Source organism: Nocardioides allogilvus (assembly GCF_003047285.1).
Classification (GTDB): Bacteria; Actinomycetota; Actinomycetes; order Propionibacteriales; family Nocardioidaceae; genus Nocardioides; species Nocardioides allogilvus.
Window position 1 is genome coordinate 113656 of the sequence record NZ_PZYX01000002.1, and the last position, 54181, is coordinate 167836.

General features: G+C 69.4%; 64 protein-coding genes (2 of these 64 running past the window's edge). 27 read left to right on the forward strand and 37 right to left on the reverse strand.

All coding sequences use genetic code 11. The features are described from left to right. Together C9J87_RS03800 and C9J87_RS03805 are read right to left on the reverse strand one after the other, a co-directional pair. Positions 1–39 carry the 5' portion of an RDD family protein gene (locus C9J87_RS03800; protein WP_010833460.1) on the reverse strand. The gene continues 345 nt to the left of window position 1, outside the view, so only the first 39 of its 384 coding nucleotides appear in the window; its start codon is at positions 37–39; its stop codon lies off the left edge, out of view. 9 nt (positions 40–48) lie between these two features. Then, entirely contained in the window at positions 49–816 is a 768-nt protein-coding gene (locus C9J87_RS03805; protein ID WP_156887216.1) for a LolA-like protein, read from the reverse strand. 156 nt (positions 817–972) lie between these two features. Between C9J87_RS03805 and C9J87_RS03810 the strand changes: the two genes are divergently transcribed. The 6 genes from C9J87_RS03810 (at position 973) to C9J87_RS03835 (ending at position 7773) form a co-directional block, all read left to right on the forward strand. Further along, the gene (locus C9J87_RS03810) at positions 973–3150 is read left to right on the forward strand and encodes a glutamine synthetase III family protein (RefSeq protein ID WP_107704800.1); all 2178 of its coding nucleotides are present in this window, start codon (positions 973–975) and stop codon (positions 3148–3150) included. Positions 3151–3360: 210 nt separating this feature from the next. Further along, a complete protein-coding gene (glnA, locus tag C9J87_RS03815) occupies positions 3361–4791 on the forward strand; it encodes a type I glutamate--ammonia ligase (RefSeq protein ID WP_010833463.1) in 1431 nt (476 codons plus the stop codon). A gap of 253 nt (positions 4792–5044) precedes the next feature. After that, positions 5045–5710, forward strand: a complete 666-nt coding sequence (locus C9J87_RS03820) for an ArsR/SmtB family transcription factor (RefSeq protein ID WP_036490915.1) — start codon at positions 5045–5047, stop codon at positions 5708–5710. After that, complete coding sequence (locus tag C9J87_RS03825; RefSeq protein WP_010833472.1) at positions 5707–6174, forward strand: hypothetical protein; 468 nt, start codon at positions 5707–5709, stop codon at positions 6172–6174. The genes C9J87_RS03820 and C9J87_RS03825 overlap by 4 nt, the downstream gene beginning before the upstream one ends. Continuing rightward, positions 6167–6877: a DsbA family protein gene (locus C9J87_RS03830; RefSeq protein ID WP_010833473.1), complete on the forward strand. Its 711-nt coding sequence runs from the start codon at positions 6167–6169 to the stop codon at positions 6875–6877. Before C9J87_RS03825 ends, C9J87_RS03830 begins: the two co-directional genes overlap by 8 nt. Then, entirely contained in the window at positions 6874–7773 is a 900-nt protein-coding gene (locus C9J87_RS03835; RefSeq protein WP_010833474.1) for a cytochrome c biogenesis CcdA family protein, read from the forward strand. Before C9J87_RS03830 ends, C9J87_RS03835 begins: the two co-directional genes overlap by 4 nt. A gap of 27 nt (positions 7774–7800) precedes the next feature. Here the strand turns inward: C9J87_RS03835 and C9J87_RS03840 are convergent, their stop codons facing one another. Both C9J87_RS03840 and C9J87_RS03845 read right to left on the reverse strand, forming a co-directional pair. Continuing rightward, a complete protein-coding gene (locus C9J87_RS03840) occupies positions 7801–8067 on the reverse strand; it encodes a metal-sensitive transcriptional regulator (RefSeq protein ID WP_010833475.1) in 267 nt (88 codons plus the stop codon). Then, the gene (locus C9J87_RS03845; RefSeq protein ID WP_010833476.1) at positions 8067–8471 is read right to left on the reverse strand and encodes a DUF302 domain-containing protein; all 405 of its coding nucleotides are present in this window, start codon (positions 8469–8471) and stop codon (positions 8067–8069) included. Before C9J87_RS03845 ends, C9J87_RS03840 begins: the two co-directional genes overlap by 1 nt. A gap of 154 nt (positions 8472–8625) precedes the next feature. Between C9J87_RS03845 and C9J87_RS03850 the strand changes: the two genes are divergently transcribed. The 11 genes from C9J87_RS03850 to C9J87_RS03895 all read left to right on the forward strand — a co-directional run bounded on the left by C9J87_RS03850 (position 8626) and on the right by C9J87_RS03895 (position 18617). Further along, positions 8626–8928, forward strand: coding sequence for a rhodanese-like domain-containing protein (locus C9J87_RS03850; protein ID WP_010833477.1), 303 nt, complete (start codon positions 8626–8628; stop codon positions 8926–8928). A gap of 7 nt (positions 8929–8935) precedes the next feature. Next, on the forward strand, positions 8936–10426 hold the full coding sequence (locus C9J87_RS03855) for an MBL fold metallo-hydrolase (RefSeq protein WP_010833478.1): 1491 nt from the start codon (positions 8936–8938) through the stop codon (positions 10424–10426). 1 nt (position 10427) lies between these two features. Continuing rightward, positions 10428–11252 carry a sulfite exporter TauE/SafE family protein gene (locus tag C9J87_RS03860; RefSeq protein WP_010833479.1) on the forward strand — a complete coding sequence of 275 codons (825 nt, stop codon included), beginning with the start codon at positions 10428–10430 and terminating at the stop codon, positions 11250–11252. Positions 11253–11290: 38 nt separating this feature from the next. After that, complete coding sequence (locus tag C9J87_RS03865; protein ID WP_010833480.1) at positions 11291–13453, forward strand: MMPL family transporter; 2163 nt, start codon at positions 11291–11293, stop codon at positions 13451–13453. Positions 13454–13601: 148 nt separating this feature from the next. Continuing rightward, complete coding sequence (locus tag C9J87_RS19910) at positions 13602–13769, forward strand: hypothetical protein (protein WP_170070286.1); 168 nt, start codon at positions 13602–13604, stop codon at positions 13767–13769. Then, positions 13766–13969, forward strand: a complete 204-nt coding sequence (locus tag C9J87_RS03870) for a YgaP family membrane protein (RefSeq protein WP_036490917.1) — start codon at positions 13766–13768, stop codon at positions 13967–13969. Before C9J87_RS19910 ends, C9J87_RS03870 begins: the two co-directional genes overlap by 4 nt. Then, the gene (locus C9J87_RS03875) at positions 13966–14583 is read left to right on the forward strand and encodes a class I SAM-dependent methyltransferase (protein WP_036490918.1); all 618 of its coding nucleotides are present in this window, start codon (positions 13966–13968) and stop codon (positions 14581–14583) included. Before C9J87_RS03870 ends, C9J87_RS03875 begins: the two co-directional genes overlap by 4 nt. Before the next feature lie 454 nt (positions 14584–15037). Continuing rightward, a complete protein-coding gene (locus C9J87_RS03880) occupies positions 15038–15625 on the forward strand; it encodes a hypothetical protein (RefSeq protein ID WP_107704801.1) in 588 nt (195 codons plus the stop codon). Between the two features lie 49 nt (positions 15626–15674). Then, positions 15675–16424, forward strand: coding sequence for a hypothetical protein (locus C9J87_RS03885; protein ID WP_198652270.1), 750 nt, complete (start codon positions 15675–15677; stop codon positions 16422–16424). An 83-nt stretch (positions 16425–16507) separates the two neighbouring features. Beyond that, positions 16508–18010 carry a S8 family serine peptidase gene (locus C9J87_RS03890; RefSeq protein WP_107704803.1) on the forward strand — a complete coding sequence of 501 codons (1503 nt, stop codon included), beginning with the start codon at positions 16508–16510 and terminating at the stop codon, positions 18008–18010. 112 nt (positions 18011–18122) lie between these two features. After that, positions 18123–18617, forward strand: a complete 495-nt coding sequence (locus C9J87_RS03895; RefSeq protein WP_198652271.1) for an SRPBCC family protein — start codon at positions 18123–18125, stop codon at positions 18615–18617. 57 nt (positions 18618–18674) lie between these two features. Here C9J87_RS03895 and C9J87_RS03900 read toward each other — a convergent pair whose 3' ends face one another. Beyond that, entirely contained in the window at positions 18675–18953 is a 279-nt protein-coding gene (locus tag C9J87_RS03900) for a hypothetical protein (protein ID WP_107704804.1), read from the reverse strand. A gap of 62 nt (positions 18954–19015) precedes the next feature. Between C9J87_RS03900 and C9J87_RS03905 the strand changes: the two genes are divergently transcribed. Then, positions 19016–19939: an ERCC4 domain-containing protein gene (locus C9J87_RS03905; RefSeq protein WP_107704805.1), complete on the forward strand. Its 924-nt coding sequence runs from the start codon at positions 19016–19018 to the stop codon at positions 19937–19939. 193 nt (positions 19940–20132) lie between these two features. Continuing rightward, positions 20133–20474 carry a hypothetical protein gene (locus C9J87_RS03910; protein WP_036490920.1) on the forward strand — a complete coding sequence of 114 codons (342 nt, stop codon included), beginning with the start codon at positions 20133–20135 and terminating at the stop codon, positions 20472–20474. A gap of 141 nt (positions 20475–20615) precedes the next feature. Here the strand turns inward: C9J87_RS03910 and C9J87_RS03915 are convergent, their stop codons facing one another. From C9J87_RS03915 to C9J87_RS03940, 7 genes are all read right to left on the reverse strand, one after another. Beyond that, the gene (locus C9J87_RS03915) at positions 20616–20948 is read right to left on the reverse strand and encodes a hypothetical protein (RefSeq protein ID WP_036490923.1); all 333 of its coding nucleotides are present in this window, start codon (positions 20946–20948) and stop codon (positions 20616–20618) included. Between the two features lie 104 nt (positions 20949–21052). Next, positions 21053–22786 (reverse strand): DEAD/DEAH box helicase, encoded by a 1734-nt coding sequence (locus C9J87_RS03920; RefSeq protein WP_036490926.1) that lies wholly within the window; start codon positions 22784–22786, stop codon positions 21053–21055. 88 nt (positions 22787–22874) lie between these two features. Next, positions 22875–23747 (reverse strand): hypothetical protein, encoded by an 873-nt coding sequence (locus C9J87_RS19585; protein WP_156887219.1) that lies wholly within the window; start codon positions 23745–23747, stop codon positions 22875–22877. A gap of 304 nt (positions 23748–24051) precedes the next feature. After that, the gene (locus tag C9J87_RS03930) at positions 24052–24516 is read right to left on the reverse strand and encodes an MGMT family protein (RefSeq protein WP_010833489.1); all 465 of its coding nucleotides are present in this window, start codon (positions 24514–24516) and stop codon (positions 24052–24054) included. Between the two features lie 53 nt (positions 24517–24569). After that, entirely contained in the window at positions 24570–25040 is a 471-nt protein-coding gene (locus tag C9J87_RS03935) for a tRNA (cytidine(34)-2'-O)-methyltransferase (protein WP_010833490.1), read from the reverse strand. 47 nt (positions 25041–25087) lie between these two features. Further along, positions 25088–25249, reverse strand: a complete 162-nt coding sequence (locus C9J87_RS19590; protein WP_157953115.1) for a hypothetical protein — start codon at positions 25247–25249, stop codon at positions 25088–25090. 31 nt (positions 25250–25280) lie between these two features. Continuing rightward, positions 25281–25676, reverse strand: a complete 396-nt coding sequence (locus C9J87_RS03940) for a helix-turn-helix domain-containing protein (RefSeq protein WP_198652272.1) — start codon at positions 25674–25676, stop codon at positions 25281–25283. A gap of 134 nt (positions 25677–25810) precedes the next feature. On the opposite strand from C9J87_RS03940, the gene C9J87_RS03945 reads away from it, so the two are divergent. Next, entirely contained in the window at positions 25811–27304 is a 1494-nt protein-coding gene (locus tag C9J87_RS03945) for a SulP family inorganic anion transporter (protein ID WP_051204487.1), read from the forward strand. On the opposite strand, the gene C9J87_RS03950 is transcribed toward C9J87_RS03945, so the two are convergent. The 4 genes from C9J87_RS03950 to C9J87_RS03965 are packed head-to-tail and all read right to left on the reverse strand — an operon-like array spanning position 27288 to position 29776. Then, a complete protein-coding gene (locus C9J87_RS03950; RefSeq protein WP_232819823.1) occupies positions 27288–28058 on the reverse strand; it encodes a haloacid dehalogenase type II in 771 nt (256 codons plus the stop codon). The two genes, C9J87_RS03945 and C9J87_RS03950, sit on opposite strands and share 17 nt — an antisense overlap. Next, entirely contained in the window at positions 28019–28420 is a 402-nt protein-coding gene (locus C9J87_RS03955) for a four-helix bundle copper-binding protein (RefSeq protein WP_010833494.1), read from the reverse strand. Before C9J87_RS03955 ends, C9J87_RS03950 begins: the two co-directional genes overlap by 40 nt. Positions 28421–28473: 53 nt before the next feature. Beyond that, positions 28474–29184, reverse strand: a complete 711-nt coding sequence (trhA, locus tag C9J87_RS03960; protein WP_232211504.1) for a PAQR family membrane homeostasis protein TrhA — start codon at positions 29182–29184, stop codon at positions 28474–28476. Positions 29185–29209: 25 nt separating this feature from the next. Next, a complete protein-coding gene (locus C9J87_RS03965; RefSeq protein ID WP_010833496.1) occupies positions 29210–29776 on the reverse strand; it encodes a dihydrofolate reductase family protein in 567 nt (188 codons plus the stop codon). 173 nt (positions 29777–29949) lie between these two features. Here C9J87_RS03965 and C9J87_RS03970 point away from each other — a divergent pair, with 173 nt between their 5' ends. Both C9J87_RS03970 and C9J87_RS03975 read left to right on the forward strand, forming a co-directional pair. Beyond that, the gene (locus C9J87_RS03970; protein ID WP_036490936.1) at positions 29950–30171 is read left to right on the forward strand and encodes a DUF7218 family protein; all 222 of its coding nucleotides are present in this window, start codon (positions 29950–29952) and stop codon (positions 30169–30171) included. Positions 30172–30182: 11 nt separating this feature from the next. Continuing rightward, complete coding sequence (locus tag C9J87_RS03975) at positions 30183–31028, forward strand: DUF72 domain-containing protein (protein WP_010833497.1); 846 nt, start codon at positions 30183–30185, stop codon at positions 31026–31028. Positions 31029–31034: 6 nt separating this feature from the next. Here C9J87_RS03975 and C9J87_RS03980 read toward each other — a convergent pair whose 3' ends face one another. Genes C9J87_RS03980 through C9J87_RS03990 form a run of 3 tightly spaced genes read right to left on the reverse strand, consistent with a single transcriptional unit; the run spans position 31035 to position 34467 of the window. Beyond that, the gene (locus tag C9J87_RS03980; RefSeq protein ID WP_010833498.1) at positions 31035–31862 is read right to left on the reverse strand and encodes a bifunctional allantoicase/(S)-ureidoglycine aminohydrolase; all 828 of its coding nucleotides are present in this window, start codon (positions 31860–31862) and stop codon (positions 31035–31037) included. Then, complete coding sequence (gene allB, locus C9J87_RS03985) at positions 31859–33205, reverse strand: allantoinase AllB (protein WP_107704807.1); 1347 nt, start codon at positions 33203–33205, stop codon at positions 31859–31861. The genes C9J87_RS03980 and allB overlap by 4 nt, the downstream gene beginning before the upstream one ends. Beyond that, positions 33202–34467, reverse strand: a complete 1266-nt coding sequence (locus C9J87_RS03990; RefSeq protein ID WP_036490941.1) for a DUF6986 family protein — start codon at positions 34465–34467, stop codon at positions 33202–33204. Before C9J87_RS03990 ends, allB begins: the two co-directional genes overlap by 4 nt. Positions 34468–34577: 110 nt before the next feature. Between C9J87_RS03990 and C9J87_RS03995 the strand changes: the two genes are divergently transcribed. Beyond that, positions 34578–34853: a GlsB/YeaQ/YmgE family stress response membrane protein gene (locus C9J87_RS03995; protein ID WP_010833501.1), complete on the forward strand. Its 276-nt coding sequence runs from the start codon at positions 34578–34580 to the stop codon at positions 34851–34853. Positions 34854–34869: 16 nt separating this feature from the next. Here the strand turns inward: C9J87_RS03995 and C9J87_RS04000 are convergent, their stop codons facing one another. Further along, positions 34870–35640, reverse strand: coding sequence for a YczE/YyaS/YitT family protein (locus C9J87_RS04000; RefSeq protein ID WP_156887221.1), 771 nt, complete (start codon positions 35638–35640; stop codon positions 34870–34872). Between the two features lie 24 nt (positions 35641–35664). Between C9J87_RS04000 and C9J87_RS04005 the strand changes: the two genes are divergently transcribed. Continuing rightward, on the forward strand, positions 35665–36129 hold the full coding sequence (locus C9J87_RS04005; protein ID WP_157953116.1) for a hypothetical protein: 465 nt from the start codon (positions 35665–35667) through the stop codon (positions 36127–36129). A gap of 15 nt (positions 36130–36144) precedes the next feature. On the opposite strand, the gene C9J87_RS04010 is transcribed toward C9J87_RS04005, so the two are convergent. Next, a complete protein-coding gene (locus C9J87_RS04010; protein ID WP_107704809.1) occupies positions 36145–36666 on the reverse strand; it encodes a hypothetical protein in 522 nt (173 codons plus the stop codon). A 12-nt stretch (positions 36667–36678) separates the two neighbouring features. Further along, entirely contained in the window at positions 36679–36996 is a 318-nt protein-coding gene (locus C9J87_RS04015) for a MerR family transcriptional regulator (protein WP_232819824.1), read from the reverse strand. 79 nt (positions 36997–37075) lie between these two features. On the opposite strand from C9J87_RS04015, the gene C9J87_RS04020 reads away from it, so the two are divergent. After that, positions 37076–37504, forward strand: coding sequence for an Hsp20/alpha crystallin family protein (locus C9J87_RS04020; RefSeq protein ID WP_107704810.1), 429 nt, complete (start codon positions 37076–37078; stop codon positions 37502–37504). A 109-nt stretch (positions 37505–37613) separates the two neighbouring features. Here the strand turns inward: C9J87_RS04020 and hisH are convergent, their stop codons facing one another. The 4 genes from hisH to hisD are packed head-to-tail and all read right to left on the reverse strand — an operon-like array spanning position 37614 to position 41267. Beyond that, positions 37614–38255, reverse strand: coding sequence for an imidazole glycerol phosphate synthase subunit HisH (hisH, locus tag C9J87_RS04025; RefSeq protein ID WP_107704811.1), 642 nt, complete (start codon positions 38253–38255; stop codon positions 37614–37616). Next, entirely contained in the window at positions 38252–38869 is a 618-nt protein-coding gene (hisB, locus tag C9J87_RS04030) for an imidazoleglycerol-phosphate dehydratase HisB (RefSeq protein WP_010833507.1), read from the reverse strand. Before hisB ends, hisH begins: the two co-directional genes overlap by 4 nt. Continuing rightward, complete coding sequence (locus tag C9J87_RS04035) at positions 38866–39972, reverse strand: histidinol-phosphate transaminase (protein ID WP_107704812.1); 1107 nt, start codon at positions 39970–39972, stop codon at positions 38866–38868. Before C9J87_RS04035 ends, hisB begins: the two co-directional genes overlap by 4 nt. Next, positions 39969–41267 carry a histidinol dehydrogenase gene (hisD, locus tag C9J87_RS04040; protein ID WP_107704813.1) on the reverse strand — a complete coding sequence of 433 codons (1299 nt, stop codon included), beginning with the start codon at positions 41265–41267 and terminating at the stop codon, positions 39969–39971. Before hisD ends, C9J87_RS04035 begins: the two co-directional genes overlap by 4 nt. 86 nt (positions 41268–41353) lie before the next feature. Between hisD and C9J87_RS04045 the strand changes: the two genes are divergently transcribed. Both C9J87_RS04045 and ybaK read left to right on the forward strand, forming a co-directional pair. Then, positions 41354–42019: an LON peptidase substrate-binding domain-containing protein gene (locus C9J87_RS04045; protein ID WP_107704814.1), complete on the forward strand. Its 666-nt coding sequence runs from the start codon at positions 41354–41356 to the stop codon at positions 42017–42019. 10 nt (positions 42020–42029) lie between these two features. After that, entirely contained in the window at positions 42030–42521 is a 492-nt protein-coding gene (gene ybaK, locus C9J87_RS04050; RefSeq protein WP_107704815.1) for a Cys-tRNA(Pro) deacylase, read from the forward strand. Positions 42522–42537: 16 nt separating this feature from the next. Here the strand turns inward: ybaK and C9J87_RS04055 are convergent, their stop codons facing one another. The 11 genes from C9J87_RS04055 to C9J87_RS04105 form a co-directional block, all read right to left on the reverse strand. After that, positions 42538–44214: a DUF3352 domain-containing protein gene (locus C9J87_RS04055; RefSeq protein ID WP_107704816.1), complete on the reverse strand. Its 1677-nt coding sequence runs from the start codon at positions 44212–44214 to the stop codon at positions 42538–42540. Positions 44215–44257: 43 nt separating this feature from the next. After that, positions 44258–44788 (reverse strand): hypothetical protein, encoded by a 531-nt coding sequence (locus C9J87_RS04060; RefSeq protein ID WP_107704817.1) that lies wholly within the window; start codon positions 44786–44788, stop codon positions 44258–44260. Next, positions 44785–48339, reverse strand: a complete 3555-nt coding sequence (dnaE, locus tag C9J87_RS04065) for a DNA polymerase III subunit alpha (RefSeq protein WP_107704818.1) — start codon at positions 48337–48339, stop codon at positions 44785–44787. Before dnaE ends, C9J87_RS04060 begins: the two co-directional genes overlap by 4 nt. Before the next feature lie 144 nt (positions 48340–48483). Further along, positions 48484–49455, reverse strand: a complete 972-nt coding sequence (locus C9J87_RS04070) for a DUF2332 domain-containing protein (protein WP_010833515.1) — start codon at positions 49453–49455, stop codon at positions 48484–48486. A 10-nt stretch (positions 49456–49465) separates the two neighbouring features. Beyond that, positions 49466–50002, reverse strand: coding sequence for an AAA family ATPase (locus C9J87_RS04075; RefSeq protein WP_010833516.1), 537 nt, complete (start codon positions 50000–50002; stop codon positions 49466–49468). Next, a complete protein-coding gene (locus C9J87_RS04080) occupies positions 49999–50709 on the reverse strand; it encodes a GNAT family N-acetyltransferase (RefSeq protein WP_010833517.1) in 711 nt (236 codons plus the stop codon). Before C9J87_RS04080 ends, C9J87_RS04075 begins: the two co-directional genes overlap by 4 nt. Next, on the reverse strand, positions 50699–51640 hold the full coding sequence (locus tag C9J87_RS04085; protein ID WP_010833518.1) for an RluA family pseudouridine synthase: 942 nt from the start codon (positions 51638–51640) through the stop codon (positions 50699–50701). Before C9J87_RS04085 ends, C9J87_RS04080 begins: the two co-directional genes overlap by 11 nt. After that, complete coding sequence (locus C9J87_RS04090; RefSeq protein ID WP_107704819.1) at positions 51637–52206, reverse strand: signal peptidase II; 570 nt, start codon at positions 52204–52206, stop codon at positions 51637–51639. The genes C9J87_RS04085 and C9J87_RS04090 overlap by 4 nt, the downstream gene beginning before the upstream one ends. After that, positions 52179–53021 (reverse strand): TraR/DksA family transcriptional regulator, encoded by an 843-nt coding sequence (locus C9J87_RS04095; protein ID WP_010833520.1) that lies wholly within the window; start codon positions 53019–53021, stop codon positions 52179–52181. The genes C9J87_RS04090 and C9J87_RS04095 overlap by 28 nt, the downstream gene beginning before the upstream one ends. 178 nt (positions 53022–53199) lie before the next feature. After that, positions 53200–53967 carry a DivIVA domain-containing protein gene (locus C9J87_RS04100; RefSeq protein WP_036493069.1) on the reverse strand — a complete coding sequence of 256 codons (768 nt, stop codon included), beginning with the start codon at positions 53965–53967 and terminating at the stop codon, positions 53200–53202. 136 nt (positions 53968–54103) lie between these two features. After that, a protein-coding gene (locus C9J87_RS04105; protein WP_010833522.1) for a YggT family protein crosses the window boundary here: on the reverse strand, positions 54104–54181 show its end. 213 nt of this gene lie beyond the right edge of the window; only the last 78 of its 291 coding nucleotides appear in the window; its start codon lies off the right edge, out of view; the stop codon is at positions 54104–54106.

Consider the following 54181-nt stretch of genomic DNA (forward strand, 5'->3'; position numbering starts at 1 on the left):
TGCCCCGAACCGGTGTGCCCATGAGGCGGTGTCGATCACCCGGCAACTCTAGGAGACGGGCTTGGCCCGCCGGGGCACGGCCACCTCGACGGGACTTCCCCACTCGCTGAAGCCGATCTGCGCGGACGCCTCCGGCTCGTCCGGCACCTCGTAGGCCAGCCGGACCGGGAGCGAGTCGTCATCGACGTACAGGTCCATGGTGACGCTCTCGGGGAGGTCCATCGCGCGATACATCGAGCTCTCGCCGAGCCCGTCGAACCATTCCTGGCTGTCGACCGTGAGCGTGTAGTGGTCGGTCTCCTGTCCGTCGACCTCCTCGGTTCCCTCGTCGCTCACGGCGGAGACGGCCGACTCGAGTGCGGCCAGGTCGCCGGGCACGTCAATGGCCAGCAGCGTCGGGACGGGACCGGCGTCGAAGCCGCTCTCGGGATCGGTGAGCCGCGGGTCGTCGACCTCGAGGAAGGTCCATTGGTGGCCCACGAGCTCGCCACCGAGGTAGACCCGGCTGCCGACGCGACGTACGTCCAGCTGCTGCGCCGGGTCGCCACCCGTGAGCGCGCGGAACGCGCGCTCGTCGCCGGCCCAGCTCGTGTCGACGGTGATGTCCTCGGGCGACTGCTTGGTCCCGAGCGTCAGCCGCACCGAGTCCTGGCTCTCCACCGCGTCGGTCATCTCGGCGACGACGTCCGCGTTGTCGTACGCCGCTGTGCCGTCGTCGGAGGTCCCTCCCCCGCTGCAGGCGGCGGTCGTGAGGGCGAAGGACGTCGCAAGGGCGGCGGTGAGCAACCGACGCCCCGGGAGGGCTGTGCAAGACATGACGGGAACCGTATCCCGGCCGTGGGCAGGCCTCGAGCCGCAGATGTCCGGATCGTTAACACGGCTGTAACAACCGGGCACCTGCTTGAAACGACAGCCACCTAGCGTGCAGGAAACGATCGGGGCGACACCGGGTCGCCGATGCTAGGAGCAAGAATGACTGCGAACATCCACCGTTTGGCTGCCATCAAGGACGTCCAGGCCTACGAAGCCCCCGCAACCTTCTTCGACATCGCCGAGGAGACCGGTTCGGTCTTCGGCGAGAACGTCTTCAGCCTCTCCGTGATGAAGAAGCGTCTTCCCAAGTCCGTCTTCAAGTCCGTCGCCGCGACCATCCAGAAGGGCGACGCCCTCGACCCGGCCGTGGCCGACGTCGTCGCCTCCGCCATGAAGGACTGGGCGATGGAGAAGGGCGTGACCCACTACGCCCACGTCTTCTACCCGCTGACCGGCCTCACCGCCGAGAAGCACGACTCCTTCATGGAGCCGGTCGGCGACGGCACCGCGATCTGGGAGTTCCAGGGCAAGACCCTGATCCAGGGCGAGCCGGACGCGTCGTCGTTCCCCAACGGTGGCATCCGCGCCACGTTCGAGGCCCGCGGCTACACCGGCTGGGACGTCCAGTCCCCCGCCTACATCCTCGAGAACCCCAACGGCAACACCCTGTGCATCCCCACGATCTTCGTGTCGATGACCGGTGAGGCGCTGGACCACAAGACCCCGCTGCTCCGCTCGCAGAAGGCGATGGCCGACCAGGCCACCCGTGTCCTGGAGCTCTTCGGCCACAAGGACGTCGACAACGTCGTGTCCTTCTGCGGTCCCGAGCAGGAGTACTTCCTGGTCGACTCCTCCTTCGTCAACCTGCGCCCCGACCTGCTCAACGCCGGCCGCACGCTGTTCGGCGCCAAGCCGCCGAAGGGCCAGGAGTTCGACGACCACTACTTCGGCGCCATCCCGGACCGCGTCCTGGCGTTCATGCACGACACCGAGCGCGCGCTGTTCAAGCTCGGCATCCCGGCCAAGACCCGCCACAACGAGGTCGCCCCCGGCCAGTTCGAGATCGCTCCGGTCTTCGAGCGCTCCAACATCGCCTCCGACCACCAGCAGATGCTGATGTCGATCTTCCGCTCGGTCGCCAAGCAGCACGGCATGGAGTGCCTCTTCCACGAGAAGCCGTTCGCCGGCGTCAACGGCTCGGGCAAGCACGTCAACTTCTCCTTCGGCAACAACACCCAGGGCAACCTGCTGCTCCCCGGTGAGAACCCGCACGACAACGCGCAGTTCCTGGTCTTCTGCGCGGCCATCATCCGCGCGGTCCACCTGCACGGCGGCCTGCTGCGCCTGTCGGTCGCGTCGGCCGGCAACGACCACCGCCTGGGTGCCAACGAGGCCCCGCCGGCGATCATCTCGATCTTCCTCGGCGACCAGCTCGCCGACGTGTTCGACCAGATCGCCAAGGGTGGCGCGACGTCGTCGAAGCAGAAGGGCATCCTCAACGTCGGCGTGGACACGCTGCCCGACCTGACCAAGGACGCCGGCGACCGCAACCGCACCTCGCCGTTCGCCTTCACCGGCAACCGGTTCGAGTTCCGCGCCGCGGGCTCCAACCAGACCGTCGCCGCCCCGATGGTCATCATCAACACGATCATGGCCGAGGCGCTGGAGTTCTGCGCCAACGAGCTCGAGGCCGCGGTCACCGACGGCACCGACTTCAACGCCGCCGTCCAGCACCTGCTCGCCAAGATCGTCGAGAACCACGGCGCGGTCATCTTCAACGGCAACGGCTACTCCGAGGAGTGGCACGCCGAGGCCGAGACGCGTGGCCTGAAGAACCTGCGTACCACGGTCGACTCGCTGCCCGAATACCTCATCCCCGAGTCGCGTGAGCTGTTCTCCAAGTACGGCGTCTTCAACGAGGCCGAGCTGGAGTCCCGCTTCGAGGTCGGTGTCGAGCAGTACGTCATGACGCTGGTCGTCGAGGCCAACCTCACCGCCGAGATCGCGCAGACCACGATCCTGCCGGCCGCGATCCGCTTCCAGACCGAGCTCGCGCAGAACGTCAGCGCCCTCAAGGCCGCCGGTGTCGAGGCCGACAACGCCGACCTGCTCGCCGTCTCCGCCCTGGTCGCCGACCTGCGCGCCGGCCTGGCCGGGCTCAAGGTCGCCGTCGCCGGCGCCCACGAGCACGCGGGGATCGCCGAGGCGACCTACCTGCGTGACTCGGTCATCCCGGCCATGGCTGCCGTCCGGGCCGCGGCCGACGCCCTCGAGGACGTCGTCGCCGACGACCTGTGGGCGCTGCCGACCTACCAGGAGATGCTCTACATCCTCTGATCAACCGAGCACCGACGAGGGCCGACGCACCACGCGAGTGGTGTGTCGGCCTTCGTCGTTCGCGGGTCATCTCGGCACTCGGGAACCCCGCCGGTGTGACGCGGAGCACCAACCCCACTGTTGTAAGTTGCCTGAGGCACGAGCGCAGCGTCGCGTCACCGTGCGCCCCACTCGATCCCAAGCCGCCCGGTGGCGTGCCAAGGAGGACGAATGTTCACCAACAGCGAAGAGCTGCTGAAGTACATCAAGGACGAGCGCGTCGAGATGGTCGACGTCCGCTTCTGTGACCTGCCCGGAGTGATGCAGCACTTCACCGTGCCCGTGTCCTCGTTCGACCAGTCCGTCTTCGATGACGGTCTCGGCTTCGACGGTTCCTCGATCCGCGGCTTCCAGGCCATCCACGAGTCCGACATGCAGCTCTACCCGGACCCGACCACGGCCTACATCGACCCCTTCCGCGTGGCCAAGACGCTGGTCGTCAACTTCTTCATCCACGACCCGATCACCGGTGAGGCCTACTCCCGCGACCCGCGCAACATCGCCAAGAAGGCGATGGCCTACCTCGCCAGCACCGGCATCGGCGACAAGGCGTTCTTCGCTCCCGAGGCCGAGTTCTACGTCTTCGACAGCGTGCGGTTCGAGACCTCGGCCAACGCCGGTTACTACCACATCGACTCCGAGGCGGGCGCCTGGAACTCCGGCGTCGCCGGCACCGCCGAGAGCCCCAACCGCGGCTACAAGGTGAAGTACAAGGGCGGCTACTTCCCCGTGGCGCCGTACGACCACTTCGGCGAGCTGCGCGACGAGATGGTCATCGAGCTGGAGAAGTCCGGCCTGCTGGTCGAGCGTGCGCACCACGAGGTCGGCACCGCCGGCCAGGCCGAGATCAACTACAAGTTCGACGAGCTGCTCAAGGCCGCCGACGACGTCATGAAGTTCAAGTACATCGTCAAGAACGTCGCCTGGCGCAACAACAAGACCGCGACCTTCATGCCGAAGCCGATCTTCGGTGACAACGGCTCCGGCATGCACGTCCACCAGTCGATCTGGAACGAGGGCGAGCCCCTCTTCTACGACGAGACGGGGTACGGCGGCCTGTCGGACATGGCACGCCACTACATCGGCGGCATCTTGAAGCACGCGCCGTCGCTGCTCGCCTTCACCAACCCGACGGTGAACTCCTACCACCGCCTGGTCCCCGGCTTCGAGGCCCCGATCTCGCTGGTCTACTCCCAGCGCAACCGCTCGGCCTGCGTGCGCATCCCGATCACGGGCGCCAACCCGAAGGCCAAGCGCATCGAGTTCCGATGCCCCGACCCGTCGGCCAACCCCTACCTCGCCTTCTCGGCGCTGCTGCTGGCCGGCATCGACGGCATCCAGAACAAGATCGAGCCCCCCGCGCCGATCGACAAGGACATCTACGAGCTGCCGCCGGACGAGATGGCCGACATCGACCAGGTGCCCACCTCGCTCAACGCGGTGCTGGACAACCTGGAGCGCGACCACGAGTTCCTCACGGTCGGCAACGTCTTCACCCCCGACCTGATCGAGACGTGGATCGACTACAAGCGCACCCAGGAGATCCTGCCCGTGCAGCTGCGCCCGCACCCGCACGAGTTCGAGCTCTACTACGACATATAGTCACTTGTGAACGTAAAGCTCGAACTCACCGTTCGGGTACCGAGGGCCCTGGCTTAGCCGGGGCCCTCGTTGCGCCTCCGCGTCGTCGCGGGCAAGCCCAGGCGAAGGACTCAGCAAGGCGTCGCACCAATCCCGACTACTGCCCGTGCTTGCACCTCTCGGCGGTCGGTTAAGGGGCAGCGGGTGGGGTGCCCGCACTGAGCGAGCCACAGGTCCGCTACGCTCCCTTCTCCAATGATCTTTGGAGGACTGGATGAGTGACGCGAAAGACGGGCTGTTCGCCGAGCTGGCGGTGGTCGGCAAAGCGTTCGGTAGCGCCAAGCGGCTCGAGCTGGTGGATCTGCTCGCTCAGGGGGAGCGCACCGTCGAGAGCTTGGCCCGTGCAGCCGACATGGGGGTCAGCACGGTGTCGGCTCACCTACAGGTGTTGAAGTCCTCAAACCTGGTGCGGACGCGTCGGGACGGGACGCGCGTCTACTACCGACTGGCGGGCGATGACGTGGTTGCGCTGTACGGCGCGATGCTGACCGTTGCACGTACCCGGTCCGCCGACGTGGAGCAGGCGTTGGCGGCCTACCTCGGCGTTCCAGGCTCAGGTGAGATCGACATCGTGACCCGACAAGAGCTGCTCGACCTCCTCGAGGCTGGGTCGGCCGCTGTGATCGATGTCCGACCTTCGGAGGAGTACGCCGCGGGGCACATCCCAGGCGCCCGCAGCCTTCCGTTCGAGGAGCTGCCGAACGCCGTGGCCGACCTGCGGGCCGGCGGCGAGGTGATCACCTACTGCCGCGGCGCCTACTGCGTCCTCGCGCACGACGCCGTCCGGTTGCTCGCTACCGAGGGGATCCACGCCCGCCGCCTGGAGGACGGGATGCTGGAGTGGAGAACTCACGCACTCCCGGTGGAGGTCGGCGCGTGATCGCGGCGCTTCGCCTCTGGCCTGCTCGGCGATGGCTGACGGCGCTCGCTGCTGGTGCCGCGTTCGTCCTTGTCGTGGCGATTCCAACGGACCTGATCGACACTCCGATCTTCGGCCGCGAGGTGCCTCCCACGTGGTGGTCCTGGCCGTCTCTCATCCTCTCCTCGATCCTGGCTGGGCTACTGGTCGGGTCCTATGTGGCCGCCCCGGCACGTATGGGTGATGACCGCCAGGTCCAGCGCGGCGGATGGGTCGGCAGCGCGTTGACCTACTTCGCCGTCGGCTGCCCGGTGTGCAACAAGCTCGTACTCCTCGCTCTCGGTAGCGCGGGAGCGATGACCTGGTTTGAGCCCATCCAGCCGCTGCTGCAAGTTGCCGCGGTCGTTCTCCTCGCCTGGGCGCTACGGCGACGTCTGCTCGGCGAGATCTCCTGCCCCACCGATCTGAAGGAAGTTCATGCCTGAGTCGCATCCTGCCCGTAAGAGCCCCATCCTGCCGGCGATCGTCGCGCTCGCCGCCGCCGTCGCGCTGATCGCAGCGCTCGCCGGCGTATTCTCCGGCGACGACGAGGCCGACAGGTCAGTCGGGTCCCCCACAGACTCGCAGCGGTCGAGCACGAGCGACGACTCGCTGGCACGACGCCAGGTCGACGACCCGATGGCCAAGGGCGAGGCTGACGCCCCCGTAGTACTCATCGCCTACTCCGACTTCCAGTGCCCGTTCTGCGGCAAGTGGGCTCGCGACACCGCCCCGGCCTTGGAGGAGCAGTACGTCACCGACGGCACCCTCCGCATCGAGTGGCGCGACTTCCCCTACCTCGGGCCGGAGTCGGCGACTGCCGCTCTGGCCGGCCGCGCGGCCGCCGCGCAAGGCGCGTTCTGGGAGTTCCACGACGCCATGTACGCCGATCAGCTGCCGCCGAACAGCGGCAACCTAAATCAGGAGTACGTCGAGGGAATCGCCGATGAGCTCGGCCTGGACGTGCAGCAGTTCCGTTCCGACATGAAGTCCCAGACGACCGAGCAGCTTGTCGACGCCGACTTCCAGGAAGGCCAGGAACTGGGCATCACCGGAACGCCATCGTTCCTGATCAACGGCGTCCCGGTCATCGGCGCCCAACCAACCGAGGTGTTCGAGGACCTTATCGAGGAGGCCGACGCCGGATGATCGAGATCGGCGTCCTCGCGGCGTTCGCCGCCGGGGTCCTCGCGCTCCTCTCACCGTGCAGCGCACTGCTGCTGCCGTCGTTCTTCGCCTACGCGTTCGCCACCAAGCGCGCACTGGTGACCCGGACACTGGTCTTCTACGTCGGCCTGCTGATCACCCTGGTTCCGCTCGGGACCGGCGCCGCAGCCGCGTCACGCCTGATCTACGGCCACCGACCGCTTCTGATCGCGGTCGCCGGCTGGACCATCATCGGGCTGGGTGTCCTGCAGCTGCTCGGCAAGGGCTTCGCGCTGCCATTCGCTAGCCGCCTCCAGAGCTGGTCGGCCGCCCGCACGAGCCAAGGATGGGTCTCGACCCTGATCCTGGGGGCCGTCTATGGCCTCGCGGGCTTTTGCTCCGGCCCTGTGCTCGGCGCCATCCTCACAGTTGCCGCCACCCAGAGCACGCCGTGGCGAGGCGGAGCCCTCCTTGCGGTCTACGCACTCGGGATGGCAGCACCTCTCCTGGTGCTCGCCGCCATCTGGGACCGTTTCGATCTCGGCCGCCGCCGCTGGCTACGCGGCCGCACCCTGACCTGGGGGCCGCTGCGCGTCCACACCACATCCGCCACGGCCGGCGTCCTCTTCGTGATCATCGGAGTGGTGTTCCTCCGCTACGACGGCACCGCCGGCATCACCGGGGCCTTCGGCATCGCCGATACCGTGGAATTGGAGTTCACCGCCCAACAGACGGCAGCGACGTGGGCCGCCGCGGCGCCGGACTGGCTGTTGCCCGCAGTCATCCTGCTCGGGGCACTGACGGTCGCTTGGCGCCGACGCCACGGCAACTCGCAGAATGATGACCCGGCGTCTACCCCGAAACACGAGAAGATCGACGAGGACATGCGCTCCCGATAGCACCCCAGCGCGCCTGGTGGGGCCGCCTCAGGCAAGGGCGAGGAAGAGCTTCTCCATCTTCTTGACGTCAACGTCGTCAAGACCCTCGTCGGACTCGGTGAGGCACTGCTGCAGGCCGGTGGCGACGATGGCGTAGCCGGCGCGGGAGAGCGCCTTGTTGACGGCGGCCAACTGTGTGAGGACGGACTCGCAGTCAGAGCCCTCCTCCATCATCCGGATCACGCTGGCAAGGTGCCCGTTGGCGCGCTTCATGCGGGTGATGATCGCCTTGATCTCGGTGGGTTCGAGGTCCATCAGTTCTTCTCCAGTGCGGCCAGGGCCGCGGTCAGCCGCTGTCGTGCGTCGGTCGCGACGGTGCGGAGGGTGTCGCCGGCGTGACCGGCGAGGGACATCATGGCGTCGGGGTCGAAGGCCTCGACGACCGTGGTGGTGTCGTCGAGGGCGCGGACGACGACGTTGCAGGGCAGCAGTGCGGCGATGGAGGGATCGGCCTGCAATGCCTGGTGCGCTAGCTGGGGGCGGCAGGCCCCCAGGATGATCTGGGGTGCGACGTCGACATCGAGCTTGGCCTTCAGCGTGGCCTTGAGGTCGATCTCGGTGAGGATGCCGAACCCCGCGGCGGCGAGCTCAGCGCGCACCGCCTCGACGGTCTCGTCGTAGGGGCGGGGCACCGTGGTTTCGAGCGTGTACTGCGTCATGGGGTCTCTTCCTCTCGGGTACCGATCACGAGGTCCGTGGCTAGGCTGCACCCACAACTGTACAACCCCCCTGGGGGATGTGTTAATGTTTGGGCATAACCCCCCCGGGGGTTCCGTTTGGGTAGTTCGACGAGCCAGCAAAGGAGTCCCCTCTATGCGTGAAACCACCATCGACCAGCTCGCTGCGGCGCTCGATCAGGGCGCGTCGGTGGTCGACGTCCGTGAGCCTGCGGAGTTCCGCGAGGGTCACGTGCCGGGTGCGGTCAACATCCCGATGGGTCAGCTGACCGCCCGGCTGGGCGAGATCGACCGCGATCGTCTGGTGCACGTGGTGTGCGCCTCGGGCAACCGCAGCAGCGCGATGGCCGACGTTCTGACCGCTAACGGCTTCGAGGCGATCAACGTCGCCGGCGGCACCAGCGCCTGGGTCCGCTCCGGGCTACCGATTGAGAAGTGAGGCGAACATGACTGACGCCACCACCACCGAGACACCCGCACCGGCCTCGGCGACCGAGGAGGCCCAGCAGCGGCCGGCCGAGGGACTGACCGTCCGCACCCTCGAGACCTCATCGCTCGGGGACCGCACCTACGTGGTCCACGACGGCGAAGCCGCCCTGGTGATTGACCCTCAGCGCGACATCGACCGGGTGTTGGAGGTGCTCGAGGCCGACGGCGTGCGACTGACCCACGTGTTCGAGACCCACATCCACAACGACTACGTCACTGGTGGCCTGGCGCTCGCGCAGGCAACCGGAGCGGCCTACCTGGTCAACGGCGAGGACGAGGTGTCCTTCGACCGCACCCCGATCGCCGACGGCGAGGTCGTCGAGGTGGGCGACCGGATGCGCGTCCGTGCGATCGCCACCCCCGGTCACACCTTTACCCACCTGTCCTACGCGCTCTCTGTCGACGGGCCTGACGGCGAGGAGCCGTACGCCGTGTTCACCGGCGGCTCGCTTCTCTACGGCGCCACCGGTCGACCCGACCTGCTCGGAGAGGAGCACACCGACGCCCTGGTGCGTCACCAGCACGCATCGGCGCACAAGCTCGCCGAGCAGCTGCCCGACGAGGCCGAGGTCTACCCGACTCACGGGTTCGGGTCGTTCTGTTCGGCCACGCAGTCCGAAGCCACGGCCTCGACGATCGGCGAGGAGAAGCGCTCGAACCCGGTCCTGACCCAGGACGAGGAGACCTACGTCCGCGAGTTGCTGGACGGCCTCGGTGCCTGGCCGGCGTACTACGTGCACATGGGACCCGCCAACGCCGCCGGTCCCTCCGCGCCCGACCTCTCCCCGGTGCAGGAGGCCGACGCGACCGAGCTGCGGCGCCGGATCGACGCGGGTGAGTGGGTGGTGGACCTGCGCAATCGCAAGGCCTTCGCCGCTGGGCATGCCCCTGGAGCGTTCAACTTCGGACTCGACGGTGCCTTCTCGACCTACTTGGGCTGGCTGATCGAGTGGGGCACCGCCGTGACCCTGCTCGGTGAGACCGCCGAGGACGTGGCCACCGCCCAGCGTGAGCTGGTTCGGATCGGCATCGACCGGCCCGCAGCCCAGGCCACCGGCGGTCCGCAGGACTGGACCGACGGCGACCTCGGTAGCTTCCCGACCGCCACCTTCGCCGATCTGGCGCAGGTGCGCCACCACCGCGACGTCGTCGTACTGGATGTGCGCCGCGCTGACGAGTACGAGGGTGCAGCGATCGCCGGGGCGGTCAACATCCCGATCCACGAGCTGCCCCGCCGCGTCGGCGAGGTGCCGGCCGGTGAGGTGTGGGTGCACTGCGCCAGTGGTTACCGCGCCTCGGTCGCTGCCTCGTTCGTCGCCGCCGCCGGCCGGACCCCCGTCGCAGTCGACGACTCCTTCGAGAACGCCGAGAAGGTCGGCCTGCACCTGGTGCGCCCCGAGGGCGACACCACCGACCCCACCGACGGTGCCGACGGGCCCGACGTCTGAGATGACACTGCTCCTCGCCGTCGCCGCCGGCGCGCTCATCGGCCTGTCCCTGGGGGCACTCGGTGGCGGCGGCTCGATCCTGGCCGTGCCGGTGCTGGTGTACCTGCTCGACCAGTCCGCCTCCCAGGCGACGACCGGGTCGCTGGTGGTCGTCGGCGTCACCTCCCTGATCGGGGCGATCGCCGCGCACCGCGCGGGCAACGTGCTGCTCGGCCGCGGCCTGGTCTTCGGCCTGGTCGCGATCGGCGGGGCGGTGGCGGGAGCGGAGGCGTCCGATCGGGTCTCCGAGGAGGTCCTGTTGGCCGCCTTCGCCGCCCTGATGCTGCTGGTCGGCGGGATGCTGGCCTGGCGCCAGCTACGCCACCGTCGCGGAGACGACGCTCGGCACGTCGCGCGGCCCACCCTGGACGACCCGATCATCACGTTCAGCCCGACGTTCGCCTGCCAGTGCCCCCGGGCCCTCAAGGTGCTGCTGACCGCCACCGTCGTCGGGGCGCTGACCGGCTTCTTGGGCGTCGGCGGAGGCTTCCTCGTCGTACCCGCCCTCCTGCTCGCCCTCGCGCTGCCGATGGAGTACGCCGCCGGCACGTCCCTGGTGGTCATCACCATCACCAGCGCCGCAGCGCTGGTCGTCCGGGCCGGTTCTGGCGACCCACCGGACTGGGCGACCGTCGCCGTCCTCACGGCGACGTCAGCGGCAGCAGCCGTCGCAGGGGCCCGCCTCGCCGACCGTGTCGACACCCACCGCCTCCAGGCGGCCTTCGCCGTCCTGGTCCTCGGCGTCGCCGTCTACACGGCCGCCCGCGCGGTCCCCGCCCTTCTCTGATCACACCGATCGCTCACCCCTCACCGAACGGAACATCCATGAGCACCACCACCGCCCCGTCGAAGGGCGCCCCCGACTTCACTCCCGGCTTCCGCCCCGGACCCCTCGGCCGCCTCGGTCTCTGGGTGAGCGGCCACGCCAAGCTCGTCACCGGCGTCTGGCTGCTGCTCATCGTGGGCCTGGGCGCCTTCGCTCCCCAGGTCGAGCACAACCTGTCCGGCGCCGGCTGGCAGGCCGACGGCTCGGAGTCCGTCGCCGCCCGCGAGCTCGCCCAAGAGAGCTTCGGCGGTAACGCCTCCTCGGCCATCCAGGTCGTCGTGCACTCCACCGACGGACCCGTCACCGAGGGCCCCGGCGCCGAGGTCCTCGCTCAGGTGACCCGGATGCTCGAGGCCGAACCGCGCATCGCTGAGGTGATCGCGCCGATGCCCGGCGCGACCATCAGCCAGGACGGCAGCACCGCGATCATCCTTGCGGGCGCGGGTGCCGACACCAACGAGATGGTCCGGGTCGCCACCGACCTCAAGGGGGACCTCCAGGACCTCTCGGTCGAGGGCATCCAGGTCAACCCCACCGGGTCCTCGCTGCTGTGGTCGGACTTCAACGAGGCCAACCTCGAGGCGATGCTTAAGTCCGAGATGGTCTCCTGGCCCGTCACCATGGCGATCCTGGTGCTCGCCTTCGGCGCCCTGGTCGCCGCAGGCCTTCCCCTGATCCTGACCCTCGCAGGCCTCGTCGCCTCCGCCGGATCGTTGGTCCTCATCAACGAGCTCGTCCCGGTCTCCATCTGGGCGATGAACTTCGCGATGATGTTCGCCCTCGCGCTCGGCATCGACTACGCGCTGTTCCTCGTCGTGCGCTACCGCGCCTCCCGCATGGGTTCCGGCAACTCCGCGCGTCAGGCGGTCGCCGAGACCATGGACACCGCCGGAAAGGCCGTCCTGCTCTCGGGCGCTACCGTCTTGATCTCGCTGTCGGCGGTGATGCTGGTGCCCTCGCCGTCGTTCCGCTCGATGGCCGGCGGGATCATGCTCTCGGTCGTCTTCGTCCTGGCCGCAACCCTCACCCTGCTCCCGCTGGTGCTGTTCAAGCTCGACCACAAGATCAACAAGCTGTCCCTGCCCTGGGTAAAGACGGGCGAGCACCGCTCCCCGAAGTTCGCCGCATGGGGAGAGCGACTCTGGAAGCGCCCCCTCGTCTGGGGCCTGGGCGCACTCATCGTGCTGCTCGCACTCGCCGCACCCATCATCGGCCTCAAGACCGCCATGCCCTCCATCAAGGTCCTGCCCGAGGACGCCAGCGCACGCGTCGGCTACGACCTCGTCCAGGAGTCCTTCGGCGAAGGTGCGCCCGGCACGCTCCAGATCGTGATGAAGGCCTCCGACGCCGACGCCGCGAAGACCGTGCTCGCCTCCGACCCCGGCATCGCCGGAGCAATGCCCTCAATGCCGGCAGCCGACGACAGCGGACTGGTCCTGATCCAGGCCGTTCCGACCGTCGACCCGTCCGACCCCGCTCTCAACGACACCGTCGACCGGCTGCGCGCCGACCTGCCGTCGAGCGCCCTCGTTGGAGGCGCGGCGGTGGAGAACCTCGACCTCAAGGCCCAGCTCGACGAATCCACGCCGCTCGTGATCGGGGTCGTGCTCGTGCTCGGGTTCCTGCTGTTGCTGGTGGCGCTCCAGGCGCCGCTGATCTCGTTGCTCGGCACGCTGGCCAGCCTGCTGTCGACGGCTGCGGCGTTTGGCGTGGCCCGCCTGGTCTTCCAGGAAGGCATCGGCGCTGACTTCTTCGGCTTTGAGAGTCAGGGCTTCCTCGACGCGTGGGCCCCGGTGTTCTTCTTCGCCATGATCTTCGCGATCGCGATGGACTACACGGTCTTCCTGCTCGCGTCGGCCAAGGAGCACTACGAGCACTCGGGCGACCCTAAGGACGCGATGGTCGGCTCGCTCGCCCACTCTGGACGGGTCATCTTCGCCGCCGGCGCGGTCATGGTCGCGGTGTTCTTCACCTTCGCCCTCTCCGGCCCGCTGCCCCCCAAGGAGATGGGCATCGTGCTCGGCGTCGCTGTGCTCCTCGACGCCTTCCTCGTGCGGCTCGTGCTGCTGCCGGTCATGCTGCGCCTGACCGGCAAGGCGGCGTGGTGGTCGCCGGCCTGGCTTCGCCGTGTGTTGCCGACCATCACGTTCTCGCACGGCTGAGCGCTCCTCGACCGCCGCGGCGTATCCCCCTGCGCCGCGGCACGTGGTCCGGGCGCCCGACCCCACGGGGGTCCGGACCACACCTCCCCTTCCAGACTCACCACCCTCACCCCTCCCGCACGATCACCCGAACCAAAGGAGCTCCACCATGTGCCGAGCAGTCACTTGTAAGAAGTGCGGCAAGACCACCTGGGCCGGCTGCGGCCAGCACGTCGACCAGGTCCTCGCCCGCGTCCCTCGCGCCGACCGGTGCGCCGGCCACCCCCACGAGTCCGGCACCGGGTTCTTCAGCCGCCTCTTCGGAGGCAAGGGATGAACCTCGACCGCGCCGTTCTCCTCCTCGCCGGCACCATGACCCTGCTCAGCGTCCTGCTGGTGGCGCTCGTGTCACCGTGGTGGCTGCTGCTGACCGCCTTCGTCGGGCTCAACCTGCTCCAGTCGTCCATCACCGGCTTCTGCCCCGCGGCCGTCATCTTCCGCCGGCTCGGCGTCAGCAGCGGGTGCGCCTTCCGATGAGCGACGACGGCTCTCACCACTGGGATGCTGTCTTCGCGTCGCGTGACCTCGACACGGTGTCGTGGTTCGAAGAGACGCCAACCCACTCCGTGGAGCTCCTGCGCCAACAGCCCGGCTCGGTGATCGACATCGGAGCCGGCGCGTCCCGGCTCCCCGACGCGCTCCTCGCCGAGGGCCGCGACGACATCACCGTGCTCGACATCTCCCGCGAAGCGCTCGCAGTGACGCGCGAACGGCTCGGCTCCGCGGAAGGGCGGGTCGCCTACGTCGTCAGCGACGTCCTGTCTTGGGAACCCTCGCGCACCTACGACGCCTGGCACGACAGAGCCGTACTCCACTTCCTCACCGAGCCGGCCAACCACGCGGCGTACGTCGACCTGGCCGCCCGCACCATTTCCCCCGGCGGCCTGCTGGTCCTGGCCACATTCGGCCCCGACGGACCCACGTCCTGCTCGGGCCTGCCGACGGCCCGCCACTCCGCCGAGGACCTCGCCGCCCTCGTCGCGCGTGCCTTCACCCTTACCCATGCCGAAACGCGGATCCACCGCACCCCCGGCGGCTCCGAGCAGCAGTTCACCTGGATCAGCGCTCGGCGCACGGATGGCTCTCATTGATCTGCGCGACTCCCCGGGCTGGCGACGTTCAGCCGATCTAGAAAGCGGCTGACATCTAGATCAATCTAGGCGCTCCCACTCATCCGGGGACGCCCAGAGCAACGCGGTAGCCTGTTACACATCCGGTACAAACAGCCGGCCAACCTCGACGTTTGCGCAGGTCAGCATGGGTGAGTCAGTCAGTACTACGACATCTGAGGCTCGCCTCCCCGCTGGTCTCGCCGGTGATGGAGTCAGCCAGCAACCTGCCGCTGGTTGAGCAGCGAGGAACGAGCGTGTAGAAACCAAGGCACTGACGTCGTACGGCGGTCACCCCACCCGGGTGGCCGCCGTTCGTCGTTGGCGCATCTTCACAATCGGCATCCCCCGGCGCTGCGTGACGCCACACTGCAACCGTGCGCATCGGAACCTGGCGGGGCGCTGGGACGCCCGACACCTCGCCTTCATCGAGACGATGGACTGCGACGTCCTGCTGCTCACCGAGGTGTCCGAGCGCGTGGATCTCCCGGCGCACGATCTGCACCTGGGATGTCTGCAGATGATGCCCAAGCGGCGCTGGGCGGCAGTCGCGTCCCGCCTTCCGATGCGGCCGTTGCCCGACCCGCACGGAGCCTCGGCCATGGCCGAGATCGAGGGCATCCGCTTCTGCTCCTCGATCCTGCCTTGGCGCTCCTGTGGCACCCGTGATCTCTGGGTGGGCGCCAACACCGCGGAGAAGACCAACACCGCGGTCGTTGCCCTGGAAGCCGCGGCACCCGAGGTGTGGGGCGGTGACTGGAACCACGCCCTGTCAGGGCGGGAATGGACCGGCTCCATCGCCGGACGAACCTCGATCCTCGAAGCGGTCGACCGGCTGCGACTGCATGTGCCCACGGCCTCCTCGCCACACCAGATCGACGCTCTCCTCAGCATCGACCACATCGCCGTCCCGACGACCTGGGTGATGGGTGATGCGCAGCGGTATCGAGCGTTCGACAGCGGGACCCGGATCTCCGACCACGACGCCTACGTGGTCGAAGTCCATCCGCGACGCGTCGGCTGACAACGATCGAGCGCACTGGCGAGCTCTTCGGTTCGGCCTACAGTGAGGCATGGCAGTGAAGCGCTCGAGTCCGGACGGGTCCGCACCGACAGCCGCGCCGACAGGCGCCGTGGAGCACGCCGCCGCCCTGGGTGGCGTCGTGCTCTCTGTCCTCATCAACCGCGTGTACGGGCGCGGCCGATCCCGTCCCCTGCACCCCCGCGGAGAGGCCCGGAACGCCTCCTGGACCATCGACACCCGCGGACCGTCAGTCACCGGCGTGCCCTGCCTGGACGACCTGGGCCAACGGCCGTGCCAGGTGCGGCACAGCCGCGCGGTCGGTCTGCCGTCCGGGTGGCCAGACATCGAGGGCGTCGCCGTCCGGCTGCCCCGTGGTTCGGACGGCGGAGGTGCCGACGGTGGGATGGGCGAGGACACCTTCGGGGGCGACCTTCTGCTGGCTGGCACTGGTGACGGAATGGTGAGTCGCCACCTGCTCGTGCCGCGGTGGAGCGAGGGCACGTGCTCGACCCTGCTCCCGATGCGCACACCGACGGGCCCGCTCCTGGTGCGGTTGCGGCCGGCCGGGTCGGACGACTGGGAGATCGCCTGGTCCCGTCCGGGTGGGGACTGGCATCGGGTCGGGACGTTGACCGTCACGGACGAGCCGGTGCCGGAGCCGCACTTCGAACCGGTGGACAGTCCGCCGCACGGGCTGGAGCACTATCCCGTGGCAGCACTGCTGCGCCGCCCGTCCTACGCCCAGGCACGCCGCCAGGCAGGCCTCGCGGATGCGGACGATCCCGTGCCGATGGAGTGATCGCTCGATGTCTAGCCCACCTTGATAACCGCCGGGGGCGCGCGTCGTTGGAAGGTCAACCACTCGCTACGGAGGTCCACCCCATGCTTCGACCCACTCGGCGTCTTGCGGCGCTCGTCGCCGTTCTCACGACCGGCGCCGCCACCGCGCTCATCGCGCCGGTGTCGGCCGGAGCGATTCCTGAGCTGACGGCCATCGCCGTACCCTCCGTGCCGACGGACGAGGCAGGACACGGGAAGGTCATCGTGGCCTTCGGCGACGGTGTAGTCCCGGCGGGCACGCTCGACGCACTGCGCAACCTCGGTGTGGAACGGGCGATCGAGCTGCCGACCATCGGAGCCGTCGCGGTGACGGCGGACCTCCCGGTCGTCAACGTCCTCAGCAGCCTGCCGGGCGTCATCTCGGTGGAGCCGCAGCGCCGCTTGGTGTCATACCTCTACGCCTCGAAGGGGCAGATCAACGCCCTCGGCGTCGACCAGCCCTCCACGTACACCACTCGGGTCGACGGCAAGCGGGTCACCGGGACCCGGCCGGGCGTGACCGGCGAGGGCGTGACCGTGGCCGTTCTCGACTCCGGGATCTTCGCGCCCCACCCCGACTTCGGTGACCGCGTGGTGAAGGGCCTCAATTTCTCCTACGCCGAGGCGGCCCAGCAGGTGGGCTTCACGGCTGAGCAGTGGGATGCGTACGCCGAGTCGACCGGCACCCTGGCACTGCAGGACGAGATCGGTCACGGCACCCACGTCGCCAGCACGGTGGGTGGCGACGGCAGTCTCTCCGCCTCGCAGGGCGGCCCGGACCTCGCCGGCGTCGCGCCGGGTGTCGAATTCATCTCGATGCGGGTCGCGACCCCCGGCTTCGGCATCGTCGACGACCTCGACTGGGAGGAGGCTGCTCTGGCCGCCTTCGACTGGACCATCCGGCACCGCGAGGAATACGGCATCGACATCACCCAGAACTCCTGGGGGCTGCTCCCGACCGAGCCGAACTGCCTCGGACTGGACTGCGGCGAGCCGACCGACTTCGACGCGATGTCGCAGATGATCGCCTCGGTGGTCGACAACGGCATCCACGTCGTCTTCTCCGCCGGCAACGACGGCCCCGAGCCCGGCACGATCGGTGGCTACCACGACGCTGCGAACGGAGCCGTCCTCGTCGGCGCCGCCTGCAAGTCCGTGGACTCGTCCGGCTGTGTGCCCGGCCAGGAGATCACGGGCTTCTCCAGCCGAGGAGCGGCCGACGGCACCGGCCCGCAGGTCGACGTCGTGGCGCCCGGCGACACGATCATGGCCGCCCTGTCGCCGTCCGTGCTCGCCCCGCTGACCGAGTGTGCCGAGATCCAGCAGCCCGGCTACTTCTGCATCTCCGGCACGTCGATGTCGTCACCCCACGTCTCCGGCGTGCTGGCGCTGATGCTCCAGGCGAACCCGGCGGCAACCCCCTCCCAGGCGAAGCAGTGCTTGCTCTCGACAGCCGTCGACATGATGACCCCGGGCTTCGACATCCACTCCGGGCTCGGCATGGTCGACACCAAGGCCGCGCTGACCTGCGTCCACGCCCTCACGTTGACCAAGAAGAGGCGCTGACCGCACGCTCAAGAGCGGCGAGACGGCGCACCTTCGAAGAGTCCGCTCGACGGCCGGTCGTGCGGTCAGGACAGCGCTTGGTGCGAGGCGTGCCGTACGCAGGAAGGGACGGGTGGACGCCGTGAGAAGGGTCGTCGAGAACGACGTGGAGGTTGCTGCGACTCCTGCCGCGGTGTGGGCTCGAGTCGTTGAGGCGGAGGGGATCAACCACGAGATGCGCCCCTGGATGACCATGCGCATGCCGCGGGGAACAGCTGGGCTGACGATCGAAACCATTCCGCTGGGGCGGCCCGTTGGCCGCGCGTGGCTTCGACTCTTCGGGCTCATCCCCTTCGACTACGACCACCTGACCATCGTCGAGCTCGAGCCGGGCCAGCGATTTCTGGAGCGTTCCACCATGTTGAGCATGCGGCACTGGGAGCACGAGCGGACGCTGGTTCCCGTCCCGGGTGGCACGAGGGTGAGCGACCGAGTGATCCTCGAGCCTCGTCTGCCCATTCCGGGCATGTCCGCGATCCTGGCGAGGTTCGTCGATGCCTTCTTCAAGCATCGACAGCGACGGCTGCGCGCGCACTTCGCCTCGGTGGCGCCTCCTCCGGCGACGTAGTGCTGGATGATTGCGATGCCGGACTCATCGGCCGGATGCTTGGGCGCTGAGCAATCCTCAGAGGGGCACGTCGTCCGGGACGACCCGTCTCACCATCAGGTCACCTGCCTCACGCCCAACGACGAGGCGCGTTCCGTCCAGCCGTTCGAGCGACTCGCGGACGACACCAAGATGGAGCCGCGTGTCGTGGGCGATGTCGGCGTCGCGGACGGGGACGACGTTCGGACCCCACTCCTCGGGCGGCACCTCGAAGGGATCGAAGTCCGTCTGCGCGGCTGCCCACAGCTGGAGGGCGGACTCGTGGACCATGTCGTCGATAGTGCGGTCGTCCGGCATCTTCGCGACGCTACCTGTCATCCGCGGCGAACGGCACCTATGGCTCCTGGCTGGCTGCATTCGTGAACGACGACCCGAGCGTTGCCGGCTCCGCTGCCAGGGTCGTTCGCGGCCGCGGTCCGCAACTGGCGGGCGAGTACCGTTGGGGCGTGGTCGAGGTGGGTCCGGTGTTGGTCGACTACCGAGAGCGGAACAGTGCGATCCCGGAGGCCTTGATCGCCGCCGGCCTTGATGTGCGACTGACCGATCTGCCGGTGGGCGACTACGTGCTCGGTCCCGGACTGGCAATCGAGCGCAAGGGCCCGAATGACTTGGGGGCGTCGATCCGCGATGGACGCATCTTCGAGCAGGCTGTACGTCTGCAGTCGGCCTTCGCCCAGTCTGTGCTCATGGTGGAGGGTGAACCGCGCGGGATCGCCGAAGACGCTTGGCGCGGAGCGGTGTGCCGACTGGTCGAGGACGGGTTCACCGTGTTGCACAGCCTGGACGCCGAGGACAGTGCGGCTTGGATCACTCGACTCGCCAAGCGTGCCCGCCGCGCTGGCCCGACCACTCACGCCGGTGGGCCGCGCCGCGCACCGCGCCACCCGTCCGCGCAGGCTGAGGCGATGCTCTCCGTGGTTCCGGGGATCAGCACCACCATGGCCCGCAGCCTGCTCGCCTCGTACGGCAGTCTTGCCGCGGTCGCCGCGGCCGCGCCCGAGGGTCTGCGTCGCCATCCCGGCATCGGGACGGTGCGTGCTGCTCGACTCGCGGAAGCGATGCACGGCGGGTATGTCGCAATCGTCGACCGCGAGCCAGAACCCGGTCGGCCCTCCCGCGGGGCACGACCGGCGCGCCGCTGGATCCTCACCGACCCCACTCCAGGCGCGGAAGTGCAATCCTTCGACCGTCGAGCCATCGCACTGCGCGCCCTGCATTCGGCTGCTGCCGGAACTCAATTGATCGACGGCCTCACCGGTGAGGTGTCAGCAACATCCAAGTGACCGAGATCTCCGTTAGGGCCGGATCGAGCTCGCTCGGCGGCACATCGACACACCCGGGCAGGCCATCCAGCGGGCAGGTCGCCCCGGAGCGGCACACAAGCGGCGGATAGACGCACTCGTCGCGGCCAAATGAGTGCGTCGCTCCCGCCTGGGCTGCCAGCATGAGGCTGTGCAACGACCCAGGGGAACAGCGGTGGCAATCAACGGTGGCTACGACTTCCAGCCGCAGTGGCTGGGCGGCATGCATCAAGTGACTGGGCAGATCGAGAAGTGGATTCCCGGTCAAGACACTCAGCCTGCCTGTGTGGTTCGTCTTAACGAGCCTCTGACTGCCACCGGCGACGTACGCGGCAAGCGGGAGCAACGGACCGGGGTGTTCGTCGTGCTCGAACTCCGGTACATCGGGCAGAAGTGGGAGTCATCGGGAAACGTCCACGTCGAGTTGTGCGACACCGAACCTGACGACAACACCTGGGCAGAACGCGACGTGGGTGCGTGGGTTGAGTCCCATGCGACCTACTCGTTCGCCGGTTGAAGCAATGCACCCATCTCGACCTGAGCGGATATTTCGGTGAAGCCTCAGGCGGCGGATAGACGCTGTCAGACACGTGGCCGTTCAGTCCGATGAGGTCTCAAAGGCTGCACGCGATCAGGGCGGCACCCGGTCACGATTGAGTCAACTCAGTCGGCTGCGATCGATCAGAATGGGGATCAACCGCTCTCTCCACGCGGAGAAGGGAATCTGACCTGAGGACATCCCTCCTGCCTCGAACTGTTCGCGGTGCAAAACGTCAATGTCGAGGTTGTTGACGTCCTCGCCGACTACAGCTCGGAAGGTGTCCCTCAAAAGGTCGTCCAACTCGAACACTGACTCTGGCATGTCAACTACCGCCAGGCGATCCTGCATCGCGCGCCAGACGAGCGGATCACCGCGGAGACCCCACTGAAAAGGTTCACGCTCAAAGAGCTCTCCGACGGCTTTCGGACCGCGATCGACGGGTTCACTCACAACGTCATCAAAGCACCCTCCACCGCGTCCCGGAAGCGGCGGAATGCAGCGCTTCGCCACGAGTAGTTTCCAGCCGCCGATGTCCGGCCCCAGCCCACGCCCAGTCAGGCGCCGCCCTCAGTCAACGTCGTGACGGGCAACCAGTCCGATCCAAGGAGCTGAGCGAGGTCCGCGAGCCCGGTGGTGTCGCTTCCCACCGTGTCGGAGGCGGCGGCGATCCGCTCCACCATCACCTTGCCGACTTGCTCCTCGACGGTGCCCTCGGCATAGGCGATGTGCCACGGCGAGACCTGGTGGTCGCGGTGGGTGCGGCCGGTGACCTGCCGTCCGGCGATGCCCGAGAAGCGGGCCTGGTGGAAGACACCGACCCGCGGCTCCGTGCTCGCTTGGCTGCCGTCGGCGAGGGTCTCGCCGGCGTGCAGGCTGATCGAGGCGACCGTGGTGAAGACGCAGACCTTCGCCTCCCCGGTCTGGAACCGGAGCCGCTCGGCCTCTGCGTCGAACCTGTCGCGGCCGTAGATCGAGGCGACCTCGATGCCGGAGTCACGCAGCCGGTCGGCGATCGGGTCAGCGGCGGTCGCGACGAACTCGACCGAGCACGCCACCTGCCGTTCGGCCTCGACCTGCTGGGCGATCCAGGCGACCGTCGAGTCGACACGGATCAGTCCAGCCTTCTGCCGGAAGCGCAGGAGCGCGGCCCGACCCTTCGCGACATTGCGGCCGCGCCGGGCGATGTCCATCTCACGACAGAACTCCCCCCATTCGGCCTCGTACGCCGCCCGCTCCCCCGGCGTGAGCGCCACCGGCATGCCGGAGATCGGCACCGGCCCCCAGGGCGCGGCGCGGTGCAGCATCGCCGGAGGCCGCTCCTCGTCGAGCCAGCCGCGCACCAGCTTGAGGTCCGCCGCGCGCCGAGCCGGATCGGTGGTCCACGTCGCGCCGTACCGTCCCTGTTCCACCCCGACACCGTGGCGCTCGAGCGCGGCGGTGAACGCGTCCCCGGGTTTGGTCGTGGAGGTCCAGTCCTTCATCGGCTCGCCGAGCACCTGCGCATAGGCCGGCGCAAGGTAGGGCAGCTCGAGCGGCGTGTGTCCGGGCGTCGCGGTGGTCGCGATGACGAACGGCGCCTTGTCGTGCGGCCTCCCGTGTCCCGAGATCCGCGCCCAGAGCTTCCATCGCTTCGTCGTCGTACGGCGCAGCGCGTGCGCCTCGTCCGCGATGATCACGTCCCAGGTGTGGTCCTTGACCTTCTCCAGCCGGTCCCACGTGATCACGACCCACTCCAGCCCGCCGTGCCCCAGGGCCGTGATCGTGCGGCACCAGTGGCCGATCGTGATCGCGGCGGGCCGGTCGGCCACGACGAGCACCCGTCGCGCACCGCGCAGGTCGCCCACGGCCGTTGCCCCGAGGACCGCGGAGATGGTCTTGCCCACGCCCGGCTCGTCAGCGAGCAGGAACAGCCGTCCGTCCGCCGCGGCGCGCTCCGCGATCGCATCGGCTGCCTCGAACTGGATCCTCCGGGGCTCGAGCTCGTCGGTCGGATTGCGGTCGGGAGTCGGATCGTCAGGATTGAGGTTGTTCTCGATGAAGCGACCGAGCGTGTAGGGCCCCGGGGAGTACGGCGCGAGGTGCGCGGGCAAGGCGCGCCCGACGTACAGGTGGGTCTTGACGGCAGGGTGCCAGGTGGCGCCGTCGACCTGCATCCCGTACGGCACGTCGAGCACCCACAGCCGCTCCCCCGGCCCCGCGTTCGGGAACGGTCGCTGTTGCTGTCGCGTGCCGCTGCGGCCCGGGGACGTGCTCCGTCGACGAGCGCTGGATCGTCGAGGGCTGGCCATCCCCGGACGTTATCGGGGTCTCGTCCACGAACAGTGCCGCCTCGCCCACGTGCAGCGCGGTCGGCCGCAGCCTGCTAACGGGCCACGACTACTGCGCGAAGAGGGACAAAAGTGATCCGTTGGCTGCCTTGAACCAAGCGTCGTTGGGCGTAATGACCATCGCGGGGATCCCGTCATGCACCTGGATCTCGCCCCCGCCGCACACAGTCGGAACATACTCACCATGCATGTCCACCACCTCCTCCGTGAACCCTTGGACGGCGAGCATGAACCGGTTGGGATTGGGATACGGATTCCCAAGCGAAATCAGCACGCCACCGTCTTGATCGTCAAACCCGGCAAGTGGGCCGCACACGAGGTCAACCGATCCCGCCCTGTTAGCAGCGTTCTCCCAGGCGACTTCTCCTGGAAGAGCTGGTGGTCGCTGATATGGGTACTCGGCCCACTCGAAGTAGACGAGGTCCTCTGCCTCAGACACCGCTTCGTCTTGAGCCTCAGCCTCGATTATGACTTCGACGGCAGATGGGTGGGCCAATTCAATCTGAGGAACACCCTCAAAGAGCGTGACAAGACCTGAAGCACAGAGCGTTGCGCCAGGGCGCACCTCCGCTGCGAGCTCAGCGAGTGATGCGCTCCAGATGACGAACGTGAACCGGTCATTCCGGGGATAGTCCTGGCCGAGGTTGAGAAACAGCCCCTCGTCTATCTCATCGGCCCCAGCCAGCGGTCCGCAGACCCGCCCTACGGAACCCTCTGCTTCTGCCGTCTCATCCCACCACAGCGCTGTGGCTCTGGCATCCGGTGCGTCGGATACCGGACTTGGGATCCGCGGGTCTTGGCGCGACTCAACCCCAGCTGCACCCGAGTCACTGAGGCCGTCCGTGCTGTCGCCGCCACAACTGGCAAGGAGGCCAACAGCGAGCAACGCTGCAGTCGAACGGAACCTGCTGGCCGTGGACACTCCGTGAGTATGACCGTCAGAGGCCCCAATTGTGCGGATCTGGGCAAGGTCGTCCGCTCGTGCAAACGATGCCATTGCTTGCCTCCGCACTGGCTCCTGGGGCTCAGGCTGCCGCGCTCTCGCCTCGCCCAGGGAGGAGCCGTTCAAGGCCATAACTGGGTCGACAACACCCGGGAGCGACCCGTTGGTATCTCCGATGTAGTGAGACAGCCCCACGGGGCAGATCTTCAAGGCACACGCGGGCGGATTGGCACACCACAGACGGCGCAGAACGCGATTGAGTTCGACGACCACTGCGTTGGACCTAGTGACTCGGCGCACAGTCTCGACAGGAGTATTGAATGGTCTCGTGCCTCCAGCACGGTTCGGGCTCGCGGTGCGGCTTCGCCTGGGACGTGCGCGTACCACTGCCGCTCGGGCGGCGGTGGGCAGTGGCGAGGCTGGCCACCCGTCCATCGGCCGTGAAGGCCACGCCCTCGCTCACCAGCACGGACTTGGCCCATTCAACCCACCGCCGACTGTCGTCGTCCTGATCGGCCAGCAATGTGCCATCAGCTTTCACGACTCGCCACCAAGGAATGTCATGGTTCTCGGCTGGGGTGGTCATCCAGGCGTCGTTGTCGGGCCGGCTCCCGAGCACGTTGCCGACCGCGCGGGCGTGATTGCGAGTAAGGCCCACCCGCTCGGCAAGGTCGCCGTAAGTGATCACGGCGCCCACCGGGATGGCGCGGACCGCGGCAAAGACGTCTTCGGGGTTGATGCTGCTCATAAGCTGACGCTATCCGCGATAGATCGACGCCATCCGGACTTCCGGCACTCTCGTCACTCAGCCCCCGCAAACCCCTGCTGCCGCCAGGCCTCGTAGGTCACCACAGCAGCCGAGTTCGCGAGGTTGAGCGACCGGCGGCCGGCCAGCATGGGGATCCGGACCTGCTCGGTGACACGCCCATGACCGAGCACCTCGTCGGACAGCCCGGTCGGCTCGGGCCCGAAGAGCAGCACGTCGCCCGGGCGGAACTCGACGTCGGTGAACCACGTCGTCGCCCTCGCCGTGAACGCGAAGACCCGCGAAGACGCCAGCGCCTCGCTGGCCAGGGCAGTGTCCAGGTCCGGGTGCACCACCACGGACGCCAGGTCGTGGTAGTCCAGCCCCGCGCGCTTCAGCTTGGGCTCGGAGAGGTCGAACCCGAGGGGCTCGACCAGGTGCAGGGTGGCGCCGGTGCCGGCAGCCAGGCGGATCGCGTTCCCGGTGTTGGGAGGAATGCGGGGCTCGAGGAACATCACGTGGAACACGCCGCACGATAACGCGGACCGTGCCTCAGGCCCCGGCGGCGCGCACCTCAGTCGTCGCGCAGGGCCTGATGCTGCTCGACGTTCTGCCCTGCGTGCGGGTCCGGGACCGCGTCGGGCTCGACCAGCGCGATGGTGTCCTCCAGCGCGACTCCGAGTGGGAGGTTGCGGTAGTCCTGGCTGGGCTTCGAGCGGTCGTCGCGTGCGATCACTCCTCGAGACTAGACCTCACCGCCGAGCCCGTCAGTCGAGCTGCTGCCCCAGCTGCGAGATGAACTCGTCCGCCATGGCCAGCTGCCGCTCCAGCTTCTCGCGGCGCTCGGAGGCGTCGGCGAGGATCTCGACCAGCCGCTCCCGGGCCCCGGCGTGCCGATCGCTCGCGTCCGGGTCGCGCAGCGCCTCGAGGTCGCGCATCGCGGCGCTCATCTGCTCGAGGGTGAAGCCGAGCGGCTTCATCCGGCGGATGACCAGGATCTTCTCCACGTCGGCCTCGGTGTAGAGCCGGAAGCCGCCGTCCGTGCGCCCCGACGGGCTGAGCAGGCCGACCTCGTCCCAGTGCCGCAGGCTGCGCAGCGAGAGATCCGTGCGGGCGGCCACCTCGCCGATGTGCATGGGCGCGGGCTCGGGAGTCGACGTCACGGGTGGACCATCTCACACCGCCGGCGATTCCAACCCTTACGTAACGTGAAGTTAGGGTGTTCGCAGACTTCCGCCGGCGCTGCCGGCCCATGCTCGACCCGCGGACGACGATCGCCCGCCACGAACGGAGCCCCATGAGCACGACCCTCTCCCCCACTGCCGAGCCCTCGGTGCGTACGGCGCTGCGCTCCCCTCGCATGCTCCGGACCGAGGTCCTGGCCGGCCTGGTGGTGGCGCTCGCGCTGATCCCCGAGGCCATCTCGTTCTCGATCATCGCCGGCGTCGACCCGCGGGTCGGGCTCTTCGCGTCCTTCACGATGGCCGTCTCCATCGCCTTCCTCGGCGGCCGGCCCGCGATGATCTCCGCCGCCACCGGGGCCATCGCGCTGGTCATCGCGCCGGTGATGCGCGACTACGGCTACGACTACCTCATCGCGACCGTGCTGCTCGGCGGCCTCATGCAGATCGTGCTCGGCCTCGCCGGGGTCGCTCGGCTGATGCGCTTCATCCCGCGCTCGGTGATGGTCGGCTTCGTCAACGCGCTCGCCATCTTGATCTTCCTGGCCCAGGTGCCGCACATGGTCGACGTGCCATGGCTCGTCTACCCGATGATCGCCGTCGGCCTCGCGGTCATCGTCGGCTTCCCCCGCATCAACTCGGTGATCCCCGCTCCCCTGGTCGCGATCGTCGCGCTCACCGGCTTCACCCTGCTGGCCGCGATCACCGTGCCCGACGTCGGCGACGAGGGCCAGCTGCCCGACAGCCTCCCCGCCCTGTTCATGCCCGACGTGCCGCTCACGCTGGAGACGCTGCGGATCATCGCGCCGTACGCCCTGGCCATGGCACTCGTCGGCCTGCTCGAGTCGCTGCTGACCGCGAAGCTCGTCGACGACATCACCGACACCCACTCCGACAAGACGCGCGAGGCCTGGGGCCAGGGCACCGCCAACGTGATCACGGGCTTCTTCGGCGGCATGGGCGGCTGCGCGATGATCGGCCAGACGATGATCAACGTGAAGGTCTCCGGCGCCCGCACCCGGATCTCGACCTTCCTCGCCGGTGTCTTCCTGCTGATCCTGGTCGTCGGCTTCGGCGACGTGGTCGCGCTGATCCCGATGGCCGCCCTCGTCGCGGTGATGATCATGGTCTCGGTCGGCACCTTCGACTGGCACAGCATCCGCCCCGCGACCCTGCGCCGGATGCCGCGCTCCGAGACGCTGGTGATGCTCTCGACCGTCGTCGTCACCGTCGCGACGCACAACCTCGCCATCGGCGTCATCGTCGGCGTCCTGGTCGCGATGACCCTCTTCGCCCGCCGCGTCGCCCACCTCACCGAGACCCACCGCGAGCTCATCGAGGACGAGCACGGCAACGCCACGGCCGTCTACACCGTCACCGGCGAGCTGTTCTTCGCCTCGAGCAACGACCTCTACACGCAGTTCGAGTACGTCGACGACCCGGACCGCGTGGTCATCGACCTGTCCGCCTCCCACATCTGGGACGCCTCCACCGTCGCGTCGCTGGACGCGATCACGACGAAGTACGACCGCAAGGGCAAGTCGGTGGAGATCACCGGCCTCAACGTCGCCAGCGCGGAGCGCCACGGGCGGCTCACCGGCTCGCTGTGACCACCATCGCGCGCAGCTGATCGGCCAGGTCGACCAGGGAGGTCGCGGTGAGGTCGGGCTTCGTGAAGTGCTCGGGATAGGGCCCTCCGGACCGGTTGATCCAGGCCGTGCCCAGCCCGGCGCGGGCGGCACCGTCCACGTCCCACGGGTGTACGGCGACCAGCATCGCGTCCATCGGGTCGAGCGCGCACCGGTCGAGCGCGAAGGCGTAGGCACCGGCGGCGGGCTTCCAGGTCCCCGCCTCCTCCACGGAGAGCAGCGCCTCGACGTGGTCGCGCAGGCCGGCCCGGTCGAGCAGGCCCTCGGCGACGGAGGCCGAGCCGTTGCTCAGCGTCACCAGCCGCACCGGCAGCTCCGCCAGCGCGCGCAACCCGTCGGGGACGTCGTCGTGCACGGACAGCGACCCGAAGCCCGCCATCACGTGCTGGACGGCCGCCTCCGTCTCGCGCTCGAGGGTGAGCCCGGCGAAGCTGGCCCGGAGGACGTCGGCGGCGATCGCGGCGAAGGGTGCGCTCGCGCCGACCGACGTCAGCGCGAAGCCGTCGCGCAGCACCGAGGCGAACCAGGTCGCGGCGAGGTGGGCCGGCGCGCCGACGTCCTCGAAGCGCGCCCCCAGGGGCGACAGGTCGGACAACGTCTCGTTGACGTCGAGGAGCAGCACCTCCGGTCGCCGGGGGCCGTCGGGGCTCACCGGGTGGTCACGGCTCGACAGGCTCACAGCGCGGCGAGGAGCGATCGGCAGGCTTCCTCGCACCGACGGCACACCTCGGCGCAGATGCGGCAGTGCTCGTGCATCTCGGCGTGCTGGGCGCACTCGTCGGCACACGTCCTGCACGCGACCGCGCAGGCCTCCAGGAGTGCTCGGGTGAGGTCGGTGTTGCGCCCGGTGTTCCGGGACAGGGCGTTGCCCGTGGCCAGGCAGATGTCCGCGCAGTCGAGGTCGGTGCGGATGCACGTCGTGAGCAGCGCGACCATCTCCTCGGCCAGGCAGGCGTCGGCGCAGGCCGTGCAGACCTGGGCGCACTCGAAGCACGCGGCGATGCACTCGCTGAGCTTGTCCCGATCGATCGTGCCGAGGTCCTGCGGGTAGGCGTCCAGCATCTTGTCGTGGGTCATGCGCGACCGGTACCCGATTCGCAGATCGCTATTCGGGTGTCGGCGCTGCGGCCTCAGCGCAGGGCGTACGTCGCGAGCGAGACGGCGACGTAGTGCGCGATGAACGCCAGGATCGTGAAGGTGTGGAACACCTCGTGGAAGCCGAACCACTCAGGCTTGGGGTTGGGCTTCTTCAGCCCGTAGATGACCGCACCGAGGGTGTAGAGCACCCCGCCGGCCGCCACCAGGACCAGGGTGGCGACCGCGACCGGGGTGCTCAGCCGTTCGGCACCGTCGATGAAGTCAGGGATGAAGAAGACCGCGAACCACCCCAGCACGATGTAGATCGGGGTGTAGAGCCACCGCGGCGCACCGGTCCAGAAGACCCGGAAGAGCACCCCGATCAGCGCACCGCCCCAGACACCGCCGAGCAGCCAGAGCCGGGTGTCGCCCTCCAGCAGCAGCATTGCGAACGCGGTGTAGGTGCCGGCGATCAGGACGAAGATGTTGGAGTGGTCGAGGCGGCGCAGCAGCGCCCAGACGGCCGGCTGCCAGGTGCCGCGGTGATAGATGGCCGAGGTGCCGAAGAGCAGCAGCGCCGAGGCGATGAACACCGCCGAGCCGACCTTCGTCTCCGTCGTCGGGGACAGCACGATCAGCACGATGCCGGCCGCGAGCACGAACGGGATCGACCCTGCGTGCAACCACCCCCGCAGCCGTGGCTTGAGCTCGGCCATCTTGTCGGCCATCACGATCAGGGCTGCGTCGTGGTCGAGGAACTTCACGCCCACATCATGGCGGATGGCGAGGTCAGCGGCGCACGTCCGCCACGATCTTGGTGATCCCATTGGCGTAGCTCTCCGACTCCACGACGTCGAGCAGGTCCTTGTCCTTGTCGCTGTCGCTGAAGAGCCGCTTGCCGGCGCCGAGCAGCACCGGGAAGACCAGCAGGTGGTAGCGGTCCACGAGCCCGGCATCCGCGAGGCTGCGACCGAGGGTGGCGCTGCCGTGGACGATGATCGGGTCGCCGTCGGTCTCCTTGAGCGCCGCCACGTCGTCGGTCGAGCGCAGGATGGTCGCCGGCCAGCGCGGGTCCTCCTGCTCCAGGGTCGTGGACACGACGTAGCGCGGCATCGCGTTGTAGCCGGCGAAGTCCTCGGTCATGGTCGGCCAGACGGGTGCGAAGGCCTCGTAGCTCGTCCGCCCCATCATCAAGGCGCCGGCCTCGTCCTGCTCACGTCCCTTGATCTCGTAGGCCGCGGGGTCGAACTCGATGTCCTGGAAGGTCCAGCCGGTGTTGCGGTAGCCGGGCTCGCCGCCCGGAGCCTCCATGACTCCGTCGAGGGACACGAACGCGGTGACGATGAGCTTGCGCATCTTCTTGCTCCTGGGTGTGGGTCTGGGGAACCTGTCTCCCGTCCTACGAACGCGGACCGCCACATACGACAGGTGCACTAAGAATTTCTTGCCGGGTGGCTCGGTGGCAAGGGCTGCATGCCGTCCGAGCTCAGGGGTACCTCGAAGGTCCACCGGTTCGAGGAAGGACGACCATGCCCAGCAAGGACAGCAACGTGAAGAACGAGAAGCAGTACGAAGCCCTCAAGGACAAGGGCATGTCCAAGGAGCGCGCCGCCAAGATCGCCAACGCCGAGGACTCCTCCAAGCACGGCGGGGAGAAGAGCCACTCCGGCTCCGGCAACAGCTCGCAGGGCGGCACGACGGCGCAGAAGAAGAAGGCCGGCCGCAAGGGCGGGAAGGCGTCACACAGCTGAGATCCCCGGCAGTGACCCCGCCCCCTGGGAGCGACGAGGACACCGGCTCGGTGTGGGTCGGCACCTCGGGCTGGCAGTACGACTCGTGGCGCGGCGACTTCTACCCCGAGGGTCTCCCCCGGACCAAGCAGCTCGCCTACGCAGCGACCCAGCTCAACACGATGGAGCTCAACGGCTCGTTCTACTCGCTGCAGCGGCCGGCGTCCTATCGCCGCTGGCACGACGCGACACCGGCAGGCTTCCTCTTCGCGGTGAAGGGCGGGCGCCACATCACCCACTTCAAGCGACTGCGCGACGTCGAGGTGTCGCTGGCCAACTTCTTCGCCTCGGGAGTGACCCTGCTTGGCGACAAGCTCGGCCCGATCCTGTGGCAGCTGCCCGAGCGCGTGGAGTTCGACCGGGACGTCCTCGCCGAATTCCTGGGCCAGCTGCCGAGGTCGGTGGCGGCCGCCACGGTCCTGGCCCGGCGCAACGACCGGCAGCTCGACACGGCTGACCTCACCGCCTCGCGCCGGCCACTGCGCCACGCGCTCGAGGTCCGTCACCGCAGCTTTCGCGACGACGACTTCCTCGGCCTGCTCGACGAGCACGATGTCGCCTGCGTCGTGGCCGACAGCGCCGGGAAGTGGCCGATGCTCGACGAGTCGACGGGCAGCTTCGACTACGTGCGGCTGCACGGCCACACCGAGCTCTATGCCAGCCGCTACAGCGACCGGCTGCTCGACACCTGGGCCGACCGCTGTCGGGCGGGCGCGAGCGCGGGCCGCGACGTCCATGTCTACTTCGACAACGACATGCGTGGCCACGCGCCGCACGACGCCGTACGCCTCAGCCAGCGCCTCGGACTGCGACCGTGAGCCGCGTCAGGCGAACGGGCGCCCCAGCCGGGCGTGCCGGTTGACGTCCTTGTAGAGCAGGTAGCGGAAGCGTCCGGGTCCCCCGGCGTAGCAGGCCTGCGGGCAGAAGGCGCGCAGCCACATGAAGTCACCCTCCTGCACCTCGACCCAGTCGTTGTTGAGGAGATACATCGCCTTGCCCTCGAGCACGTAGAGCCCGTGCTCCATCACGTGCGTCTCCGGGAAGGGGATCACCCCGCCGGGCTGGAAGCTGACGATGTTGACGTGCATGTCGTGGCGCACGTCGAGCGGGTCGACGAAGCGCTGTGTCGTCCAGGCGCCGTCGGTGCCGGGCATCTCGACGGGTCGTACGGCGACCTCGTCGGTCACGAAGGCGTCCGGCACCTCGATCCCGTCGACCGCTTCGTAGGCCTTGCGGATCCAGTGGAACGTCGCCGTGGTCGCACTCGTGTTGTGCAGCGTCCACGAGCAGCCGGGCGGAAGGAAGGCGTAGCCACCGGGACCCAGCTCGTGGCGAGCGTCCTCGATCGTCAGCGCGAGCACGCCGTCGACGACGAAGAGCACGCCCTCGGCGCCCGGGTCGGGCTCGGGCCGGTCGCTGCCACCGCCGGGCGAGACCTCGACGACGTACTGCGAGAACGTCTCCGCAAACCCGGACAGCGGCCGGGCGAGCACCCACAGGCGGGTGTCGTCCCAGAACGGCAGGGCGCTGGTGACGATGTCACGCATCGTGCCGCGGGGCAGGACGGCGTACGCCTCGGTGAAGGTCGCGCGATCGGTGGTCAGATCGCTCTGCGCGGGCAGGCCGCCCCGCGGGACGTAGTAGCCGGTCATGCTCCTCCTCGGGTCAGCAGGCGGCCGGAGGGCCGGCCGCGCTCGGTGGTGTCGATGCGCCGACCGCGCAGCCAGGTGCTGCGGACGACCCCGGCGAGGGGACGGTCGGCGTAGGGCGTGAAGGCGTTCTTGTGGTGCAGGCGCGCGGCGTCGACGACGAAGGCGTCGTCGGGCGCGAAGACGGCGAAGTCGGCGTCGTAGCCGATCTCGACCAGGCCCTTGCGACGAAGGCCGGCGTGCCGAGCCGGGGCCTCGCACATCCAGCGTGCGACGTCGACCAGCGTGCAGTCGCGCCGACGGGCCTGCGTCCACATCGCCGACAGCCCTACCTGGAGGGAGGAGATGCCGCCCCAGGCGACCCCGAAGTCGCCGGTGTCGAGGCACTTGAGGTCGGCGGTCGCCGGCGAGTGGTCGGAGACGACCATCTCGATCACACCGTCGCGCAGGCCCTCCCAGAGGAGCTCGCGGTTGGCCGCCTCCCGGATCGGCGGGCAGCACTTGAACTCGGTGGCGCCGTCGGGGATCTCCTCGGCGGAGAAGGTGAGGTAGTGCGGGCAGGTCTCGGCGGTGATGGCGATGCCGTCGCGACGGGCGGAGGCCAGCATCGGCAGCACGTCGGAGCTCGAGACGTGCAGGATGTGCACGCGGCACCCCGTCCAGCGGGCCAGCTCGATCACCTGGGCGACCGCGAGGTTCTCGGCCCCGCGCGGCCGGCTGTGCAGAAAGACGTCGTAGGTCTCGCCGTGGGCGGACGGCGCGTGGTCGATCGCGTGGGTGTCCTCGGCATGCACGATCATCAGCCCGTCGAAGGCGCGCAGCTCGCGCATCGCCGCCTCGAGCTGGTCTGGGTCGAGGTGCGGGAACTCCTCGACGCCCGAGTGCAGCAGGAAGCACTTGAAACCGAGCACGCCAGCGTCGTACAAGGGCCTCAGCTCCGCCACGTTGCCCGGGATCGCGCCGCCCCAGAAGCCGACGTCGACGAAGCACTGTCCCTCCGCGGCTTTGCGCTTGAGGTCCAGGGAGGCGACGTCGCAGGTCGGCGGGATGCTGTTGAGCGGCATGTCGACGATCGTCGTCACGCCGCCGGCGGCCGCCGCGCGGGTGGCGGTCGCGAAGCCCTCCCACTCGGTGCGCCCCGGCTCGTTGACGTGCACGTGGGCGTCGACCAGTCCGGGCATCAGCACCTCGTCGACGGCCAGCTCGACGACGACGGAGCCCGTGAGGTCGGAGTCGAGCGGCTCGATGGCCACGATGGTCCCGTCCTTGACGCCGATCACCCGGCCGACCTCGCCGGCGGCACTCACCACGCGCTCGGCACGGATCACCAGGTCCAGCGCGGTCATCCGGCGGACCTCCGGGCCAGGCGCGCCAGGGCCGCGACATCGATGTCGACCAGGTCGTCGATCTCGGCCGCGTCGACGGCGCCGCACTCCAGGCCGCGGAGCACGAAGTCGGCCAGCGCGGCCGCCGTGGCCGGCTCGTCGAGATAGCCGGACTCGCCGCCGTGGACATAGGTCCGCAGCCTTGCCGCGGCCGCAGTCAGGCCCTCACGGTAGAAGGCGTACGTCGCCACGAACCGGCTCGGCAGCTGGGCCGGGTGCAGGTCCCAGCCCTGGTGGATCCCGCGCGCCAGCGATCTGCCGACCAGCCGCATGTGGAGCTGCCAGGCGGCGCGCACGGCGGCGCGGTCCCCCACCGGCAGCTGGTTGCTGGAGCCGTCGGAGACGAAGACGCCCGTGCCGGCCGCGGCGACCTGCATGACGTCCTTCGCATGGTCGGCGACGGGGTGCTCCATGCTCTGGTGGGCGGCCGCGACGCCCAGCGAGGCGGAGTAGTCGTAGGTCCCGTAGTGCAGGCCCGTCAGGCGGGTGCCGCCGGCGTGCACCATCCGGGCCACGAGGGCGGTGCCGTCGGCACCGAGGATCGCCTGCGGGGTCTCGACCTGGACCTCGAACCGCAGCGAGCCCGCCGTCAGCCCGTGCGCGTCCTCGGCTGCGTCCAGCACCGTGCCCATCGCGCCCACCTGGTCGACGGACGTCACCTTGGGCAGCGTGATGCGGAAGCCGTCGGTCAGCGCCTCCGCGCCCGCGAGCTCACCGACGAAGAGGTCGAGGCTGCGCAGGGCGCGTCGGCGGGTGGGGGCCTCGAACGACTTGATCCTGATCCCGTTGTACGGCGACGCGCCGCCCGCTCGCACACTGGCGGCGAGCGCACGTGCCGCCGAGAGGACGTCGGCGTCCTCCTGCGCGTCGAGCCGATCGCCGTACCCGTCCTCGAAGTCGATGCGCAGGTCCTCGACCGGCTCCCGCGCGAGCTTGGCCACGACCCGGGCGCGAACCTCGCGACCGAGGTCGGGCGGCAGGCCGGCCAGGGCGGTGATGTCCGTCCCGTGCTCGGCCAGGGCCGTGGTCGCTGCCTCGCCCCACGCTGCGATCGTGCCTGCGTCGTAGCGGTCGCCGGGGACGTAGACGGTGTGCACCGGCTGGCGGGAGCCGCGGTCGCCGGGATAGTCGGCAGCGAGGGCGGCGTCGGCGGCAGCCAGCGTCAGGTCGAGCGCGTCGGCGACGGCGTCCATCCGGGAGGCGTCCGCGTCGGGTCCAGACATCGCCCCTCCCTCGCACATCGGCGGGTCCTCGGTCGAGGACCATCCCGCTAGGCTTGAAAGTACTCCCGGCTGATCAGCCGGGTCCCTCATTCACCCCAGGAGCAGTCAACGTGTTCGCAATCCTCGGCTTCCTCATCTTCGGCCTCGTCATCGGCGCGGTGGCGCGGCTGCTCAAGCCCGGCAAGCAGAACCTCAGCATCCTCGCCACTCTCGGCCTCGGCGTCGTGGGCTCCGTGATCGGCGGCGTCCTCGCCAGCCTGATCGGCACCGGCAAGATCACCGAGCTCGACTTCCTCGGCACCGTGTTCGCGATCATCGCCGCCGTGCTCCTCGTCGGCACCGCCGAGGCGCTCACCAGCCGGTCGAAGACGCCCGAGCTGCGCTGATCCGTCCGGCCGCGGCTCACTGGGCCGCGGCCGGCTCATCCTGGTGCACGTCGACGCGCAGGACCCGGCTCGCCAGGTCGACGGCCGGTCCGAGCAGCACGATCACGGCGATGGTGCCGGGTCCGATCGTCGCGCCGAGGAGCCAGCCCACCAGCGCTCCCCCGCCCTGGACCGCGCTGTAGCTCCACTTGAAGGCGATCGGCGGATCCCAGGCCAGCGCGGCAGCCTCGGCCGGTCCGGCGCCCGTGTGGCTGCCGAGATAGACCGCCACCCCGACCGCGAGCACGGGGAAGGCCGCGGCCAGCAGCAGCACCCGCCACACCAGCGGGTCGGGCGTGCTGAGCACGTCCAGCGTCGCGGTCACCGTCAACCCCACCAGCACGACCTGGACCACGGTGCCGAGGCCGGGGCGGACCCGGCGCGCGGCCGCCATCGTGACGAGCGCGATGCCGACCAGCAGGTTGGCGATCCAGAAGGCCAGGCCGGTGCTGATCGCGATGCCGTTGACGAGCGTCGAGTAGCCGTCCGACCCGAGGTCGGCGGTCAGGAACATCCCGACACCGATCCCGAGCACCACGCAGCCGCATAGGAGCATCACGATCTGGCGCGCTGAGTAGGTCACGTCGCCAGCATGGCAGGCGATCGCGCTCGCACCACGTCCTCCGTCCGGCATGATGCCGTCGTGCCCCACCACGGTCTCCGCCCACGTCGCCTTCTTCCTGCCGCTGTGGCGGGGGGTCTCGTCACGCTGCTCGTGGTCCTGGGCGCTGTCTGGTGGACCGGCCACCGGGCCACCCTTCGCGTGGTGGCCGTGACCGGCGTTCCACACTGCGACGGCACCGAGCCGACCTCGCTGGCGGACCGGATGACCGGGTTCGAGCGGGTGGCCATCCCCCTGCGCCGTGACTTCACCTGCACCCTCACCATCAGGGTGCTCAACCAGGGGGACCGCGACGTGCACCTGGGCGATGTCACCGTGCCGGTCAGCGGCCCGCGGGCAGGATCGAGCTTCGAGGTCACCCACATCGGCGGCATCGCGGTGCGGGCTGGCGACGCCCCCGCAGCAGTGGCACCTGTCGACCTGAAGCTGGACCCGGGAAACGAGCACCTGGTGGACCTGCGGGTGGTGTTCCGGGCTGACGGGTGTGCCAGCGACAAGTCGTCGTTCACCGTCCAGCCGGAGATCGCACTGGGCAGCCTCCTCGCCGCACATGGCCTGACCGTCTCCGACCTCCCGGTCTTCGTCGGCACACCTGACAGCTCGTGCGACGCCTGATCCACGCCGACCCGCTCAGCCCGACGTGAGCCGCTGCGGAGAGGCGACGACGTCGACCTCCCCGGACGACCCGAGCCGGCCCGTGCTCACCCGGAGACCGTCCAGGGGGTAGCTCTCGAACAGGCACGCGTGCGGCACGACGACGCGGATGACGTCCCGCTGCACGCGCCAACGTGAGCGCAGCCCGGGGCAGTCGACCCGGGTCTGCGACACGGTGTTGTAGGCGATCCAGAGCCGGTCGATCCGCCGACCGTCACGCCACCAGGAGCGGACCTCGACCTCGTAGCCCTCCCCCGCGTGCGCCGCGCGCGACGTCAGCGCGACACCCTTCCTGCGTACGCTCGCCAGCCGGGACGTCACGACCAGCGCCTCGTCGGTGTAGTCCCACCTGACCCGGATGAGGTCGTACGCCGCTGGCACCCCGGCGCCGTCGGGCGCACCGTCCGGGCTGCTGCGCGTGCCCGCGTCGGCGGGCACGGTCACGACCGAGAGGGCCAGGGCGGTCACAGTCGTCGCGAGGGTCCGGAGCAGGCGCATGCCAGTGGGACGTCAGCCGTCGGCCAAAGGTTCGCCCTGCTGGTCGGCGAGCCGCGCCTCGAGCGTCCGCACTCGCTCCTCGAGGACCAGGACCCGACCCACGCCGGCCAGGTTGAGCCCGGCAGCGAGCAGCTCGCGGATGCGGTGCAGCCGGGTGATGTCGTCGCTGCTGTAGAGCCGTGACCCGCCTGCCGTCCGGTCGGGCTGGACCAGTCCTCGACGCTCGTAGACGCGGAGGTTCGCGATCTCCATGGACACCATGTTCGCCGCCACGGAGATCGCGAAGACGCCCTCAGTGCGGGCGACATCTGAGGCTTGATTTCGACTCACACATTGAGTATACAAAACCTGCAACGACCAATACAGATCCGAGCCGTGGGGCTCGGAGACGCAGAGCCAGGAGGTAGTGATGTTGCTTCGTACGACCGATCCCTTCCGTGACCTCGACCGGCTGGCCCAGCAGGTCCTCGGCACCACCAGCCGACCGGCGGTGATGCCGATGGACGCGTGGCGCGAAGGTGACCGCTTCGTCATCGAGTTCGACCTGCCCGGCGTCGTCCGCGACAGCATCGACCTCGACGTCGAGCGCAACGTGCTGACGGTCCGCGCCGAACGGGTCGCCCCCAACGGCGACTGGGAGTCGCTCGCGGCCGAACGCCCGCGCGGCCTGTTCAGCCGCCAGCTCGTGCTCGGGGACAACCTCGACCTCGAGCAGATCCAGGCGGCGTACGGCGACGGGGTGCTGCGCCTCGTCGTGCCGATCGCGGAACGGGCCAAGCCCCGCAAGATCGAGGTCGCCCTCGACGGCGACCAGGACAAGGCAGCGATCAGCGCCTGACCATCCGACGGGGGCGCGGTTGCAGGCGCAGCCGAGGTGGTGGGTGTCCCGGGGCAACGCCCTTACGCAGGAGAGCAGCCCCGGGGCACAGCCGCCCGGAGCGCCGGCCTCACAGCGACTGGATCCAGTTGTGCAGCAGTCGGGCGCCCGCGTCCCCGGACTTCTCGGGGTGGAACTGGGTGGCCGAGAGCGGTCCGTTCTCGACGGCGGCGACGAACCGGTCGCCGCCGTGCTCGGCCCACGTCACGAGCGGCGCGGAGGTGCGGGCGTTGGTGACGAGGTCCCAGCTGCGGGCGGCGTAGGAGTGCACGAAGTAGAACCGCTCGTCCTCGATCCCGGCGAACAGCGCGGAGCCGTCCGGCACCGAGACGGTGTTCCAGCCCATGTGCGGGACGACGGGGGCCTCGAGGCGCGAGACGGTGCCGGGCCACTCGTCGCAGCCCTCGGTCTCGACGCCGTGCTCGACACCGCGCGCGAAGAGGATCTGCATGCCGACGCAGATGCCGAGCACCGGCCGGCCGCCGGCGAGGCGACGGCCGATGATGCGGTCTCCCTTGACGGCGCGCAGACCCTCCATGCACGCGGCATAGGCACCGACACCGGGGACGATCAGCCCGTCGGCGTCGAGCGCGGTCTGGAAGTCGTCGGTCAGCACGACCGTGGCGCCGGCCCGCTCGGCCGCGCGGACGACCGACCGGATGTTGCCGGAGCCGTAGTCGAGGACGACGACGACCGGGGCCTGGGTGCTCAGAGGGTGCCCTTGGTCGACGGGACGCCCTGCTCACGCGGGTCGAAGGCGATCGCGTCGCGGAACGCGCGCGCGAACGCCTTGAACTGCGCCTCGACCAGGTGGTGCGGGTCGCGACCGGCCAGCACGCGGACGTGCAGCGCGAGGTGGGCGTGGAAGGAGATGGTCTCGAAGACGTGACGCGTCAAGGAGCCCTGGTAGGCGGCGCCGTTGACGTCGTTGCCGCCGATCGCCACGTAGATCTGGCCCTCGGGCTCGCCGGTGTGCACGCAGTAGGGCCGGCCCGAGACGTCGACGACAGCCTGCACGAGCGCCTCGTCGAGCGGCACGGTCGCGTCGCCGAAGCGGCGGATGCCGGCCTTGTCGCCCAGGGCCTGGCGCAGCGCCTGGCCGAGCACGATCGCGGTGTCCTCGACGGTGTGGTGGGCGTCGATGTGGGTGTCGCCGTTGGCGTGCACCTTGAGGTCGATGAGCGAGTGCCGCGCGAAGGCGGTGAGCATGTGGTCGTAGAACCCGACGTTGGTGGTGATGTCGGAGCGACCGGTGCCGTCGAGGTCGAGCTCGACCTTGATCTGTGACTCCTTGGTCGCCCGCTCGACGCTGGCAGTACGGCTCATGTCTGGTCCCTCATCGGCTCGGTCTTCACAACAACAGTCAGTGCGTCCTTGAACGCGGTCATCTCGTCGGCAGTCCCGATCGACACCCGCAGCCAGCCGTCAGGCCCGGTCTCCCGGATCAGCACGCCGTGCTCCAGCAGACCCTGCCAGACGGCGTGCCGGTCGGCGAACATCCCGAACAGCACGAAGTTCGCGTCGCTGTCCGCGACCACGAATCCCTGCTCGCGCAACCACTCCACCGTGCGGTCCCGCTCGGCGCGCAGCTCGGCGACGTTGCCCAGCAGCTCCGGCGCGTGCCGCAGGGCGGCCGACGCGGTCGCCTGGGTGACGGCGGAGAGGTGGTAGGGCAGGCGCACGACCCGGATCGCGTCGCAGATCGCCGGGTCCGCAGCGAGGTAGCCCAGCCGGGCACCGGCCAGCGCGAAGGCCTTGCTCATCGTCCGGCTGACCACGAGGTTGCGGTGCTTGGGCAGCAGTTCGAGCGCGCTCGGCGTGCCCGAGCGGCGGAACTCGCCGTACGCCTCGTCGACGACGACGATCCCGTCACCGGCTGCCTCGCAGAGCATCGAGACCGCCTCGGGCGGCAGCGCCGTGCCGGTCGGGTTGTTGGGCGACGGCAGCAGCACGACGGACGGCTGCTTCTCGAGGATCAGACCACGGGCGGCGTCGAGGTCGAGGGAGAAGTCCTCGGCCCGGTGGCCGACGACCCACTCGGTCATCGCGTCGCGCGCGTATTCGGGATACATCGAGTAGGTCGGGGCGAAGCTCAGCGCCGTGCGACCCGGGCCGCCGAAGGCCTGCAGGATCTGCAGCATCACCTCGTTGGACCCGTTGGCCGCCCACACCATCTCGGGCGTGATGTCGCTTCCGCCCGACGTGTTGAGGTACGCCGCCAACCCCTCGCGCAGGGCAGTGAACTCGCGGTCGGGGTAGCGGTTGAGCGTGGCCGCGGCTGCCGCGACGGCTGCCGCGATGTCGGCCACCGCCTCGGGCGAGGGGCCGTAGGGGTTCTCGTTGACGTTGAGCTGCACGGGCACGTCGAGCTGCGGGGCGCCATAGGGCTCGATACCGCGCAGCTCCTCCCGGATCGGAGGAAAGGTCATCGGGCGAACCGCGCGCTCACTCCGGCACCGTGACCGGGCAGGTCCTCCGCCTCGGCCAGCGCCACGACGTGACCGGCCACCTCCGCGAGGGCCTCGCGGGTGTAGTCGACGACGTGCATCTGCTTGAGGAACGAGCGCACGCTCAGCCCCGAGGAGTGGCAGGCGCAGCCGCCCGTGGGCAGCACGTGGTTGGAACCTGCGCAGTAGTCCCCCACCGCGACCGGCGACCAGGGGCCCACGAAGACAGCACCGGCGTTGCGGACCCTCGCCGCCACGGCCCGAGCGTCACGGGTGTGGATCTCGAGGTGCTCGCAGGCATAGGCGTTGGCGACCTCGAGGCCGTGGTCGATGTCGTCGACCAGCACGATGGCTGACTGCTGACCGGCCAGCGCCTCGCCGATCCGCTCGCCGTGACGGGTCACGGCGACCTGCTTGGTCAGCTCGGCCTCGACGTCGTCGGCCAGCGCGACCGAGTCGGTCACCAGCACCGACGCGGAGGTCCCGCCGTGCTCGGCCTCGGTGATGAGGTCGGCGGCGACATAGGCAGCCTCGGCGGTGTCGTCGGCGAGGATCGCGATCTCGCTCGGGCCGGCCTCGGAGTCGATGCCGACCACGCCGCGCAGCAGTCGCTTCGCAGCGGTGACGTAGAGGTTGCCGGGGCCGATCACCATGTCGACCGGGCGGCACGGGCCGGCGCCGTAGGCGAACATCGCGATCGCCTGGGCGCCGCCGACGGCGTAGACCTCCTCGACACCGAGGAGCGCGCACGCAGCGAGGATGGACGGGTCCGGCAGGCCGGTGGCCTTGGTCGGCGGAGCGGACAGCGCGATCGAGCCGACGCCGGCGACCTGGGCGGGCACGACGTTCATCACGACCGTCGAGACGAGGGGTGCGGTGCCGCCGGGGACGTAGAGGCCGACGCGGTCCACGGGGACGGACCGGTGCGTCACGACGGCGCCGGGCGCGACCTCGATGACGGTGTCCTCCTCGAGGTCCGCCAGGCAGGTCTGGCGCAGTCGCCGGATCGACTCGTCCAGCGCGGCACGGACCTTCGGGTCCAGTCCCGCCAGCGCCTGCTCCAGGGCAGCGGCCGGCACCGCGAGGTCGGTGAGGCGCACTCCGTCGAAGCGCTCGGTGAGCTCGACCACGGCCTCCTCTCCGCGGGTCCGCACGGCCTCCAGGGTGGGCCGCACCTGATGGGTCGCGGCTTCCACGTCGAAGTCGGCGCGCGGCAGCACGGCGCTGTGGTCGACGGTGCCCCGCTGGGTGCCCCTGAGGTCAATGCGGCGGATCATGGATCGATTCTAGGGAGTCGCCGCGCGCAACCGGACCTTCTCGACGGTCGGTGGACAGGGACCGCCGACCCGTTAGGTTGTTGAGCGTGATCCAGACGCTGCCGATGTTCCCGCTCAACACGGTGCTGTTCCCCGGCGTCTCCGTCCCGCTGCACGTGTTCGAGGACCGCTACCGCGCCCTGGTGCACCACCTGCTCAGCATCGAGGACCCCGCTGAGCGCGTCTTCGGCACGGTCGCCATCCGGGAGGGCTACGAGGTCGGCGACCACGGGGCCCAGTCGCTCTACCGCGTCGGCGTGCGGATGCAGCTGACCGACGTCGAGAGCAACGAGGACGGCACCTTCGAGATCATCGCGACCGGCCGCGACCGGATCGTCCTCGGCGGCCTGGAGACGTCCGGCGAGTTCGCCAACGGCGAGGTCACCGAGTCCCCGGACCAGCCGATCGAGGGCAGCCGTGAGCTCCATGACCGGGCCCGCGCCACCTTCACCGCCTATCGCGCGGCGGTCAGCGACATGCAGGGCACGACCTTCTCCGGCAGCCTCCCGAGCGATCCCGGTTATCTCTCCTGGACCCTGGCCGCGCTCGCCCCGCTACCGATGGCCGAGCGGCAGTCGTTGCTGGAGGCGGAGAGCCCGGAGGCCCGGCTGGAGCTGGTGACCTCGCTGCTGCGCGAGGAGCTGCGCGCCATCAACGTCATCCCGTCGCTGCCGGCGACCGACGTCGCGCGCACCGCCTGGTCCCCCAACTGAGGCGATCGCGATGGCGAAGAAGAAGCGCCCGGCGGGCGGCACCCCGGCGACGCTGGCGCTGACCGCGGCCGGCGTCGGGTTCGAGCTGCACGCCTACGACCACGACCCGCGCGCCGCGTCGTACGGCATGGAGGCCGCCGCGGCGCTCGGCGTCGAGCCGGCCCGTGTCTTCAAGACCCTGCTGGCCGTCCTCGACGGCGAGCTCGTGGTCGCGATCGTCCCCGTCGCCGGGCAGCTCGACCTCAAGGCGCTGGCCCGGTCCCTCGGCGGCAGCAAGGCCGTCATGGCCGAGGTGGGCGCGGCCGAACGCGCCACGGGCTACGTCGCCGGCGGCATCTCCCCCGTCGGGCAGAAGAAACGCCACCGGACCGTGCTCGACGAGTCCGCGCTCGAGCACGACACGATCTTCGTCTCCGGCGGGCGTCGCGGCCTCGACCTGGAGCTGGCTCCGGCCGACCTGGTCGCGACCACCGAAGCGGTCACGGACCGGGTCGGCCGGTAGGGGCTGGCTGCCGCGATCAGTCGGTGGTGAGCCGCATGATCGTGTGCGACGTGTCGCCGTCCATCCAGCCGGTGATGCCGAATGCCGACAGCGGCTCGGCGTTCTCCGCGGCGGTCGGGTCGTCGCCGGCGAGGTCGGAGAGCCAGTTGCCGGCATCGAAGTTGACGAACAGCACGACGCTCGCGTCGTCGGCGCCCTCGACGACCGACGTGTAGGCCGCCGAGTCGCCGAGGTCGCCGTCCTCCAGGAGGGCGGCGCGGTAGTCGGCGTTGGGGCTGATGGTGACCGAGTCCTCGTCGCTCTCGGTCTCGAGGAGCGAGGCCTCCTCACCCAGCTGCGGACGGAGCTTGTCCAGCACCGACTCGATCTCGGCCGGGTCCCCCTCGATCGTGACGCCGACGGGGAGCTCGGCCGGGCCGCCGTTGAAGAAGGCCTCGGGGTCGAAGTCACCACCGAGCGAGATGGTGACGGCCTCGCCCAGCAGCGTCTCGGCGTCCTCGGGCAGGTCGAGCCCGGTCTCCTCCGAGAGCATCGTCACGAACTCGTCGGGCGACTCGCCACTCGTGGCGGCCATCTGGTCGAGGACCGTCTGGAACCAGCCGTCGGTGAAGCCCATGCCGAAGGCCGCGATGGTGTCCTCGGGCAGATCGGCGATCCCGTCGGCGCCGCCCTCGGCCGCGAGCAGCGTGGCGCTGGTCATGCCGGCGTTGCCGGCGACCTCGACCTCGAAGGAGCCGTCGTCGAAGCGCATGGTGGCGGCAGCGCCCTGGAAGTCCTCCAGCGCCTCCTGGACCTCCGGGGGGACGCTCGGCGACTCGCCCGGCGTGGGCGGCTCGAGCTCGCCGGTGTCAGGGTCGAACTCGTTCATGTCGAGCGAGGGCCCACCGAGCATGCCGCCCATGGCACCCATGTCGGCGACGTAGCGACCGAGGAACTCGCCGGCCTCGGGAGCGGCATACATGCTCACGATCCCGGGCTCACCCGCCTCGCCGGTCCACTGCTGGAAGTCATCGTCGTCGGCCAGCGAGCCCTGCTCCGTGGCGTCGACGACCTGCTGGGCCTCGGCCTCGTTCTTGCCGATCACGATCCAGTCGCCGGAGATGACGTAGCCGCCGGTGTCCTCCGACCCCTCCCGGTCACCGCCACAGACCTCGAAGAGGTTGTCGAGACCGTCCTCGGCCTGGCCGGCGTCCTTGACCTGGACCACAAGGATCGGCGCCGGAGTGTCGCCGCCGAGGTCGGCGGCGCCCATCGCTGCCCGGTCGCCGAGCCACGGCTCGACGTCCTCGGCGTAGTCGAGACCTTCGCACTCCCCCGACTTCACGATCTCCTCGACGAGCCGCTCACGCAGGTCGTCATCGGTCTCCAGGCCGATGCGGTCCCGGAACATGGGGAACTTGCGCAGGGTCTTGATCGCCTCGATCTTCTGCGCGCCGCTCGGGTCGAGGTCGATGCTGACGTAACCGAGGGTGCTGGCCGGCATGGCCTCGGCCGGCTGCGATCCGGTGCCGAGGAAGGAGGACGCAGCCCAGACCGCGCCACCACCCACCGCGAGGACGCCGACCAGGCCGCCGAGGGCCAGCAGGCGCTTGCGGCTGTCGCTGGAGCCAGCCGGATCGCCGGCGACCGGAGCGCCCGCGGACGACTCGAGGAATTCCGGGCCGCCGGCGCTTGGTGGAGTGGTGTTGGACATGAGAACCCCCGTCGAAAAACGCTGGATGCGTGAGGGCCGCAGCCTACCGAGCGGACCCGGTCCCCACTGCCGAAGCCCGGTGTCCGGTGTCTCGACCCGCCGCGACCAGGAAGACGTAGACGCAGGCGAGCATCGCGCCGATCGGGAAGGCCGCGTAGGCGCTGCCCCCGGCCAGCCTGAGGTCACTGGGGATGGGGGTGAGGTCGTCCTCGCCCACCGCCAGGACTCGTGGGTCGGGCGGGCCCAGGGCGTGCCCGACCTGGAACATCACCCACGCGGCCAGCGCCGAGCCCACGACGATCGCGCCGAAGCCCACCAGCGCGTGCCGGGGCCACCACCAGGCCAGCGCGAAGGCGGTCAGCGCGCCGGCGAGCACCGCCACCACGACGTACCAACCCGTCCCGGCGAAGGCGTGGTCGGGTCCGGCTGGCTCGAGGAACCACTGGTCCTGGTAGGCGACGCCGTCGGGGGCGTCCCACAGGGCTTCCCAGAGCACGCCGGCCAGCGCGCCGGAGAGCGCGAACACGGCCACGAAGACGACCGCCTGGACGGCCGCACCACTGCGCAGGCTCATCCCGACAGGCACCCCGGGCCGAGCAGCTGCTTGAGGTCGGCGAACAGGGCCGGCGAAGGAGTCACGCGGTGGTGGTCGCCGACCTTGAGCACGATCGTCTTGTCGCGCATGCGGACGTTGAGCAGCACCTCGGTCACGCCGGGGTGCGTGGCCAGCACGTCCTTGAGGCTGTCGACCACGCCCGGGTTGATCCGCGTCTGGGGCAGGTTGACCGTGACCGGGCCGGACGGACCGTCGGACAGGTCGGGCACGCTGACTTCCTGGGCCCGGAGCTCGGGCTGGTCCTTGTCCCGGGAGAGCTGGCCCTTGACCCGGATGATCGCGTCCTCGACCAGGTGGGCGGAGGCGAGCTGGTAGGCGCTCGGGAACAGCAGCACCTCGATCGCGCCGTCGAGGTCCTCGAGGGTCACGGTCGCCCAGGAGTCGCCCTTCTTGGTGATCTTGCGCTGGACGCTGGTGACCAGGCCGCTGATCGTCAGCGTCGAGCCGTGCGGGCGGTCCTCGTCGAGCATCAGCTGGCCGATGGTGCAGTCGGTGCCGGTCTGCAGGACGTGCTCGAGGCCGAGCAGCGGGTGGTCGGAGACGTAGAGACCCAACATCTCGCGCTCGTGCCCCAGCAGCGTCATCTTGTCCCAGTCGTCGATCTCCGGGATCGCGACGTTGACGCCGAACCCGCCGTCGGCCTCGTCGAGGCCGCCGAACAGCGAGTCCTGGCCGATCGCCTCGTTCTTCTTGATGTCGATGTACTGGTCGACGGCCATCTCGTGGATCGTGACGAGGGCCCGGCGCTTGTGCTTCATCTCGTCGAACGCGCCGGCCTTGATCAGCGACTCGATGACGCGCTTGTTGCAGACGTGGACCGGCACCTTGGCCATGAAGTCGTTGAAGTCGGCGTAGCGCGCCTCCTGGCGCCCCGCGACGATGCCCTCGACGACGTTGACGCCGACGTTGCGGATCGCGGTCAGGCCGAAGCGGATGTCGTTGCCGACCGGGGTGAAGTTGGCGTGCGACTCGTTGACGTCGGGCGGCAGCACCTGGATCTTCATCCGGCGGCACTCGTTGAGGTAGATCGCCGACTTGTCCTTGTCGTCGCGCGTCGAGGTCAGCAGCGCCGCCATGTATTCGGCCGGGTAGTTGGCCTTGAGGTAGGCGGTCCAGTAGGACACCAGGCCGTAGGCCGCGGAGTGGGCCTTGTTGAAGGCGTAGTCGGAGAAGGGCAGCAGCGTGTCCCACAGGGCCTTGATCGCGGCGTGGCTGTAGCCGCGCTCGGTCATGCCCGCGGAGAAGCCGGCGAACTGCTTGTCCAGCTCCTCCTTCTTCTTCTTGCCCATCGCGCGGCGCAGGATGTCGGCCTGTCCCAGCGTGTAGCCCGCGAGCTTCTGGGCGATGGCCATGACCTGCTCCTGATAGACGATCAGGCCGTAGGTCTCGCCCAGCACGTCCTCGAGGGCCTCGGCCAGCTCGGGGTGCAGCGCCTCGACCGGCTCGCGGCCGGTCTTGCGGCGGGCGTATTTGTTGTGCGAGTCGGCGCCCATCGGGCCGGGGCGGTAGAGCGCGCCCACGGCCGAGATGTCCTCGAAGGTGTCGGGTCGCATCGAGCGCAGCAGCGCCCGCATCGGGCCGCCGTCGAGCTGGAAGACGCCGAGCGTGTCGCCGCGCTGGAGGAGCTTGTACGTCGCCTCGTCGGTCAGCTCGAGGTCCTCGAGCACGACCTCCTCGCCCCGGTTGACGGCGATGTTCTTCACCGCGTCGTCGAGCACCGTGAGGTTGCGCAGCCCGAGGAAGTCCATCTTGATCAGGCCCAGCGACTCACACGTCGGGTAGTCGAACTGGGTGATCATGGCGCCGTCGGAGGGGCGCTTGAGCATGGGGATGATGTCGAGGAGCGGCTCGCTGGACATGATCACGCCGGCCGCGTGCACGCCCCACTGCCGCTTGAGGCCCTCGATGCCGACGGCGGTGTCGACGACCTTCTTGACATCGTTGTCGGACTCGTAGAGCGCGCGGAACTCGCCGCCCTCGCCGTAGCGCTTGTGCTCGGAGTTGAAGATCTCCTGCAGCGGCACGTCCTTGCCCATGACCGCGGCCGGCATCGCCTTGGTGATCCGGTCGCCCATCGCGAACGGGTAGCCGAGGATGCGCGAGGAGTCCTTGACCGCCTGCTTGGCCTTGATGGTGCCGTAGGTGACGATGTAGGAGACCCGCTCGTCGCCGTACTTCTCGGTGACGTAGCGGATGACCTCGCCTCGACGGCGTTCGTCGAAGTCGATGTCGAAGTCGGGCATCGAGACGCGGTCGGGGTTGAGGAAGCGCTCGAAGATCAGGCCGTGCACCAACGGGTCGAGGTCGGTGATGCGCATGGCGTAGGCGACCATCGAGCCCGCACCCGAGCCGCGGCCCGGGCCGACGCGGATGCCGTTGTTCTTGGCCCAGTTGATGAAGTCGGCCACGACGAGGAAGTAGCCGGGGAAGCCCATGCTGGTGATGACGCCGACCTCGAAGTCGGCCTGCTTGCGCACCGCGTCCGGGATGCCGGCGGGGTAGCGGACGTGCAGGCCGCGCTCGACCTCCTTGACCAGCCAGGAGTCCTCGTTCTCCCCCTCGGGGCAGGGGAACTTCGGCATGAAGGTGCCGCTGCCCTCGGTGAAGGCCACGTCGCAGCGCTCGGCGATCCACAGCGTGTTGTCGCAGGCCTCGCGGAGGTCGTACTTGTCGACCCACAGCGAACGCATCTCGGCGGGCGACTTGATGTAGTAGCCGTCGCCGGAGAACGCGAACCGCTGGCCGGGACCGTCGCCGGCCGGGATGTCCATCGTGGAGCCGGAGTTGATGCAGAGCAGGTGCTCCTGGGACTTCGCGTCCTCCTGGCGGACGTAGTGGGAGTCGTTGGTGGCCAGGAGCGGGATCTGCAGGTCCTTGGCGAGCTTCAGCAGCCCCTCGCGGACCCGACGCTCGATGTCGAGGCCGTGGTCCATCAGCTCCATGAAGTAGTTGTCGCGCCCCAGGATCTCCTGGTAGTCCGCGGCGGTCTGGCGGGCCGCGGCGTAGTTGTCGTGGCGCAGGTGGACCTGGATCTCACCACTGGGGCAGCCGGTCGTGCCGATGATGCCGGCGCTGTGCTGCGAGAGCAGCTCGCGGTCGGCGCGCGGGTGCTGGAAGAAGCCGTCGCGCCAGGCGCCCGTCGAGAGCCGGAAGAGGTTGTGCATCCCCTCGGTGGTCTCGCTCAGCAGCGTCATGTGGGTGTAGGCACCACGGCTGGAGACGTCGTCGGGACCGCCCTTGTAGAAGTTGACCCGCTTGCGCTCGAACCGGCTGATGTTGGGCGTGAAGTAGGCCTCCATGCCGATGATCGGCTTGACCCCGGCGGCCTTGCACTGGCGGTAGAACTCGTAGGCGCCGAACACGTTGCCGTGGTCGGTCATCGCCACCGCCGGCATGCCGAGCTCGGCGGTGCGCTCGGCGAGGTCCTTCAGCCGGGCCGCGCCGTCCAGCATCGAGTATTCGGTGTGGACGTGCAGGTGCGCGAAGTTGTCTCCTGAGCCGGCCGACATGAGGGGGTCTTCCACACCTTCCGGGGGGGTCGCAGGAATGCCGCAATCGAGTGGGTCACCGACGCGTCTGAGGGGGAAGGGCGCCAGCCTACGTCAGTCTGTCAGGGCCCACCGACAGGACACTCGGTGCCGTTCGCGGAGCGCTCAGAGCCAGTCGATCGCGTGCCCGTGACCGTGCGTCAGGGCCACCGCACGACCGTCCAGCCCCAGCACGAACCGGCCCACGGGCACCTCGAGATCGCCACGGACCAGGGGCAGGACGTGCGGGGCCTCGTTGCTCACCCACCGGCACGTCCCGTCGGCCACGAGCCCCGTCATCAGGTCGTGGAAGCGCGCTCGCTCCCCCACCTCGAGGTAGGCGATCACCGCGCTGTGGAACACGACGGGCGTCCCGTGCCTGCCCGCCTCGGCCACCAGGCCGGGCAGCGCCTCGAAGAGGTCGCCCCGGATGATCTCGGGCGGGTCCTCGGCTGCGATCCGGACCGCCTGCTCGAGCCGCTCGCGCCGCTCCTGCTGCTCGGGCCACACGAGGGTGCGCAACCACGCCATCGCCTCGTCGTCGCGTACGTCGAGGGGGTTGAGGTCCGCCCCGCCCCGCCAGGCGACCTCCGGGTGGCTGCGCGGGAGCGGGACGTCGCCGCTCGCGTCGGCGCGCAGGGTCGGTCCACCACTGCCGGTCAGCGCGCCCAGCGGTGGCCACGCGTAGTCGTAGCGGTCGGGGAACAGGCAGAGCCCGGCGCTGGCACCGACCTCGACCAGGCTCAAGGGACCGGACTGCTCCGCGACCTGCGCGAACACCGGCACCAGCGTGGCGAGCCGGCCGACCTCGTTGGTCTGGGTGGCGCGCTCGCGGATGGTCTCCTTGATCGCCGTCTCGTGCTCGAGCAGGGTCCGCCTCAGCTCGGCGTAGGGGCTCGGCGCCGCCGCGCCGTGCAGCCGCGCCGCGGCGAAGACCAGGTTGGGTTGCTGCTTGAGGCGCGGCAGCTCGGCCAGCCAGCCGTGGATCTCGGCGTCCTCGGCCACGCCGAGGGCCCAGTCGACGAAGCAGTCCGAATCCCCCTCGGCGTACGCCGCGAAGTCGCGGTAGCGCTCGGCCATTTCCCCGTCCAGCTGCATGGCGAGCAATCTAGGACACGAGGTTGTCGATCTGGTCGACGGCCACGTCGATGCGACCCCGGTCCGACCGCACGAACACCGCCCGGTCGACGACCGCGAGCTCGCGGGCGAGCGCACCGGCCATCAGGACCGCCTCGGTGCCGCCCAGCGAGCGCAGGATGCGCTGGGACGCGGAGACCCACTGCTTGTCGGAGCGACGCTGCCACCGCATCGCCAGCTCCTCGTCGGGGGCCTCGATGTAGACGTGCACGTAGGGGACGCCGCACACCGTGGCCAGTGACCTGAACTGGGACAGCTCACGGTCCTCCATGATCAGCTGCGGCAGGACGACACCTCGACCCGTGGCGAGCTGGGCGGCCATCAGCTCCCTGGCCAGTGGGCGGATCCGGGCGCCGGCACCGACGTAGTCGTCGCGCCACCCGCCCATGAGAGCGCGCAGGAAGTCGATGTCGCAGTTGAGCCAACCGGGGCGCGTCGCGACCAGCCGCTCCGCGATCGTCGACTTCCCCACCCCCGGCGCCCCGTTGAGGTGCAGGAGGACGCTCATCGCGACGCGTCCAGCGACTCACTGATGATCGCGTGCATGATCCGCGCGACCCGCTCGGGGCCGAGCTCGGGCACGATCGCGGCCACCCGGTCGACGATCTCGAGCTCGCGCTCGGCGTCCCGGGCCGGGTCCTCGACCGACGAGACCGTGCGCTTGTGGTCGCGGACGACCCGGGTCAGGGCTGCCCGGCGGGCCAGGACGTCACCGAGGACGAGGTCGACGTCGTCGATCAGCGACCGGTAGTGGGCCAGCGGGTCCGCCCCCGGCCACACCAGCTTGAGGTCCGGCGCGTGCTCCTCGTTGGCCGAGCCGTCGGTGCGCTCGAGCTCCACGAAGCCGTGCCGGCGGTAGAACGCCCGGGCCGGCTCATTGACCTCGAAGACCCACAGCCCGAAGCCGTCCGGGCGCACGGACTTGGCCAGCTCGACAAGGGTCGAGCCGATGCCCCCTCGCTGGGCACCCGGGTCGACGTACAGGCCGTCGAGCCAGGTGGGAGTCAGGTTGGCGAAGCCGACGACGGCTCCGCCGTGCTCCGCGACCCAGACCTCGCGCTCGGTGAGGTCCCACGTGCGGACCCAGGAGCGCACGTCGTCGGGCGGATGGATGCCCGGGGGCATCGCAGCCACGGCCCGGGCCGCGAGGTAGACCTCCGCGACCGTCGGGAGGTCCGCCTCCGTGGCGAGCCTGAGAGCTGCGTCAGTGCTCATCTCGGATGACCTCGAGCGCGTGGGCAAGGTCATCGGGGTACGTCGACTCGTACTCGACGTAGTCGCCGCTGTCCGGGTGCTCGAACCCGAGCTTCAGGGCGTGCAGCCACTGACGCTCGAGGCCGACGCGCTTGGTCAGCGTGGGGTCGGCGCCGTAGGTGATGTCGCCGACGCAGGGGTGCTTGAGCGCGGCCATGTGCACCCGGATCTGGTGGGTGCGGCCGGTCTCGAGGTGGATCTCCAGCAGCGAGGCGAAGCGGTGTGCCTCGAGCGTCTCGTAGTGGGTGACGCTGTGCCGGCCGTCGGCCATGACCGCGAACTTGTAGTCGAACTTCGGGTGCCGCGCGATGGGTGCGTCGATCGTGCCGCTCAGCGGGTCGGGGTGGCCCTGCACGAGCGCGTGGTAGGTCTTGTCGACCGTGCGGTGGCGGAAGGCGTTCTTGAGCACGGAGTAGGAGTGCTCGGACTTCGCGATCACCATCACGCCCGAGGTGCCGACGTCGAGGCGCTGGACGATGCCCTCGCGCTCCTTGGCACCGGAGGTGGAGATCCGGAAGCCGGCACCGGCGAGGTGCCCGACCACGGTCGGGCCGGACCAGCCGGGAGACGGGTGGACAGCGACCCCGACGGGCTTGTCGATCACCACGATGGCGTCGTCGTCGTGGATGATCTTGATGCCCTCGACGATCTCGGCGCGGACCTCCAGCGGGTCGTTCTCAACGGGGATCGTCACGTCCAGCATGGCGCCGGCGTGCACCCGGTCGCTCTTGCCGACGGCGGCCGAGTCGACCTGCACGAGGCCCTGGGAGATGAGGTCGGCCGCCTTGGTGCGCGACAGGCCGAACATCCGGGCCATGGCGGCGTCGACGCGTTCCCCGGCGAGACCCTCCGGCACGAGCACGGTCCGGTGGTCGGCATAGCTGCTGGTCATGTCTTGCTCGAGTCTGTGGTGGGGGGGATGCGCTCACCGCGCAGGGTCACGCCGCGCATGCTCTGGATGATGATGACGCCCGCAGCACCGATGATGCACATGTCCGCGATGTTGAAGACCGGCCAGTGGGGCAGCATCAACCAGTCGATGACGTGGCCGCGCAGGGGTCCGGGCTCACGCACGATCCGGTCGGTGAGGTTGCCGCCGACGCCGCCGAGCAGCAGCCCGAGGCCAACGGACCACAACGAGCTGGCGAGCCGCAGGCTCAGCACCAGGACGACGGACACCGCCACGATCGCCAGACAGCTGAGCACCACGGTGAACTCGGTGCCGGTGCTGAACGCCGCACCGGGATTGTGCGTGAGGTGGAGGACGAGCAGGTCGCCCACGACGCTGATGTCACGGTCGGCCAGCGCGGTCAGCGCCCACTGCTTGGTGCCGACGTCCAGGACGTAGGCAACCGCGCCGACGACTGCGAAGAGCCACCAGGTGCTGCGACGTCGGGAGTCACCGGAGACCGGACCCGTGTCGCTGGGATTCAGCGACGCTCCTCGCGCTGCTTGCATGACATGCACAGTGTGGCACGCGGGAAAGCCATGAGCCGCATCTTCCCGATCGGCTGACCGCACGACTCACACACGCCGTAGGTGCCGTCGTGGATGCGCCCCAGGGCGCGGTCGATCTGGGCCACCATGTCGCGCTCGTTGTTGACGACCGTCAGCTCGTGGTCGCGCTCGAAGCTGGTCGCGCCCATGTCGGCCTGGTCGTGCCCGGCACCGTCACCGGCGTCGCGCATCAGGCCCTGAAGGTCGTGCTCGGCGTCCTCGATCAGGTGGACGAGCTTGTCGCGCTGGAAGTGCAGCTCGGCGAGCACTTCCTTGACGTCCGTCTTGGTCCAGGCGTCCTCGCCGTCCTTGACCGCCAGCGACGAGATGGGCGCCTTCCTCGGGGCGGTCTTCTTCGCAGCAGGGGCCGACTTCTTGGCCGTCTTGGCAGGCGCCTTCTTGGCCACGGGCGCGGTCGCCACCGCCTTGGCGGGTGCCACCTTCTTCGCCACGGTCTTCGCCGGCGCCTTCGCGGCGGGGGCCTTCTTGGCAGCGGGCGCGGTCTTCTTCGCCGGTGCCTTCTTCGCAGCCGGAGCGGCCTTCTTCGCCGGTGCCTTCTTCGCAGCGGGCGCAGCCTTCTTCGCCGGCGCCTTCTTCGCAGCCGGAGCAGCCTTCTTCGCCGGCGCCTTCTTCGCAGCCGGCGCAGCCTTCTTCGCCGGCGCCTTCGACGTACTGGCGACGGTGTCCGTGGTCGTGGCCGCGCCGCGTCGACCGATCACCTTCTTGGCCGCCGCAGCAGCGCTTCCGGCGAGGGACTTGCGAGTGCTGCGTGCCATTGGAAGGGGCCTCCTTGTGGGCCATGGGTCGTGTGGTCCGAGCCACATACGTGGCAGGAGGGTAGTCGCTGGCGGAGCACTGCTCCAAACGGCTCGCCCATGGGGGTGAGAACGGCCGGCCCCGCGAAGGGACCGGCCGTTGTCGAGATGCGTGTGGTGCGTGGTGCGAGGGGGCTGGTCAGCCCTCTTCCTCGCCCAGGATCGAGCGGAGGCGCTTCGGCGCGGGAGCGTCGCCCGAGGGGACCTCCGCCACCGACGCGTTGCCCTGCAGCGACTCGAGCTGCTGGGTGAAGTAGGTCTTGAGGCGCGAGCGGTATTCGCGCTCGAAGGAACGCAGCGTCTCGACCTCTGCGTTGAGCTTGTCGCGCTCCTTCTCCAGCTCACCGAACATCTGCTGACGACGCTCGGCGGTCTCCGAGTCGAGCATCTGCGAACGCTGGCGGGCGTCGGCCTCGAGGCGGTCGGACTTGGCCTTGGACTCGGCCTCGAGACGCTCGGCCTTGGTGCGGGCGGCGCCCACGACCTTGTCGGCCTCGTTCTTGGCCTCCTCGACGAGCTCGTCGGCATTGCGCGTGGCGAGCTCGAGCAGACGAGCCGCGGCGTTGGACGCCTGCGGGACCGTCTCGACCCGGATGGTCTCGACGCCGCCGGCCGGAGCAGCAGCAGCAGCAGCCACGGGAGCGGGCGTCGGCACGGGAGCAGGAGCCGGGGTCGGCTTCTCCTCCTTGACCGGCTCGGGGGCAGCGACCGGGGCCGCTGCGGGCGTCGGCGAACCCGACTGGGCCGCGGAGAGCTTGGACCGAAGGTCCTCGTTCTCCTTGGTCAGCCTGGCGAGCTCTGCTTCGACCTCGTCGAGGAACTGGTCGACTTCTCCCATGTCGTAGCCCTCACGGAGGCGGACAGGAGTAAATCGCTTGTTACTCACGTCCTCAGGCGTCAGCGGCATGACCTCACCCAAACTTTCACGTCGGCGAACTGGTTAACAGATTAGGGAAATTACTGTGCACGACAAGCCTGTGCATCCACAGACACACTAGACCCCACGGCACGGACGGCGTCAGTGACCCGTGTGGCTGATGGTTCTACCTCGCAACGCTGCCGATCAGGCCCCACACCAAATACGTCGCCACCATCACGATCAGGAAGCTCAGGTCCAGGGC

Bases quoted from the DNA above. Each gene is read 5' to 3' on its own strand.
- C9J87_RS03990 (WP_036490941.1), bottom strand. From the start codon at position 34,467: ATGTCTGGACCCGACGCGGACGCCTCCCGGATGGACGCCGTCGCCGAC.
- C9J87_RS04020 (WP_107704810.1), top strand. From the start codon at position 37,076: ATGTTGCTTCGTACGACCGATCCCTTCCGTGACCTCGACCGGCTGGCC.
- C9J87_RS04100 (WP_036493069.1), bottom strand. From the start codon at position 53,967: ATGCCGCTGACGCCTGAGGACGTGAGTAACAAGCGATTTACTCCTGTC.
- C9J87_RS03860 (WP_010833479.1), top strand. From the start codon at position 10,428: ATGACACTGCTCCTCGCCGTCGCCGCCGGCGCGCTCATCGGCCTGTCC.
- C9J87_RS04055 (WP_107704816.1), bottom strand. From the start codon at position 44,214: ATGTCCAACACCACTCCACCAAGCGCCGGCGGCCCGGAATTCCTCGAG.
- C9J87_RS03850 (WP_010833477.1), top strand. From the start codon at position 8,626: ATGCGTGAAACCACCATCGACCAGCTCGCTGCGGCGCTCGATCAGGGC.
- C9J87_RS03880 (WP_107704801.1), top strand. From the start codon at position 15,038: ATGGACTGCGACGTCCTGCTGCTCACCGAGGTGTCCGAGCGCGTGGAT.
- allB (WP_107704807.1), bottom strand. From the start codon at position 33,205: ATGACCGCGCTGGACCTGGTGATCCGTGCCGAGCGCGTGGTGAGTGCC.
- hisD (WP_107704813.1), bottom strand. From the start codon at position 41,267: ATGATCCGCCGCATTGACCTCAGGGGCACCCAGCGGGGCACCGTCGAC.
- C9J87_RS03900 (WP_107704804.1), bottom strand. From the start codon at position 18,953: ATGCCGGACGACCGCACTATCGACGACATGGTCCACGAGTCCGCCCTC.
- C9J87_RS03955 (WP_010833494.1), bottom strand. From the start codon at position 28,420: ATGACCCACGACAAGATGCTGGACGCCTACCCGCAGGACCTCGGCACG.
- C9J87_RS04080 (WP_010833517.1), bottom strand. From the start codon at position 50,709: ATGAGCACTGACGCAGCTCTCAGGCTCGCCACGGAGGCGGACCTCCCG.
- hisB (WP_010833507.1), bottom strand. From the start codon at position 38,869: ATGAGCCGTACTGCCAGCGTCGAGCGGGCGACCAAGGAGTCACAGATC.
- C9J87_RS03970 (WP_036490936.1), top strand. From the start codon at position 29,950: ATGCCCAGCAAGGACAGCAACGTGAAGAACGAGAAGCAGTACGAAGCC.
- C9J87_RS04070 (WP_010833515.1), bottom strand. From the start codon at position 49,455: ATGCAGCTGGACGGGGAAATGGCCGAGCGCTACCGCGACTTCGCGGCG.
- C9J87_RS03840 (WP_010833475.1), bottom strand. From the start codon at position 8,067: ATGGACCTCGAACCCACCGAGATCAAGGCGATCATCACCCGCATGAAG.
- C9J87_RS03930 (WP_010833489.1), bottom strand. From the start codon at position 24,516: ATGAGCAGCATCAACCCCGAAGACGTCTTTGCCGCGGTCCGCGCCATC.
- C9J87_RS03945 (WP_051204487.1), top strand. From the start codon at position 25,811: ATGAGCACGACCCTCTCCCCCACTGCCGAGCCCTCGGTGCGTACGGCG.
- C9J87_RS04095 (WP_010833520.1), bottom strand. From the start codon at position 53,021: ATGGCACGCAGCACTCGCAAGTCCCTCGCCGGAAGCGCTGCTGCGGCG.
- C9J87_RS04090 (WP_107704819.1), bottom strand. From the start codon at position 52,206: ATGCAAGCAGCGCGAGGAGCGTCGCTGAATCCCAGCGACACGGGTCCG.
- C9J87_RS03830 (WP_010833473.1), top strand. From the start codon at position 6,167: ATGCCTGAGTCGCATCCTGCCCGTAAGAGCCCCATCCTGCCGGCGATC.
- C9J87_RS04035 (WP_107704812.1), bottom strand. From the start codon at position 39,972: ATGACCTTTCCTCCGATCCGGGAGGAGCTGCGCGGTATCGAGCCCTAT.
- C9J87_RS03855 (WP_010833478.1), top strand. From the start codon at position 8,936: ATGACTGACGCCACCACCACCGAGACACCCGCACCGGCCTCGGCGACC.
- ybaK (WP_107704815.1), top strand. From the start codon at position 42,030: ATGGCGAAGAAGAAGCGCCCGGCGGGCGGCACCCCGGCGACGCTGGCG.
- C9J87_RS03820 (WP_036490915.1), top strand. From the start codon at position 5,045: ATGAGTGACGCGAAAGACGGGCTGTTCGCCGAGCTGGCGGTGGTCGGC.
- C9J87_RS03810 (WP_107704800.1), top strand. From the start codon at position 973: ATGACTGCGAACATCCACCGTTTGGCTGCCATCAAGGACGTCCAGGCC.
- C9J87_RS03875 (WP_036490918.1), top strand. From the start codon at position 13,966: ATGAGCGACGACGGCTCTCACCACTGGGATGCTGTCTTCGCGTCGCGT.
- C9J87_RS03980 (WP_010833498.1), bottom strand. From the start codon at position 31,862: ATGACCGGCTACTACGTCCCGCGGGGCGGCCTGCCCGCGCAGAGCGAT.
- glnA (WP_010833463.1), top strand. From the start codon at position 3,361: ATGTTCACCAACAGCGAAGAGCTGCTGAAGTACATCAAGGACGAGCGC.
- C9J87_RS03965 (WP_010833496.1), bottom strand. From the start codon at position 29,776: ATGCGCAAGCTCATCGTCACCGCGTTCGTGTCCCTCGACGGAGTCATG.
- C9J87_RS03805 (WP_156887216.1), bottom strand. From the start codon at position 816: ATGTCTTGCACAGCCCTCCCGGGGCGTCGGTTGCTCACCGCCGCCCTT.
- C9J87_RS03870 (WP_036490917.1), top strand. From the start codon at position 13,766: ATGAACCTCGACCGCGCCGTTCTCCTCCTCGCCGGCACCATGACCCTG.
- C9J87_RS19910 (WP_170070286.1), top strand. From the start codon at position 13,602: ATGTGCCGAGCAGTCACTTGTAAGAAGTGCGGCAAGACCACCTGGGCC.
- C9J87_RS03845 (WP_010833476.1), bottom strand. From the start codon at position 8,471: ATGACGCAGTACACGCTCGAAACCACGGTGCCCCGCCCCTACGACGAG.
- C9J87_RS03865 (WP_010833480.1), top strand. From the start codon at position 11,291: ATGAGCACCACCACCGCCCCGTCGAAGGGCGCCCCCGACTTCACTCCC.
- C9J87_RS03885 (WP_198652270.1), top strand. From the start codon at position 15,675: ATGGCAGTGAAGCGCTCGAGTCCGGACGGGTCCGCACCGACAGCCGCG.
- C9J87_RS03890 (WP_107704803.1), top strand. From the start codon at position 16,508: ATGCTTCGACCCACTCGGCGTCTTGCGGCGCTCGTCGCCGTTCTCACG.
- C9J87_RS03835 (WP_010833474.1), top strand. From the start codon at position 6,874: ATGATCGAGATCGGCGTCCTCGCGGCGTTCGCCGCCGGGGTCCTCGCG.
- C9J87_RS04085 (WP_010833518.1), bottom strand. From the start codon at position 51,640: ATGACCAGCAGCTATGCCGACCACCGGACCGTGCTCGTGCCGGAGGGT.
- C9J87_RS04075 (WP_010833516.1), bottom strand. From the start codon at position 50,002: ATGAGCGTCCTCCTGCACCTCAACGGGGCGCCGGGGGTGGGGAAGTCG.
- dnaE (WP_107704818.1), bottom strand. From the start codon at position 48,339: ATGTCGGCCGGCTCAGGAGACAACTTCGCGCACCTGCACGTCCACACC.
- C9J87_RS04060 (WP_107704817.1), bottom strand. From the start codon at position 44,788: ATGAGCCTGCGCAGTGGTGCGGCCGTCCAGGCGGTCGTCTTCGTGGCC.
- C9J87_RS03920 (WP_036490926.1), bottom strand. From the start codon at position 22,786: ATGGCCAGCCCTCGACGATCCAGCGCTCGTCGACGGAGCACGTCCCCG.
- C9J87_RS04010 (WP_107704809.1), bottom strand. From the start codon at position 36,666: ATGCGCCTGCTCCGGACCCTCGCGACGACTGTGACCGCCCTGGCCCTC.